This is a genomic window from Brevibacillus sp. AF8, from assembly GCF_021270385.1.
Lineage (GTDB): Bacteria > Bacillota > Bacilli > Brevibacillales > Brevibacillaceae > Brevibacillus.
This window is the reverse complement of record NZ_JAGQDN010000017.1, coordinates 57,672-115,342: the sequence shown is the minus strand read 5'-3', so window position 1 is coordinate 115,342 and position 57,671 is coordinate 57,672. Positions and strand designations below refer to the sequence as shown.

Sequence of the window (57,671 nt, the reverse complement as noted above, 5' to 3'; positions counted from 1 at the left end):
AGGCGGGGGCGAAGCGTTCAACGTCATTCCTGATCAAGTGAGGCTCAAGGGGACTGTTCGCACATATGACGAGGAAGTGAGGGGCGCGGTCGAGCAATCTCTTAAACGTATCGTGGAAGCCAGCTGCCAGGCTGTCGGCGCTACTTGCGAAATCATGTACCAACGCGGCTACCCAGCTACTTGGAACGATGAGACAGAGACTCCGCTGCTTACAGCAGAAGCCAAACGCATTTTTGGTGAGGAGCGAGTATTGAAAATCCCACCTGGCATGGGCGGAGAGGATTTTGCTTACTTTGCCCAAGAGCGCCCCGCTACCTTCTTCATGGTTGGTGGACGCAACCCGGAGATTTCGGCGACGTATCCGCATCATCATCCCAAATTCGATGTCGATGAGCGCTCCATGATTCAAACTGGTCAGTTGTTCATTGCAGCGTTGCTTGCCTATCAGGCACGCCATCAATAAGCGGAAAAAGTCTAAAGGCAAGGGCCTCATGCTCCTTGCCTTTCATTTTTGTCCGCCGTATTCACACCTCATGTCCAACTATCCAGTCCAGTCTTCGACTCTGGATACGGGCAGGGATCGTTTTTAGCAGGAAATGACGAGCCGCGATGGCCAGCGGATTTTCCCATTGGGTGACAGCCCCCATCAAGCGGGAACCTTTCACAATCGCATTCGCCCGCTTCTTCCGTATCTCTTCATACATGCGCAAAGCGTGAGCCGAGTCCGTGTGGTCATCTGCCAAGCATCTGGCTAGCACAAGCGCATCTTCCATTCCCTGCCCCGCCCCTTGCCCCAGATTCGGCAGCATCGGATGTGCCGCATCGCCCACTAATGTAACCCGGCCCTCACCCCATCTCCTGAGTGGTGTACGGTCGTAAATATCATGCCGCAAGATGGCTGCATCCTCTGTCGCCTCAATCACTGCACGTACTGGCTCATACCAGCCGTCCAGTCGGCGCAACGTCTCTTGCTTCCGGCCCGATGGCCCATCTTTTTCTCCCTCAGGTGCATTGATGGCGGCAAACCAATGTATTCGATTGTTGCCAATATGGGAAAATCCGAAACGAATTCCCTTGCCCCATGCTTCAAAGCCTCCTCCTGATTCCAATGGATAACGAGGGTCTTGATAAGTAGCAATCCCGCGAATCGCCGTATACCCGGAGTATCTCATCGACTCTTCCCCGAACAAGCTCTTCCGTACACGGGAGTGAATCCCGTCCGCTCCGATCAGAATCGTCGCATGTGTACGTGACCCATCTGCAAAAGCGGCATGAACCCTTTCCTTTTCTTGAGAAAAAGAGACGAACTGCTTGCCTAAAACCAATTCATGCGTCGAGATTTTTGCAAAAAGTGCCTGCTGTAGATCAGCCCGATGAATCAAGTAGCTGTCAGCCCCGTACCGTTCTGCTTGTTCCGCGACAGGCAGCTCAACCAACAAATTTCCCTTCCAGTCGCGAATCCGTGCTGAGCGGACAGCTGCTCCCAGCTCGCGTACTTCCTGTCCAACCCCCAGCTTATCCAATGCCTTCATGGCATTGGCAGCCAACACGATTCCAGCACCGATGCCTTTATGCTCTTTTGCCTGCTCATAAAGCGTCACTTGCCAACTCTTTTGCTTCAAGGCAAGCGCTGATGCGAGTCCGCTCAAACCTGCCCCGATGATCAGCGCGTGTTTTTCGTTGCTCATCGCCTTTTCTCCTCATTAGAAAAGATTCATACTCAAATACCGCTCCCCTGTGTCAGGCGCAATACACACGACCCGCTTACCCACTCCCAACCTTTTGGCAATCGTGATGGCAGCAAAGACCGAGGCACCCGATGAAGGGCCGACGAGAATCCCTTCCAGGGCTGCCAGCTGCCTCATGCTTTGTAGGGCGTCTTCGTCCGCGATTTGAATAATTTCATTATAAATGCTTGTATTGAGGATTTGTGGAACAAAACCAGGGCTCGTGCCGACCAGTTTATGTGGACCAGGCTTGCCGCCAGACAGAACCGGGGAGCCTTTTGGTTCGACGACAGCGATATACAGCTCCGGGAGCTTTTCGCGCAACGCTTCGCCTGTTCCGGTAATCGTTCCTCCCGTCCCAGCTGTGGCGACAAAAGCATCCAGTCGACCATTCATTTGCGCAAAAATTTCCTTAGCTGTCGTCATTCGATGAATGTCAGGGTTCGCCTGATTTTCGAATTGCTGGGGAATAAAGCTGCGCGGAATCTCTTTTTGCAGCTCTTGCGCTTTGGCAATCGCCCCTGGCATCCTCAGCTCGCTCGGAGTCAAGACAACCTCTGCCCCATACGCTTTCAATAGATTGATCCGTTCCTTCGACATATTGTCAGGCATGACCAAAATCGCGCGATAGCCTTTTGCTGCGGCATTCATCGCCAAGCCGATCCCAGTATTTCCGCTCGTCGGCTCTATGATCGTATCCCCCGGTTGGATCAGCCCCGCTTGCTCAGCCGTCAAAATCAGATTGTAGGCAGCGCGGTCCTTCACACTCCCGGACGGATTGAATTTCTCCAGCTTCACAAAAACTTCCGCTGCTCCTTCAGGAACCATGCGCCTCAGTTGAACAATCGGCGTGTTTCCAATCAATTCGGTAATGTTCTGGTAGACGCTCATCGTATTCCTCCTGGAAAATATGCCTTCATGTCATTATCCCTTAGTAATACTATAAGAATAATACAATTTTTCCGACCTGAAAACGATAAGGGTGCTTAAATGAGAAAAAGCTCTCGAAGGAGAGCCTTATTCCTGTCTAAAAACCATACTTTGCTTTTGTCTGATTCAGTACATTCACCGCTTGTTGATACAGACCGTTCGCGGTTTCTTTCACTTTTGCTTGTCCGCTTTTGTCTACCGAGCCTTGGCGCTGCTTCGCCTGCGCGATTGAATCAGTCGCCGTCTTGATAGCCGCGAGGACTGCTTTTTCCCGTTTCTCGGCATCCGGTACGCTCGCTTTGATTTCCGCCCAAATCGTTTGGATGTCCTTCATGTCGGTCTCCATGATGGCGATCATTTCCTGCATGTTTTTGTTTTTATCCTGGATCGAGCCATCCATCGTGTTCATCCCATCGACCAACACCTTCATACTGCCCAGCGTTCCTTGCATGACCTCGAATTCCATCTTGCTCAAGCCTGGCTGCGTCGAATAGGTACGAATCTCTTCCAACAGTCTTTGTAGCTCCGCTATTTGATCGTTTGAAAACTGCGCTTCATCCGTAAATTGCAGCTCGTCCAAATACTTTGCCGTTTCAATCAGATCAGCTTCCAGCTTTCCTGTCTGTTCTACTTTTTTGGCGAAATCGACACGCTCTTTTTCTTTGGCTCTTTGTTCTGCTACTTCCTTCTTTTTTACTTCCGCTTCCTCGTTGATGCGCTTGGTTAATGACGCCAATTTGCTTTCGTACGCGCTTTTGTTTGTGGCAACAAGACTCGTCTGTTCCTTATTTTCTTCCATAAGCAGGCCGTTAAATTGGAGCTCGTCACCGTTCACTGTGCCGATGATATCCTGACCAGTTGCCGGATTTTTGAGTGTTAGCTGTTCCCCATCCAGCGTTCCCTCCAGCAAGATCGACTCGGTTTTCAGAAAGGGGATGCTGTCTTCCGTTTCGACGATGGAATCTGCTATTTCTACGTTTACTTTCTCGTTATTTACCGTGACACTCGTGTATAGCATGCGTGTATCGTCTTCGTACAAATACCCTTCCGCCAGTGTCACAGGACCAAGGAAACGATAGCCCGCGTATCCCAGCAATGCGACGATGACCAGAGCCATTACGATCATGATGCTTTTGTTTTTTCCCTTCATGCTGCTGCGACCCCTTTACCCACAAATTCTATTACGTTTGACCTGTTTTCCTGCCAAAACGTGCCATAGTTTTATGATACATGAATCGCGGGGGAAAACCCTATGAGTCTAAAGGCCAAAACAAGATTAATAGAACGTATTACCAAAATCGTGACTGAAATCGAGTGTTTGACCTTCTTCGATTGTAATCGTGGAGAGTTCATATTTTAAATGTAATAGACTAATCCTTACAAATGAATCCCAATTTCTGATGTAAGGTTTCAATATACTTGTGAAATATTCATCAATAGGCTCATTAATATTGCGAGTGGTTTGTGCTGATACGACCAAGATGTGATATTCTCCAGCCGGTAAGTTACCAACCTCGTAATTTCCATATCCATTTGCTTTTGCAGCAAATAATCCCACGTTTTTTTTTGGTACTGTACCTATTGCAAATATACTCTCTTCATCATCAGTGAGCGTATTCTTATCATAACCTTTAGAAATGAGTAGAATCCTTGCATTCACATCCGGCTTCGTCCCAACAAAATCGTTATACTGCCAAGTAATCGTACCCTTGAGCGATCCCTTTTGGGTAGGAATTGCTGGTTGTGCTACTTGTCCTACGACATTATTTTGTTGGCCTACTGTTTCAACCGGATAAGCTGCCGGCATCGCCACGTCCGTTGTACTTTTCCCCTCCGACGATACAGCTACAGCATTTGACTGCTGATTTGTGCCCGCTTCCTGACCTGTAGACACTGGATTTACGGGTGCAGGCTGATTCGTTTCCTTTTTTGCTACGGGTCTCGATCCTAGCAGATCATCAAGGTTTTTCCCAGATAAATAGAAAATAGCACCGCTAGCAATTCCGAGGATGATGGCAATTACCAATAAAAAAGTAAGGAGTTCTTTGAAAAATCCGGGCTTCTTCGCTGCTTTTGCTGTTTTGGCCTCTGCCATGGTACCCCTCCGTCTGTCTCTCTATCATGATATGTGAAGATTTTTCCAATCAATATTTTACCAATAGATAGAATCTAGGTCTAGGCTCCTATGACTCGCACTGCATAGGTAACAGAAAAAAGCCGATGTCTCCCAAACATCGGCTTCTATCACCTTCATTCCGTTATACCTCAACCATTTCACGCTCGGACGGATAATACATGCCTGCAGCACCGAGCACGCCTGCTTCCGCTCCAATTGTAGTCAACTGGATGCTCGCCTGATTTGCCATCCGAGAGATAGAGCGCTCGCGAATGACGTTCTTCGCTTCTGCAAGCAGTAGCTGTCCGTTCTTCATCACACCGCCACCAATGACAATCACCTGCGGATTGAACAGATGGATCAGATTCGTCAGTCCGACCCCGAGATAATAACCTGCTTCCTTCATCAAGGTCATGCTGAGCAAGTCACCTCGTACCGCTGCCTCTCCGACCTCTCTAGCCGTTATCCTGCTCAGGTCATTCCCATTTTCAACAAGCAATGAGCTTGTAACACCCTGTAGAAGCTGTTCCCTGGCTCTACTTGCCAAAGCCAGCCCAGACGTGTAATTTTCCAGGCACCCTCTATTCCCGCACGCGCACAGCGGTCCTTCTGGATCAAGCGAAATATGCCCGAACTCCCCGGCACTGTCGCCAACACCTGTAACCAGCCGTCCTCCACTAATAATGCCGGCACCAACACCCGTACTGACCGTTACATAGATCAAGTCTTTCGTGCCTCGTGCACTTCCAAACGCCCATTCTGCTACCGCTGCTGCATTGGCATCATTGATCAATTGCACGGTTACGCCAAACCGCTCCTGAAGCATCGCGCCGATCGGCACATCGCTCCAGTTTAGATTGCTCGCAAAAATGACCATTTGACGCTGCGTATCAATAATTCCGGCAGTTGCAATCCCGATCCCGCGAATGCGTGAGAGATTGATGCCACTCTCGTCTAGTACCGTCTGCACCAAATCACCGATACGGCAGATGACTGCCTGTGCTGCCTCTTCTGTTGGGGTCGCTGCGTTCGCCTGACTGAGGATGTTGCCATGCTGGTCGACGATCGCGGCCATGATCTTTGTACCACCCAGATCAATCCCGATGGCATATGGTTTGTCTTGATTCATCTTCCGCTTCACATCCTTGTTGTCCATTCACGATTGAAAAATGGCTTCCAACGCTTGAGACGTATGCGAGATCAATTGCTCAGGGAACTGGCTGTAAGGTGAGATTTCCGGGATGATGTAGCCGTCGTACCCGATTTCACGCAATGCTTCCACCACGCGGTTCCATGGAATATCGCCAGCGAGCAGTGGGACGAAACCTGTGATGTTGCCTGTCGTCGTCTTGAAATCTTTGACGTGAATTGCTTGGATTCTCTTGCCCAAAATGCGAATCCATTGCTCAGGAAAACCGAATTGCAGCACGTTGCCTACGTCAAAGTAAGCGCCTACCCAAGGACTGTCTACTTCATCGATCAAGCGGGCCATCTCCAGCGGACTGAGCAAAAATTTGTTCCACACGTTTTCTATCCCGATGTATACCTGATGCTGCTCCGCCTTTTTCGCCAAGCGCTGCAATGCTTCACGCGCCCGCTCGTAGGCCGAATCGTACGACACCTCAGCTGTTACGAGACCTGGGACCACGAGGACGGTCCGTGAGCCAAAAATGCTTGCCGCCTCTATCATTTTCTCGACAACACGAATACCTTGCTCGCGAATCGTTTCCTCATTGTGTGTCAACGGATATTTCCATAAAAGGGCCGTAGAGACGCTTGGCAGCTCCAATCCGAGCTCACGAGCCTCGTCTGCCAGCCCCTTTATTTCCTGTTCTGTCATCTCTAAATGAAAAGGAGCCTCTCCCTCGTCCAAATTCAATTCTATCCCTTGATAGCCATGTGCTTTCGCCTGGCGAAACATTTCTTGTACGCTCGTTTCCTTTGGGAAGCACCAAGCATTGATTCCCTTTTGAAAAGCCATTCGCCTCACTCCCCTTTTCTCAAAATGGTGACCGGCTTTCCTTCTTGTGCCGATTGATTCGCTGCCAACGTTACTTCTAGCGTCTTTCTCGCTGATTCATACGGCGACAGAATCAAGCTGCGATCCCCTGTCAAAATCGCTGTGATAAACGCCTGATCTTGCTCCACGTACATATCCACTGCGCTCGCTTTTGTACGTGTTCCCTGCTCATCCATGATCGCTAATTGCTTTCCGTCAATCATGACACGGAAATCTTTGCCCAAAATTTCTACATTGGTACGGTGATCCGGTTGGATGAAGCACGTATCCAAATGTCCTAGCGCCCCTGACTGAAACACCATACTGATGGAAGTCACGTCTGGAATATCGATGTTTGGAATGTCGCGCGAGACGAGCAAGGCCATCTGCGCATAGACCTTCTCGATATCTCCAGCCAAATACCGCATCATGTCCAGCGTATGTGTCGCCTGCTCGACAAGCTGTCCACCTGACTTGCCCATTTCCCTCCACCAAGTTGTCGTGACGAACTTGGTCAAATAATGGCCGCGGACAAGAGCAATCGACTTGCCTTCCAAGTACGCTTTCGCTTCCTGCACGATATCGAGATAGCGCAGGCAATAGCCAGTCGCGGTGATAATCCCTGCCTTTTCAATCGCTGCTTGCTTTTCGTTCACTTTCTGTATATCCAGCCCAATTGGCTTTTCCACAAACAGATGAATCCCTTTCGCCGCCGCTGTTTCCTCAATCTCTTCATGCGCAAAAGGTGGGACGCATACAAACAAAGCATCCAGCTTTTCTGCCTCTACCAGCTCACGCCAAGAGGTGTAGCCATGCACACCAATGCGCTCAGCAGTCTCTGCTACCGTCTCTTGGTTCACGTCGCACACTGCAACGACCTTTACCCTCTCGTCCGTCAACAAGCCTTTTAGATGATGCTGTCCGATTCCACCTACGCCGATCATGCCTACACGTACACTCATGCGTTCCTCACCGTCCTACCGTAATACGACTGGTTGCTTCTGTTCAGCGGATTGATAAGCGGCGAGTGCTACTTCCACAGCTCGCAAGCCGTCTTCACCCGTAATCGACGGCGCTTTCTTTTCACGCACGCTGGTGACGAAATCCTTGACCAATTGACTGTCCATGTCATCGCCCCAGTTGACCCACTTCAAACCTTTTTCATTGGAATAGACATCCAGCTTTTGAGAAAAAGCATCGAGTGAAATCGTTCCTTCTGTCCCGATAATTTCCATTGTCACATCTCCCCAAGTTGGGAAGGCCTTGTTCCGAGACCAGCTGCAATCGAGTGTGGCAAATACCCCATTCTCAAATTCCATGGTCAAAATGCCGCAATCATCAATCGGCGTATCGGAAAACTTGCTGTCTACCTCGGCATAAACCTCACGCACTTCAGAGTCCATGAACCAGCGCATCAAATCAACAACGTGAACCGTGTGATCGATCACTGCTCCTCCGCCCGATTTTTCCGGATCGACGAACCAACCACCCGGATTTTGTCCACGGTTCGTACCCCGGATCGCCATGATACGTCCGACCTTGCCTTGCTCCACCAATTGCTTTGCACGAACAACAGCCGGATGGAATCGCACTGGGAATGCCGTCTGCAAGATGACACCCTGTTCGCGGCAAAAGTCGATCATCTCTTGAGCAGCCTCGGCTGTTGTCGCCAGCGGTTTTTCGCACAGGATGTGCTTGCCTGCCTTCGCTGCCGCTAACGTATGCTCTTGGTGCTTGGCGTTTTCCGAAGTGACGATGACCGCATCGATATCCGTTGCGAGCAACTCATGATAATCAGCGAAAAACGGAACGCCAAACTTCTCAGCCGCCGCCTTTCCACGCACTTCATCCTCATCTGCTACCCCGACCAATTGAACTCCATCTAATTTCGCAACCGCATTTGCATAGCTGTATGCATGCATATGTGCAACACTGATGATTCCGAGTTTCATGTCCAGTCCCCTCCTACACCAAAGTTACGGGTTTGCCCGTTTCGATTGACACAAGCGCAGCACGAGCGATTTCTACCGCTTTAACGGCGTCTTCTGCCGTCACGAGTGGCTCCAGATCACGGTCGATGCATTCGATGAAATGCTTCAGTTCTCTGAAATACGGGTTTTCACGCAACGGACTCTCCGGAACTGCGACTCCGCTCATGCCTGCTTGCTTCGAGCGATTAACCGCCACTAGCGGTTTTTCCTTCGAGCTGTCGTAGGCAATGATGCCTTCCTTGCCTGCCAGCTCCATTTTCATCGCGAAGCCTTCATGTGCCCACGAGCCTTCCACATGTGCAATCATGCCGTTCTTGAAGCGAAGCGTGACAAGTGCGTAATCCATCCGGGCAAAACCTCGACCAAGCAAGCCTTTCGCGTACACACGCTCCACATCCCCGAAGCACCAGCGCAAAAAGTCAAAATCGTGAATGATCATATCTAAAACAAGACTGCCACTGTTTTTGTAGTCGGCGTACCAATCGTTCCACGCTGTCGGGAAGATACCGCCACGGAACGTACGTGCCACACCAACGTTGCCAATCGCGCCGTCATTAACCAGCTGACGGGACTTTTCATACTCCGGGAAGAAGCGCAGGACGTGACCGACGAACAGCTTGACGTTTTTCTCCCGGCAATAATCAACGATAAAACGAGCCTCTTCCTTATCACGTGCCAACGGCTTTTCGCAAATGACATGCTTGCCTGCATCCGCAGCCTTTTTCACATAGGTTTTATGGAGATACGTAGGCAAACACACGTCTACGATATCTACCTGCGCCAGTTTTTCTAGTGCCTCTTCATAGCTCTCAAACCATTCCGTTTTTGTCTCGGCTGCCAGCTCTTTTCCTCTCTCGCTGCGGATATCGACGATCCCAACCAGCTTGACGTTTTCCATGGCAGCATACGATTTCGCGTGAACAGTCCCCATGGTTCCTGCTCCGATTACCAGAACATGATGCATAATGGTTTCACTCCTTTTTTCAAAAAATGACTATTTGGACCCAGTTAGGGTAATTCCCTCGACAAAATGCTTCTGCATGAAAATAAAGACGATGATCATCGGCCAAATGGCAAGAACGGAGCCCGCCATCAAAATCGGGTAGTTCGTCAAATTGGTGTGCTCGCCCGTCAAGTACGCCAAACCAGCGGAGAGCGGCATTTTATCCGGCGTGCTGTTGACAATCAACGGCCACATCAGGTCATTCCAAGACCACAATGCTACGAAAATGGCGAGTGCGATCAAGCCGGGCTTCGCCAGCGGCAGCATAATTCTCCAATAAATCTGAAAATGGTTGCAACCATCGAGCTTCGCCGCTTCTTCCAGTTCTTTTGGCAGCGACATGAAAAATTGGCGCAGAAGAAACGTACCAAATGCACTGAACAATCCCGGTACAATCAATGCTGTCAACGTATTCAGCCAGCCAAGCTCTTTCATGATCATAAATTGCGGGAGCAGAAACACCTGACCTGGCACCATCAAGACGGTCAAGAACAGGATGAACAAGGCGTTTCGCCCTGGAAATTCAATTCGCGCGAATGCGTAAGCTGCAAGCGAGCAAAGGAATACTTGTCCGACTACCTTGGCTACTGTTGTAATCACCGTATTCCAATAAAAGTCCAAGAACGGCAGCATCTCAAAAATATGGGTGTAATTTTCCCATTGGTACTTGGTCGGCAAAATGACCGGCGGCACCTGTGTAGATTCGCCGAGTGACTTGAGCGAAGTGAGAACCATCCAGACGAATGGCGCAATCATCACGAGAGCACCTGCAATCAACAGCAGATGAATCAACAATTTCTTGGTTGTTTTATTCCGACTCGTATAAACACTCATTCCATATCCCTCCCGTCTGTTCAGCTTTGTTTAATCATAGTGAACCCATTTTTTCTGCAACTTCATTTGAATAGCAGTGACGATCAGAATCATCACCAGAAGCACGACGGCAACTGCGGCCGCATAGCCACCGTTCCCTGATTCAAATCCATTGGTAAAGAACAAGTACGCCATCGTCTGTGTTTGCTCTGTTGCCGGATTGCCCATTTTGCTTCCGAGCATCAAATAAATCAGGTCAAATACTTGAAAAGCCCCAATCAAGGAAGTGATACTGACGAAAAAGATCGAAGGAGTCAACAGCGGCAACGTAATCTTAAAAAACATACGAACTGGTCCCGCGCCATCAATTTCTGCCGCTTCGTAATAGCTTCTCGGGATGCCTTGCAGTCCGGCCAGAAAAATCACCATGTTGTATCCGATGGAGCTCCAAACGGCAACGATAATCACCGCATACAGTGCAATGGCGGGATCAGATATCCAGCGTGGTCCCTCAATGCCTATCATGCTCAGTAAATAATTGATCAGACCGTAATCAGCGTTGTACAACCATCTCCACACCATCGCCACCGCTGCCGCCATCGTCACAACGGGCAGGAAGTACAGGGTGCGATAAATCGTAATCCCCTTAATTTTCTGATTAAGCAGCACAGCGATAAAAATGGAGATAGCGATACCCACTGGAACTGCGATTACTGTATAAATCAGCGTGTTTTTCAGTGCAATCCACAAGTAAGGGTCCTTTAACAACAACTCGTAATTATGTAAGCCAGCCCACTTGTACTTTCCGAATCCTCCCCATTTGGTAAAGCTCAAATAAATGGTTTGTACAATCGGCCATAAGTAGAAAACACCCAACCCGATCAGTGTGGGAGCAATCATGAGATACGCCCAGAACCAATCACTTCTCTTCATGCGATTCAACGATTTTTTCGTTTTTGGCTGGACGGCGGCGTGCATTTCAGGCTGCAACTGGCTGCTCATCGCATTCATTCCCTCCTTACAGAAGCTTTTCGAAAAAGGATGGCCTCGCCTCGTCCATGATGCGAAGCCATCCATCGTGGACCTTTTATTCTTGGCTAAGCATTTCGTTCATTTTTTGCGCCAGCTCTTTGGATGCATCCTCTACGCTCATTTGTCCAGCCCAAGCCTTCGTCATGAGCTCTGTTTCCAGCTTGGCCCATTTTGCTGTGTCCTTTGAGATCGGATATGGTTTCGCCATTGCTGCCTGATCAATAAAAATTTTCAGTTGAAAGTTCGGCATGGATTGTACCCAAGTATCCTGTGTTCCGTTAAATGCCGGAATCGCAGCACCCGATTTGGCCAGGATTTCTGCCGCTTCTTTCGAGCCCAAGAATTTTACGAATTCCCATGCTTCCTTCGGATGTTTGGTATTAGCCGAAATCACGTTGCCCAAGCCATGAATGACGCTTGTGTTCTCTTTTCCTTTTGGAAGATACGTCACGTCCACTTTGTCCTTTGTATACTCATTTTTATGAAAAGCGGATGCCATCCATGATCCGTTGTACATCATCGCGATCTTGCCTGATTCAAACAGCTGTGTTGCCTCTGTTTCGGACAATTGCGCTGCTGTTGGCGATGCTTTTTCGTTGATCAGGTCTGTCCAAAACTTGAGGCCTTCAATCGTTTCAGGTTTGTCATAGCCGGACGTTTTCTTGTCTTCCGAAATGATATAGCCACCATTTTGATAGATCGTGTTATAGAAGCCGTCCTGTCCATAAGGAGGTGCTGCAATTCCCCAAACGCCTTTTTTCTCATCAGTCAGTTGCTTTGCTACTTCCTTTAGCTTGTTCCAATCCCAGGTTTCGTCTGGATACGGTACTTTTGCGTCGTCAAATAGCTTCTTGTTGTACCAAAGGCCAATGGTGTCGAAATCTTTCGGTAGCGCGTAGTTTTGTCCATCATAGGTGTAGAGATCAACGAGAGCTTTCGGATAATTGTTCAGATCGATGCCATCTGCCTTGATTTGATCAGTAATCGGCAAGAGCATGTCATTATCTGCGTATTTAATGATACGTGGACCATTAATCCAAAAAATGTCCGGCAAGGTGCCACCCGTTGCGGCTGCCTCCATCTTTGTCCAGTATTGCTTGTTCGGCGTTAGCTCGATCTTGATGTCAACGTTCGGGTTCTTTTCGTTAAACTTTTTCGCCATTTCCTCCATCGCAGGCATCTGGTTTTTGTCCCACAGCGCATATGTGAGCGTTACCTTTTCGCCTGAAGCAGCACTGTCAGTTGTTCCAGCTGGTGCGGAGCTCTGCCCGCCACCTGAACATCCTGCCACTGCTACCAAGAGAGCAGCCATTGCAATCGATACCAACTTCTTCATCAGAAATCCCTCCTCGATTTACGTTCTCCTCTTTTACCCCCAAAATATGGCCAAACGCAACACGCTTCCCTTTTCGACTCGCCCCCTTTCAACGATTTTTGATGGTGAAACTTTCTTTTTCCAATGACCAAATAAAGTATATAAAAAGATGTTACAAGCTGAAGTGAAAAACATCTTGTAACAAAACAGCAGCAGCAGCCTTGACCTCGAAATCAGCCCCCAACACAGTTGGACGGAATTCCAGTCCTTCGACCATCGTCCCCATCGCTTGGGCCATCACTTGTTTTTGGATGCGCTCAAACAATACTTGGTTGTCCCGGATCATTTCTCCACCCAGAATGATCAGGCTCGGATTGAACAAATTCACCAAATTCACAATGCCGATCGATAAATACGAAGCGATTTCGTCGACGATGTCTTGGCATACTTGATCCCCTTGATGCAGTGCTTGGCGGAAGACATCAAATGTGATTCTTGTCATATCTCCCTCAGCCAAATCCATGACGAGCGTTTCTTTTCCCCGTGTAACAGCGGACAGCAAGCCTGAATAAATGGCCGGCCACGCCACGTAGTTTTCCAAACAGCCGACGTTGCCGCAGTCACAGCGCATCCCACTTCGATCGACTGTCGTATGCCCGAATTCGCCTGCTCCACCTCGGCTTCCACGGAAGATGGAACCGTTTACAACGAGTCCCGAACCAACCCCTTCTCCTACGGTAACAAACAGAAGATTGTCGGCATTTAGTCCACCACCGAAGTTTTTTTCCGCCAGGGCAATTGCATTGGCATCGTTGTCGAGCCACGTCTTTAGCCCAAAACGGTCTTCTGCCATGTCCTTTAACGGAACATCATGCAAGCGCAACTTGGAATTGAAGCGGATAACCCCACTAGCTGCATCAACAATCCCTGGTGCGATGATGGAAATGCCCAGACAACGGCTGACATCATCCACCGATTGGAGAAAGTCCTGGATCGAATCCAGTACATACTGGATGATCAGGTCACTCACCAGCCCAGCTTTTACGGGATAAATTTTCTTTTGCTTTGTAGCCGCTTCCAAATTCATTTCGGCTATCGTAATCGCTGTATTCGTAATAGATACGCCAATCAAAAACTTCCCGTCTGGACAGAAGCGAACCATAATCGGCTTACGGCCACCCTTTGACTCACCTGTTCCATCTTCTGCAACCATGCCGTCACGGATCAGCTCATTGACTGCCGAGGTGACTGTAGTTGGACTAATGCCCTGCTTTTTGGCGATATCACTTCGCGAGATGGGCCCAAACTGGCGTATGGTATCGAGTATAATAAAGCGATTGAGCTCTTGGATTAGTTTCAAATCTCCAGTTCTGCGCATCGTATTCGTTCATCCTTTATTTTTCCAATGACTTTATAAAGTGATCATACTGAAATTTGTATTTTGTGTCAATTTCGTTTTTTCTCAGATTTCGATCAACTTTTATTTACCAAAACTTGTATGAGGTGACCGAATGATATCCCTGATCAGCTTTTTCTCCCTGTACTTGCTGTTCTCCAAAAGCTACGATTCTTCTGAAGCTTCGGCTACTCCAGTCCTATCCGCTTCACCTATTCATGCCTACTCCTTTTCGCAAAAAACGTTGCATCGCTTCGAAAATTTAGGATTGACGCGGCAGGACGAGGTATTAACGCTAACCTATGTTCCAGAAGAGCATATCGCTTTAGGCGCCTATCTCACCTTGGATTCCAATAGTTCTGGAGATTTTATAGGAGGCTACGAAGAAACGAGCACCATTTCACTAAAGAATGGAACAGCCAAGTTCGGTTACAACGGCCCATTAGCCACTCTCATCTGGAAAAACGGCGCCACCCACTATGAACTAACGTACCATTTTTATTATGAGGAAGATGTGATAGCCAGGCTGGTGGAGATTGCCAATACCTATAAAGAAACGAACCTCCCTTAATTCGTTGGAAAGGGAGGTTCTTCTTGCTTTCTTCCTTATTCTGTGGACCCGTACGTATAAAACTCACCCGTCAACGCATCTATTTTTGCATCGAATAGCCTAGGTATCGTATAAACGAGAGAAGCTTTGCCTTCCTCTTGCAAGCTATACTGTAGCTGCAATGGATATTTCTTGAGCAATGCGGCTGCCGCTTCTTCTTGGGAGATTGCCTTCTTCGGATCAGCCATAACTCCATCGACCTTTTCATTGAGATCGATCCCCATGACTTTCCCGTTGCTGCCGTTGATCGAGATATGCGTCAGCCCATCCTCAACAGGAATCTCTTGCTCTTGCCTCACAAAAAAGAAGTCGTATTGATTTGTACTTTCATCATATTCTCCGGGCTGAAGTAGCAGCAACTCGCCTGTACCAGCTGGAGTGATCTCTGCTAATTAATTTATGGCCAATTGCAAAGCCTGCTCTTGCGTCAATTTTTTGGTAGCGGTCTTTGACACACTTGTATCGATGACATGATAGCTCACAATTGACCCTGTCTTCGGTTCGATTAGCATGCTCCCAATCCATCCGTCGTCTGTTCTCCACGAATAATTAGTACGTCCCTCCCATTTCCTTGTTTTCCAGAAATATTGAATAATCACGGGTGTTTCACCAGTTAAATCTTCAAAAAAGACATTCCCTTTTGCAAAATCATAACCCGTACGCTGAGTCAAATACGCTTGTGCTTCTTCACGGGATTGTGCTACGGGCTGGCTGGCACCCTTTGGTTTCACATTCACTTTGCTATGATAAGGCATATTCAAGCTGTCTTTGCCGGACACGGCATCCAACTTACCGGAAAAAGCAGGAACATAGAGGAGCTTGTATGTTTTTCCGTCTTTATCGAGGGAATACCGTAATTTCATATAGGTAGACAGCTGTTTCACGGCTTTCTCTTTGGATAGGATCTGATCCAGGTTCGCAAAGGAGATTTTTTCGATATTCATGCCAAGAGATTTTCCTGTGATTTCCCCTTCATGATCAACTTGTATCTGAACGATGTCGTCTGTGAAAGGAACTCCGTTGACCATACGTACAAACTGAATGGTATTTGTTTGACCATCGAAAACTTTCGCAACCCCATCCCCATCAAACTGGTATCCTGCCATGTCTTCACCGTACAACTTTGTCATAAACGACACGGCTATTTCTTTCGATTTGTCGATCGGGTAAAGCGTTTGGCTCTTTTGGTTATATAGCTCGTGTTTGCCAAACTCAAGCAGGTCACCAGTATTTTTGTCGAGCACTAAGGTAACGAATTCTGCATTGTTTTCTTTTGACTTGTAGTTGTTCACGAGCAGATAAGGAGTGTCTTTCACTACTACTTCTCTAACAGGATAATCTTTCAAATAAGGGATGAGACTAGCTGCTTTCTTTACCCCTTTTTCTACCAGATTATTTATTTCAGGAGTCATTTGCTCTACTTTTATTTTTTCCAGCGTATTCTCCCTTGCCAGTGCACCACTAGAAGATGACATCGCAATACTTGCAGCCATCAGGAGGAACACAGCGTGCGTAACTTTTTTCATCATTTCTCTTCCTCTCGTCTGTCCATATTTGTTTTCTCGCACTCATTATTCGAACCTGAATCTGTTTTGTTTCATTTTCCTAAAAAAAAGTAACATATACATACATTCCTCAGAATGCTCCCCCTTTGCTTTTCATAAGTCTCTAACAGCCTTATGGCTTGGCTTTTTTTGTGTGTATGTTAAAATTTACAAAAAAAGGAATGGGGCGTTAGTATGAGTCAGCAGCCCTTTTGGTTTAAAGCGACCGTGACGGTTGTTGTTGTCATTGGGATTCTAGCACTACTGACAGGTGTCGCTTTCATTCAGCTATTAGCAATGGTAGGCTTAGTCGCTATCTGTGCCTCGAAAGGCGTATTGGAATGGAAAAAGAACAGAGACTGGGCTGTCATTATTTTTGGACTGGTTGCCTTACAAATCGTTATTTTTATCAAGTCATTGTATGACTTTTTCACATGAGTCACTTTTTTTCAGTATAGGTGGAAAATATTTCTTGATTACTATTATGAACATTAATATAATAATAGTGAATTTGGAATTTTAAGGAGGGGCTTCTATGAATACGGCAATTGCGATTCTTACTTTTATTGGAGATCTTATTCCATTAGTCCTCCAACTGTTAAAAGCCTTTGCTTAATTTCCAAACGAACAATTAGGGGCTGTTCCTCCGTCATTTTCATGACTGGAGGGACAGCCCCTTCCCTATTTATTGGGTATCTGTATTTCCTTCTGTTTCTTCCGTCATCTGCTCATCTACATAACCCTCGACTCCTTCAACTGCCGCTTGCTGTTGAACTTGCCAGAGAGCCGCTACATTTGGTGGCTCCCACCCTACGAGAGAAGTGTGTGGTTGCAGACATTTGTATATCTTGCCTTGATAGCTGACCAAGTCACCAGCTACGTAGTTTACATTTGGCGCCCATGCAGGAGTTCCCGGATTCGCAGAATCTGTCACACCTACGACCTCAATGCTCTTCTGTGAAGAATTACCTGCTGCATCCTTCGCTACCACAGAGAAGGTATAAGAGTTGTTAGGCGTGAGTCCTGTGACAGTTGCACTCGTAGTCGTTACATCCGTAGCTAATGCTGTCCCATTGTAAACCTCGTAATTCGTCACCGCGATATTGTCCGTAGAAGCAGCCCAGCTCAAGCTGATACTCGTACTTGTTTTCCCTGTAATGACTAGATTGGTAGGTGTGCTTGGAGGTTGATTGTCTGGTTGAGTCGTATCCGTAGTAACCGTTACCTCATTGCTTGCTGCTGAGGAATTACCTGCTGCATCTTTCGCCTTCACTGTGAATTGGTACGTAGTGCCGGGTGTAAGCCCGCTAATTGTCGTATTTGTACCGGTTACCGTTTTCGCAAGCTGATTGCCATTGTATACCTCATAGCCCGTAACCCCTACATTGTCGGTAGCAGCTCCCCAAGTCAGGCTCACACTTGTCGCTGTTATTGCCGTCGATTGGAGAGTAGCTGGTGCTGTCGGTGGTACGTTGTCGACCGGAGCTGTCCCGCCCAGAAGATCGCCATTCACTTTGTCTAGCAGAACCTTGTTACGGTCTCCACTAAATTCCCAGAACATTGCGCCTGCCAATCCTTTGGATGTAATATAAGAAGTTTTGTGCCCGATTGAAGTCACATCGTCATAGCTGATATATGTTTTCGAAGCCGGGTTGAAGAGATATGGCACTTTTGCAGCGTCATTCCAGTGGCGTGTGAAGCCATTTTTGTTCACATAATTATTTTGGATATCCGTGAAGTCAAGCATACCAGGTTCCCACGTTCCTGTTGAAGGCCCTGTGCAATTTTGATATTCCCCATTGTTAGCCGTTCCGCAACCCGACCAGCCCCTTCCGTAAAACGGAAGTCCGAGAACAAGCTTGCTGGCAGGTACACCGTCACGAAGATGGCCCTCTACAGCTGTTTGGACATTAAAGGTTTGAGCATTTGGCAAACCTGCTGCTCCTGCTGCCGGATCATAGGCCAACGGAGCGTTATGCCCAGTTTGCTTTTGGAAGGCTCCATAGAAGTCGTAGGTCATAATATTGATCCAATCCACAACCCGGGCAATATTTCCAAGCTCTGTATTTGCTGCATAACTAGGGCTGGCACCAGAGGCAATCGTCAAATAGTACTGTTTGCCATCCGTTACCTCAGCCGCATCGAGTTTGTCTCTGACAGCCTGTAGTAAGAGTGTGTAATTTTGCTTATCTTCTGGACGTTTGCTGTTTCCAGGCAAGCCTCCTTCAACTGGGTACTCCCAATCGAGATCGACCCCATCCATCTGATATTTCCGAATAAAATCTACCGAGGACTGAGCAAATACTTGGCGTGCAGCCGGATCTGCTGCTACATCAGAGAAGCGATTGGACCACGTCCAGCCCCCGATTGATATCAATGTCTTTAATTGAGGGTTTTTTTGCTTTAATTTTGCCAATTGATTCAGATTTCCGCGGATCGGCTGATCCCACGTATCTCCGGGAAAGGATTTTTGCACATCAATCCATGGATCTCCGAGGACAACTGTACCATTCGGGGCATTAATATTGCCTACTTCATCCTGGCAAGCCCAAGTCTGTGGATTGGGCCCCGTTGGATCTGGGTTGCCGTGTCTGCCATTCCAGCAAATATCCGCAAATGCGTAGTTAATATGCGTTACTTTATTGGGATCGATATCCGTTACATTGTAGTTTCGTCCATAAGCTCCCCATGAGGGATAGTAGCCAATAATTTTGTAATTAGATACCGCTGTCGCCTCCGCTTGATTTTCCTCTGCTTGCGCCACCTGTGCCGCCATGGGCAACACGGAGGTGACCAGCAGAGCACCTGCCATTAGCACATTCCTAACACATTTCCCGAATTTCATAGTATCCCTCTCGATCTTCATGGATTTTGTTACAAATCCATCTTATTACGACTTATATCACGATATGCTAATACATTTACATAAATGGTAATAAAAGGGTTACCAAACACACACGAACACAAAAAACCCTCCCTTCCGACCAAAGGAAGAAAGGGGGGCTGATTAGACTGGATGCTTTTCTAATGAGTAAAAACATTGCTCTACACATCATAGATGTTCGTGCCCTTGTATCAAGCAAGGACACTTATACTTTTTTCTCTTATGTTAAGCAACTGGCAACTGCTGAGCGTTTCTGCGTCTCTTTCCTCCCTAACCATCTAAAAAATAAATTTCTTTTACAGTTACATTTTTCCATATTTCTCGTATTCCATAATGAAACTACCTTTAAAGGAAATGGGAGGAAATATGAAAATCAGAAACATTGCCATTTTGAGTCTATTAACTTTAGCAGTTACTTTAACACCAACAGCTTTCGCGGCGGAGGCAAGTAATTCGAGTCAGCCCAGTAAAATGAACGAGACAAGCTTTTTGTTAGAAGCCCCCATCCATGATACTTATGTCATTTCCTCTGATTTTGGCTTGCAAATTGATCCTGAAACCAAGGAATCAAAAGGTCATAACGGATTAGACTATGCAACCGCTAAAGGTACAGCTATCTTTGCAGCAAATGATGGTATCGTTCTTTTCGCTGGTAGCAATCAAGGCTATGGAGAAACTATCATCATCAAGCACAATTCCGAATTCAGTACTCTCTATGGTCACATTCTCTTTGGTTCATTTCTTGTGAAGCCCGGAGATACCGTAAAGAAAGGTCAAAAAATAGCAGAAGTAGGCTCGTCCGAAACAGGAGATATGCTGCATTTTTCTGTTATGAAACAAAAAACTCTAGTTAATCCTACTGATTATTTACCACAAAATAACCAATGAGGATTCCAGTCACCTTCCGTAAGGATTGGTGGCTTTTTTAATTTCCACACAATATCGATCATGTTAAGACTAGCATTCCTATCCGGGATCACTATCCACATATAGGAGATGATTTACACCGTTGCTAATATCTAAAGTTTTCTTAGCGTTGCTCCTTTTCTTGTGGGTCGGTGCATTTAAGTATTCACACTTTTGTAACAAATCCCTCCATACATCCAGAGGAAAACAATTGATAGCAAAGAAATTCATATTGAATTGGAAAAAAATTACAATTAAGGAGTTGTTTTTATGAAGCGAGCTTTGTCTTGCCTATCTGCTTCATTACTTTTAGCTAGTATGTTGGCTACACCATCGTATGCTGAATCAAATAAGACGACTGCCACCTCTCCATCTTCAAAGTCAAATCAGTCAATTCAAGCAAAAGCAATAGATCCACATCTATTGAATGGGTTTCGGGTGAAAGAAACTAACAGTGCAACTGTATATTTGGTCATGGATGGTAAAAAAAGAGGCATTGTTAGTGCCGAAGTTTACTTTAAATTGTTTAATAGTTGGGATGGTATTAGGGAATACTCGTCTCTTAGCAGTATTCCCGATGGGCAAGTCATTGGTGAAAATGCTCAACTGATAAAGTTCCAAAACAGTGCAACTGTCTATCTCTTAGATGAAGAAAATGGAAGAGTTGTTAAGCGCGGCATCACAAGCGCATCTGTTTTTAACAAATACAATTTTGATTGGAGTAAAATTATTGTACTTGCGGACTCTCTAAAGAATGCATTTCCCGACGGTTCCCTACTTGACAAATAAATTTACATTTTAGCAAAGTGTGAAAATAGACACACCTCTTACATGGGTTAAGAGGTGTGTTGACGTTTTTACGTATCTCAACGGCAATTTTGTCATGATCTCATCGATTGACCTTTTTGTTAATCTCTTATATTCCATGTAAGATAATCAAAGGATTACTAAAAACGCAAATAATTTGGAGGGTACGAGTTGAAGGTCAAACGAATCGTCGCCAATATAGACACCCAGGATATCGCCGCAGCTACATGCTTTTATCAGGACGTGCTCGGACTAAATTTATTGATGGATCATGGTTGGATTGCAACTTACGGAACTGCCGAAGAAATGAACGTTCAAATTAGGTCGAATTGAGCATTGTCATAAGTCTTGTATCCTACGGCAATAATGTTCATTAAAAGGTTTTTGGGAGAAAATAAAGCAATGCTAATAAACATTTTGCTTGGCTTCGTATTTCCTTGGATTTTTGGAATTTGGTTGTATTTACAATCACCTAAAATTGTTCTCACGATTGGTCCATTTGCATCAGTCTTGTCGTACATCGTGAATGTCTGGGGGATTTATAACCATTACTGGATATTGACACCTGTTTTAGAGGTCAAGACCGCTTCTGTGCTGCCAATGAACCTCGGCATATTCCCCGTGATTGCCTGCTTTACTTACTATCTCATTCTCCGAACCAGAATCCATCCATATTTCTGGATCCTATTTTTTTCTGTTGCCCAAACTATTTTAGAATCCATCGCCTATTATTTTGGCAAAGTACAATATTTTAATGGTTGGAATATTGGAGGAACCTTTTTATCCTATTTGATCCCCGCCATAATCACATACATGTACTTCGTTCTTTTGAAAGCCAAAGGAGTATTGGAAAAGCATGATCCCGATTTTAAATAATACGAACCAGCGTTCCTATCGATCCAAAGGATCATCTGATAAATTCGTATAATCCCCTTTCAATTTCTAGATACTAAAAACAATGAAAGGAGGTAGTTCAGTTTGACTCAAACAAATGACGATCCCAAACCTAAATCTGATTGTCCACCAGATTGTAACTTACCCGATCCACAATTCCCGCCACCGGGGGCATTCCCTCATCCACCTGCCCCTTGGCCACCACACAGTCTGGATCCACACCCACCAACTCCTGTACCACTCCCTCCACTCCATCCTGATCCCCCACCGATACCACCCGTTAGCACTCATCCCCGACCGCCAGGGACTTTTTGATTACTCGATCCTTTTAGGATCGAGTAAAACCATTCAACACCCGCCATAAAATCATGTGTCGTGTCACGTTCTTCACTTAGCTGTTATCCCATTGGTGAATTCCCCCAAAAACGCATCATGCACCCATGATTTCATTGGTCGTAACTTCCAGATATCTACTGCAGCGCCATCTATTTCTGGCCGGAGAACAAAGCAGGTGTTTGCCAACTCACTAGTGTCAACTTTACGCACATCGTAATTTACTACTAGCCCTTTATTTCCCATCCGCTTTTGAGTCTAGTTCAAATACCAAATTTGAAAAATTGTAGTGATGCCCTTGTCCCCTTCGTGACCACCTGCATATTTTGGTACAAGGAGGTGATATCTCTCATGGCAACACAGCCGATTACAATCGGGGCAAATAGCATTGCACAGATTGGAGACAGATTTTTCCTAATTGTTGAAGTAGAAGCAAAGGTGCCTGGAGTTGAAATTGACCCTGTTTTTGCAGTTCGTACGACGCCCCAACAAGCGAGGGCGCTCATTAAAGCAGGTGTAATGCGTACTATAATTCAGAACACACGACCGCGAGCCTGCCCAGGATTGGAAGTTGAATTTAAAGGTGTACTGTTCGCTAATGGTCGGTTTTTCTCAGTCTTTGACGTGGAAAATTCCACCGATATTTCAGTACTTGTAAGAATCAGCCGTCAACGAGCGCAAAGACTTATCCGCAATGGAGCACGGAGAATTAAGGTAATTAGAAGACCTTTCTAACAATTTCACCTAAGCGACTGTTAACCTGCACAAGATGAAACCTATCTTGCTGCAGGCTTTTTTTATGGAGTTGAATTGAATGAAACCATATCGTTTGTTACATTACTCTTGAGGTGATATCGTTGGCCGAAGCAACCTTCTTTCAAACTATAAAAAGAAAAGCCAAAAGCTTAAAATTAGAAGCATATGTATTATATTTTGCATATAAGGACTCCAGAGTTTCTTGGTATGCAAAACTATTTGCAATTCTCGTTGTAGCATATGCCTTTAGTCCGATAGATTTAATCCCTGACTTCATCCCAATTTTGGGGTACTTGGATGACATCATTTTAGTTCCACTAGGGATATGGCTAGCATTAAAGCTTATACCTGAACCAGTGATTAGTGATTGTCGAGAAAAAGCTCAACAGCTTCTCACTAAAGGTAAACCGAAAAATTGGATTATTGGCGTACTTTTCATTCTCATTTGGATTCTCCTTGGAATTGGGGTATGTTGGTACCTCTACAAATTGCTTTTTTCATGATTGACGGCTTTCACTTTCCTCCCTACACATTGTGATTAAATGGTTGAGCAAAAAAACTCTCCCTTCCGACCAAGGGAAGAAAAGGGAGCTGGGTGGACTGGGTTCAAGTCACTCCTTAGGGTTCATCGTACCAATTGAAAGCAAAGTTATTTCGTAACGAAAAACATTGTAATAAATTGTAAATATTGGTAATGTTTAATAGAATATGCGGACAGGAGATGATAGAATTGAAACGGTTTGGTAAAGCTGCTTTGGTGACAGTACTTTCTGTATCCTTTTTTCTGCCCTCAGATACACTAGCCGCCAATTCCCAACAGTCATCGAATACAGTAGCTCCAGCTACGTTATTACTTGATAGTACCTTTGCAGAACTAAGTAACAGGAGCTTTGCAGATCTTCAAGGGATTTACATTACTACACCCACTAAAATTACTCTAAATGTGACTCAGCGAGGTAATGGTGCTGCTACTGGTACTCCTGTGGTCTCTTATAAAATAATGAAACCACATTATGACGGTACTGCTACATCCTATGGTAGTGAACGATTTGAAGGAACAGGTGCATTCAGCTTTACCAGCACCCAGGTATTACCACCAGGTGAATACTATATTAGAGTAAACAACAGTGGCGTTGGCAAAGTCAGCGGATCAGTTAAAGTCACCACTCCATAAACCATCCCGCTAATTGATAGAGGCTTCCTACTGGAGGCCTCTTTTTATTTTATTGTTTATTTCACCCTTTTACTCTTACGTTAAATTGCTCCGGGAAACTGGTTCCATTCCTTACCATCCAGGAAGAGTCAGTCCGTTTTTTCCAATGCAATAACCGAATGCAGAGAAGCAAGGAGTCCCAAAATACAGAGGAGATCAACATTAAGTAGGCTCAAACTGTCCGTGACGAGAATCTAATTACCGCGAATGGAAGCGGAGCATTGGAGCCTTCCATACACATCTCGGAGAAATTGGGCGCTTTTCTATTCTTTTAATGCTCTCATCTGGCCAAATCGCACAACTGCCTCCATGTGGCACCTCCTTTAATCATTCGAGATATTGTCAATCTTAACTCTATTCGACAATTTCCCCTAAAGTTGCGAGGATTGTTTTTGTGATAAAATGGTATATATTGGTATTTCGTATAAAGGATGATAGTCGCTTCTTTTTTTTGCAAGACCTGCTGCAACAATTGACCTCTGGTTTCCAGTGCTCCTAACGGAACGCAAATTGAGGTACTGCAAGCCTCGCCTGTTCCTGAAGGATGGATCATTATCAGTTCAGGTGAAAATTCGAAAGTGATCAGGAAAATTGGCTAAAACAAAGAGCACATGGCAATGCATCTAGTCCGCGAGCTGACGTCGAAATGCAATCGGCATCAGCTCGCGGGTTTGTAACAACATGTTCGGAATATTAGATGAAGAACCGCCTGGTACATATATCATCTGCAAGATAAGTTTCTGGGAGGGCGATTTATCAAATGAAGCTAGTGATAAATCGTTGAATATAAAAAAACCCTCCCTTCCGACCAAGGGAAGAAAAGGGAGGCTGGGTGGACTGGGTTCAAATCTCTAGTTCACCAAGTCGAACGAGTTCGACTACTGCCTGAGATCGACCTTTGACACCTAATTTTTGCATGACATTACTAATGTGATTGCGCACAGTCTTTTCGCTGATGAAGAGTTGTCCGGCAATCTCTTTGGTTGTCTTATCTTGGACCAAGAGTTCAAACACTTCTCTTTCGCGATTCGTTAACAACGGCTTGGTTTGGTCGCTACCCTTCAATCGTGCCACCCCTCCTTGTGGGCTCTACAGGAACAAGGTTGAGGGATTACAGAGTCACCTTATCCTATGATGGGGGGTGGGTGATGGTGCCGGAATTTCAAGGATTTTAGGCTTTTGCCTTACATCCTATTCAGAAAATGGGCAATGGGTTCCGAACACCGCTGAGAAACCTCTTCGACATCCGCCGTGAATTTTTCCGTTCGAGACGACGATGGTCGCCAGTTGTCCCCCGTTCAGATCGCGACGAGTTCGCCTCGCCTGATGAGATTGCCATCGGAACCCAAGGCCAACACCGCCCCCGACACTCCAGTCTATTCAGCCGACACATATACTGCTCCCTACAATTCGGCTTCCATTCCACTATTTTTAACCGGATCAACCAAAAGTGCCCTTGATTCGTAAAAACCAAGGGCACCACACCTTAAATAAAAGGAGTACGACTATACGTTTGTTCGAACTTATCACGCAACCCTTTTGCCAACAAGCTAAACGATCCAATGGCGATCATGAATGCCCCCAGCGGTACGAGAAAAATCCACGTATAGTTACTGTAAATAAAGCCTCGATAAGACCCGAGCAACCCGGCCCATTCGTGTGTAATAGAATGATACAAAATCGGGTCAAAGGTCATTTTGGTTCCACCAACAAACAGGTCAAATATGCCGAGAAGCCCCATCAAGGTCATGACAGCGATCATTTCTGTCACCAAGATAATAATGAGCTGTTCCTTCAAATGTGGCAAGATGTGGCGAAAGACGATTTGATTCCGTCCAGCTCCCAGTGAAATGGCAGCCAAGACGTATTGGGATTCCTTAATTTGTTCGGCCTTTTGACGTACAGAAGAGGCTACAGAAGGAGTTCCAAGGACAGAGACAAGCCCTATGAATAGCAGAACGAGCGTGAAAGTCGGCAGCTCGGAGTTCACATTGATCCCTTTCAAAAGAAAATACACGGGGATAAACACAGGCATATAGCTCCATGCATTTTCAATCGCCATCCACCAATGCTGCTCTTTATCTTGAATACTGATATAGAGTCCAATCCATGTACCAAGTAACACGCGAATGAATGCGATCGCAAGGGTAATAAAAACAGTGTATGGCGCTCCATGGAGCAAGAGGGTTAGTAAATCATACCCCCATTTGTCCGTGCCGAGCAGATGTTCCTCTGACGGTGGTAAGGGTGGAGAGACCATGACTTGTTTCCCGTTCACAATCTCCTGACGCATCTTCGCCTGATATTCCAGATCATAGGGAGCCAAGTAAGGACCCACCACAGCGATCACCATCAGAGCGAGCACGAAAATACTTCCTAGCCATAAAGAAAAATGGAATCGTCTTTTCATTCAAAAACCTCACTTATCTCTCATGCTGAAAATTGACCAGCTGCTTAAATAAATGGGGTACGACTATACGTCTGTTCGAATTTATCACGCAATCCTTTGGCCAGTAGACTAAAGGAACCAATTGCAACCAGATAAGCAGCAAGTGGGATCAGGAAAATCCACGTGTAATTCGTGTAGACAAAGTTTCGGTAAGTCCCGAGCAGTCCTGCCCATTCGTGTGTGGTCGAGTGATACTCAACTGGGTCATAGTACATAATCGTGCCGCCTACAAAAAGACCAAATATCCCGAGAAGCCCCATCAACGTCATGGTGGCGATCATCTCTGTTACCAGGACAATGACCAGATGCTCCTTCAAATGCGGTAGGATGTGTCGAAAGATGATCTGATCCCGCCCGGCCCCCAGCGAAGTCGCAGCTAAAACGTACTGCGATTCCTTGATTTGCTCCGTTTTTTGACGGATGGACGCAGCTACCGAAGGCGTCCCTAGCACAGCCACAACCACTATGAAAAACAATACGAGCGTAAACGTTGGCAATTCGGGATTGATATTGATTCCTTTCAATAAAAAATAGACAGGAATAAATATAGGCATGTATCCCCAGGCGTTCTCAATCGCAATCCACCAGCGCTGCTGCTTGTCCAATATTCCAATATACAGTCCGATCCATGCCCCCATCAATAATCGCAATAACGCAATCATGAGCGTAATAAAAATGGTGTACGGTGCCCCGTGGAGCAGTTTTGTTAGTAAATCATAGCCCCATTTATCCGTACCCAACAGATGCTCGCTTGAGGGTGCCAAAGGAGGTGAAATAATCACTTGCTTCCCGTTCACCATCTCATTGCGCACTTTCACCTGGTAATCGACGTCATAGGGGGCCAAATAGGGTCCGGCTACACCGATAACCATGAGAATGACTACCAAGATACTGCCTAGCCATAAAGCCCAATTGAACCGTTTCCTCATACCATACCCTCACTCATTCCAAAAGAAGTCTGGGTTATTTATACACAACCGCGCGTTCAATCACATACAGAATGAGACGAATCAATACATAGACCAAAATGGATAGCAAAATAATACCTAACAGTCCCATGACGGCAGCATTGAACTCGTAACCGCCATCTTTGCTGAAAATAAAGCGGGTCAATCCTACGACGTTTAATAAGTACTCGACAATAAACAAGTTGGCTACCGAAATCGCAATTGTCTTCTTTAAATCAGCAATGAGAAACGGTTTGATATTTTTATAGACGTGGTGAATGAGAACATGCCAGATCCCCATCCCCTTGGCAAGTGCTGTTTTAATGTAGTCTTCGCCGCCGATTTGTGCATATTTCAGGCTGACTACCTTCATGAGGAATATCGTCGGTCCAATTGACAGTAGCGTAATCGGAAACCAGGTACTCTCAGAGTCACTTACAGGTGACAGGGTGATAATTCGAATGTTTGTCATCTTGTAGAATCCGACCGCACCCACAATCGAGACAACAATCAGGATAAAATCAGGAATCGTGGCAAGCAGATTCAGAACCTTTTGAAATTGACGCACAATCTGAAAGCGCTGCAATAACAATCCAAAAATAATACTAGCTAGGACTGCGACACTAACACTTGCGAATAGTAGTTCAAAGGAGCTAATGGCAAATGGCAGGATATCCTCCGCGATGCTCCTTTCCGTTTGCCCCGAATAATAGGTTCCGAGAGAGCCTTCTGCAATCTGCTGAATCAGATACACCGTATGAACTACGATATTTCCCGGTTCGAACACAATTTCTTCCTTTTGCGTATATAGCATGAACGGCCCACCGCAAACGACGATCACTAGGAAAAACATCCCAATTAATTGTTTTACATAGGTCAAGCTCTCATACCTCCTTACTATTTCCAACAATACACTATCTATTAAAAATCATCCAGACAATAGAAAATATTTTATTTTTTAATTCTATTCAAACAGAAATAAAAAAGTGGTTGAGCAGGATAGCCTGTCAACCACTTCTCCATTCATGGGAACAGTTGATTCGAAAAAGATGATAGCTGATCGATTACTTCGTAGAAGAAGTAGCTACACGCAGCTGCTCATTTTTCATGAGAAGATTTTGAATCGAAGCAGTAAAAGGTTTTCTTACTCCATCTTTCAAACGTGGTACCATTGGAATCATCTGATAGACCTCCCTTCTGACAATATCTTCTTAAGAATAGCATTTTTCCTTATTTAACGTCAATTGCGTCCATTCCCAGATAGGAAGCGAGCTGATTGATTTCGGACATGTAGATGTTTTCTTGTCCGTAGTAGCCCTCCTGCTCCCCTGCAACCTGTGCAAATTTCGAATAGAGCCGGTTCAGATAGGCATGTTCAGCATCAGCGCAAAAGGTCACCTGTTTCACTTGTGCGTTTTCTGTTTGAACCTGTCTGATAAGATAGCGAAAGCCTTTCAGAAATACCCTGCTTTTTCGATATTTTTCTTCGACGATGACGGAATGGATATAGCAAATTTCGCCCTCTGGGTCTGGTTGCCTTTCTGCTGTCATGTATTGATAATGGCCCCATCCGACCAATTTACCTCGCTCGCCTTCTATCAGGATCAAATGAGAATCCGGGAGAAACGTCAAAATATGAGCAAGCGTATCACTGAGGGAAAACATTCGACTAAATTCCAATCGATTGCGCATAAAGAATAGCGTAAATTGAGCAAAATCATGGTCACTGGTACATTTTCTAAATTGGACATGCATTCTTTGCACACTGCCTCTCTTTTTTCTGTTGGTTAACGTATCGGGTGTTGGACGTTCTTGCCAACCGTCGAGTGTTGGGACGTGAAGTACTGGTATACCTTTAAAGGTAAGGTCATAACAACACAAGAGGTGAGAGCTGTCACAGTTGTTGTCTGTAAAGCACCTGCTAAGTCTGTTTCTCCAAAGTGATCCCCGTCCTCCAAGATCGCAAGGTGAATCTGCTCCTCAGATTCAGCAGATGCTTGGGATACGTCTACCTTTCCTCGTGCGAGGAGGTGAAACTTCTCTGCTGCTTCTCCTTCCCGAATGATCGTCTGTCCAGCCGTAAACGTCTCGGTATGGAAGAGATGTAAAATATCAGGCATATCAGCACCTAAAACATCCGCATTGCCTTCTGTCACAGTCAAAACACTTTGCTTGTCCCATAGCCGTCTGTAATAGCCCCGCTTTTGCAACAGTTGAACATGTGTCCCTTGCTCGACTAGTTCCCCCTGCTCCAGCACAAATATTTGATCCATGTCCGTTATCGTCGACAAACGATGTGTCACCGTAATGACAGTCCGATCTCTGGAAAGCTTCGCAAAAGTCTTGTTAATAGAAGCCTCTGAAATGGGATCGAGAGCAGAAGTGGCTTCATCCAGAATGAGTAGAGAAGGATTGCGCACAATCGCTCGAGCAATGGCAAGTCGCTGCCTTTGTCCCCCTGAGAGGTTGCTTCCCCCATCCAAAACTAGTGTTTCGTACTGGTCAGGTAGAGACATGATAAAGTCATGGATCTCCGCTTGCTGTGCAGCTATCCTCAATTCCTCGCTGGTCGCATCGAGTTTGCCGAGCCGGATGTTTTCGGCTATTGTTCCGTGAAAAAGAAAGTGATCCTGAAAAACGACCCCTACATGCTTGCGGAAGGCTCCCCGATTACATTCATCTAGTTTTGTGCCGTTTATCTCGATATGACCAGAACTAGGTTGATAAAAGCCTAGTAGCAGCTGAACGATCGTGCTTTTTCCAGACCCGCTGGAGCCAACAATTGCCACTTTTTTCCGAGCCGGAATCTGCATGCTGACCTGCTTGATGGACAACTGATTTTCCTGATAGCCAAACGTAACATTTTTGACGGACACTTCAGTCGTACGTAAATCCAATTGTTCCGCAGAATGGTCGACTTTTTCACTAGGTTCATTCAGCACCTTCTGGATACGCTCCATACTGACTTGTGCATCTGTCATCAGCGGGAGCGTAAAGGTCAGATTAAACACTGCATTCCCCATCGACGTATACATGGTAAAAAAGGCGACAAGCGAACCGACAGAGATTCGCCCGGTGAGTGCCAAATAGGAACCGAAGCCGATAATCGTAAAGTTGATGAGTAGTAAGCATAGCGCAGGGATTCGTTCCAGCTTCGCTGCCATCAAATTTTTGCGGTAGTTGCTGACCAACAACAATTTGAGTCTTTCATTGAATTTATCGATCATGACAGCTTGCAGATTGAAGCCCTTGATAACCATTTGCGCTCTCGTGTTTTCCTGGACATCATTCGTCATAGCCGCGAGTTGTTCTTTGTATGCGGCATTGACTGCGTGGGCACGTCGGCCAAGCAAATATGGGCCTGAGAAGATCAAGATTGCCCCCACCAAAATACACAGCGCCATCACCCATTCCAAGTAAAACAACACCATCGTACTAATCGTCACGACCGCCAATGACTGAATACCGGTCGTGAAGAGAATCGCTAACGATCTGTCAATGACAGGCAAATCCACTGAAAAGTGAGAGACCAGTTCGCCCGAACGCGTTTTGTGGAAATAGCTGACCGGCAAATGCTGCATATGTGCAAACAGTTTTTGCCGCAAATCATTTTGCACACGTGCATTTAGTTTTGCCAGCACATAATCACTGACTATTCCAGCGCTGACACAGATAAACCCACTAATCGCCAATACTAACAGGATGACTGTGAAAACGTGCATATCTTTGGGAACAATCGCTTTATCAATGATCATCTGGAAACTGAGAGGTGCCAAGGATAAAAAAAGCAGATCGAGAGCAAGCGTGAGGAAAAAAAGGGAACTCAGGAGCTTATAGGGGCGTATGTAGCTAAACAGGTTTTTGATGACGAACAGCATCGTGACGTCTCCTTCTTGGATTAGAAAAATGGTTCATGTTGAAACCGTGCTGCATAGGATTGCCAAGCCAAAAAAGATGCGCGATATTCATCCAATGGACCGTTTGTCGTTTCCACAGAAGCTACCCGTTCTGCAATCTTGGTAAACAATTTGCGTAAAGAGTCGTCCGAGGAAGCCCAGAATCGAAACTCCTTCACGTCCTCCTCCATATAGGCAATATACTCGGTTACATACTGAAGGGCGTGCAAAAAAAGGCGACTGCTGCGATACTGTTCCAAAAAATAGACCACCTGAATTTGAACGATATGCTTGTCTTCGTACTGATTTTCACCTGTCCCGTAAATATATGAAAAGGCACCGATCACTTCATCGTCATCGTTGAAGCAAAGAAATGCTTTCCCCTCCAGTAAAACAGGACTCGCCAGAAAACTGAGCGCCACAGGATAGGAATATGGCATGCGAAGCTGGTCGTAATTTTCCAATAAAAAGGCCATGTATTTCTCGTAATACATCTCAGCTGAGCAGATCGAGAAGTAATGATCCATCTCTTTTTATCCCTCCTTTAAATGATAAAGCGTGGGTACGTATCCTTCACAAAAAAGACGGCCATTAGCCGCCCTATCTTATCACAATTATTTGAATATCCAGTCTGCCCATGTCATGAAGATCGAGCGGTGCAGTCAATGCTGTCCCTGCCATGTCTTTCAAGTCATGCTGGTGTAGAAATAAGGGCGGGGTAATGTCTACAATAACACCTCGATTGGATAAAAGCGTGCTCGCATTCCCGGAAATCATGTTCCCTAACTCGGAAATGGCACTTTTACCGAGCTCATCCATCTCTTGCACGGGATAGCCGCCCATCATGGCCGAGACAATGCGCAAAGCCAATTCCTCTTGCAGACCGAAAAAGACCTCACCTTGTAATTGGCCTGTCATTCCGATTCGAATCCATGTATGGCCTTCTACATGGCTCCATTCTCTTTCAGCTAACTCTCCACGCGAAATGTCGACATTGCATACTTGTTGAATCACGGACGAAGCTGATTCAAGAAATGGATCAAGGTACTGGACTATCATCTGCATTCTCTTCCTTTCCCGGGCAATTCACTCTTAGAGGTTGTACTCGTATAGGACTATCATAATGTCGCTTTTTGGCAGATGCAATAGGATTACGAAAACTTCATAGGCATAAGGTCACGAAAACAAGGTATACCGGGAAAATAATCCTCTACTTTTGTCTCATGACGAATGGTATAGATGGTCGTGCACGTTCGCAAGTCTAATATTTCTACACCGACCTCATGCTTACTCAATTGCCACATCGGTAGCTCGACTTGATCAAAGGCAAAAACAGTATCCCCAAATTCCAAGCATTCCTGTATACAGCGGACATCATCGTAATGCTCATCGGCCTCAAGCAAATGAACAGGCTCCAAACCGAATTGTTCGATCAGATGAATGCGATCCAACAATTGCTCTGCCCCACGCTTCCTTCTGGCTGTCCTTCTCGGTGAGAGCACTGGGTACTCTCTCGTAACATATTCCCAATTGATCCCGTGGTAAAACATCAAATAGTATCCTCCAAAAAAAAAATTTGGCCCGGCAATAGCCGTTTATCTGCTACTGACGGGCCAGCTAGCCTATTTTTTCTTTCCGACGACGTTCATCTCCGCTCGGGCTTCCCTACCCAGCGCATCGGTAGCAACAACCGTCAGTTTTTGCTTGCCTTCCTCTACCTCATGAAGCACCAAGCGAAAAAGCCCATGATCATTCGCGTTGGTCTGAAAGCTCTTTGATCCGTAGTTGATTTGGAGGTTAACAGCACCAGCACCTGTCACTTTCCCTTCGATGGGCAGTGCTTCGCCTTCCTGCCCTTCCAGCTGTTTGTTAGGAAGCTGTATCGTCGGAGCTGGCACTGTTCGCGCCTTGTAGGATATACGCTGCTCCCCATTGCTTATGACAACAGCCCCTGCATTTGCATCCACATACGCATACACCATTAGCATGCTTTGATTGCCTGCGCCGTCTTTTCCTTCGAGTAAAATGCGATTTTCTCCCTGCTTCATACTCAAAATTTGCGTTACGTATTTTTGCGCAGGGATTTCCAATTGCTCTTCTTCAAAGTAGGACACGATTTGCCCGTTGATACTTACCTGACCTTTGTAGGTTTGATCTCTGTACATGAAGCGGACCGGAACCAGCATGTTCTTAGTTGCTGGATCGAACTGTACGTCTTCGCTGCCATCGTTTAGCAATTGCAATGTCGGAGGACTCGTATCGACGATGACCCGCTGCGTGAATTGGCGCTTGTTTCCATACATATCCATTGCACTGTACATCACATAATTGAGGCCTTCCGTTAATCGCAGGATGGTTTCAAATGATCCATCCGTCGCCAGCTTTACAGGCGTTTTGTTAATCGACAAGCGCACTCTGTCCATCATATCCTCGCCTGTCACTTTGCCCCTGAAGGCCACATCCGGCTGCTTGGATATTTTCAAATAAGGAAACAAATCATCCGGAAACTCCACAAATGGCGGGGTGCTGTCGCTTTTCCCGTTTATATGTGCCACACTGATATTCCCCGCGTAATCATACGCTACCACACTCATTTTTTTATCCGGCTGATTAATGAGTGTGCTGGACACTTTTGGAGAATAGGGGCCTCCTACTCTTTTGCCGTTTACATAAAGGAAATAGGCCTGGATATCTTTATCACGGCTACTCCACTGAACCCGATTTCCTGACACAGAAGCTGTAATTACAGGAGCTTTTGTATCCACGCGGATGGGAAGTGTCATCGATTGCCAATTTGCATTGCGATCGTCTATTTTGGCCTTAATGGAGAATTGGTACTGCCCATCAGGTGCCTGTATATAGGCGCCTTTTTGCGGTGAAAAGATCTTTCCGTCCCAGCTCCACGCTTCCTTTTCCGTATAATAGTATGGGGTCCCCAGCTTGGATTGGTCGAACTTGCTCACCTTTTCATCACGAACAAGAGTGCGAATCGGCTTGCCTGACTGGTCTGTTACTTCGACGATAATATGACGGGCATTCCGCAAAAACGTAATCGAAGGAGCAGCGACATCATAATGCCCATCCCCGTTTGGCGAAAAGGCGATATGATTGGGATCGACTTTCGCACCGCCATCGGCTTTAACACCTGAAACTCCTAGATAATCGCGATAGCGCCACTTGTCATTGCGTTTATCATGATACCAGGTTGTCTTGACACCTGTGCGTTTTTCCTGGCTTTCTGCCTCCCATACGGGCTGATCCATAATCCTTGGTTCATCCCAATCGCCATAGAAGCCATAAAACGGCGTGCGCAACGTAGGCAGCTCCTTATCATCTGGTTGAAAGGAAATAAATCCTTCTGCAAATTGATTGCGTGCGGAGCCTTGCGGAATCGTGAGCGTTACCTTCACTTCCTCTAACTTCCCTGGGGCAACGGTAATCTTCGGTGCTGAAAATTGCAGTTCTGCCCCCTCGAAAAGAGTATCGGTCAGCATGTTGATCCCATTCTTGCGCAAGTCGGTCAAGACGCCAAACTCATTTTGCAGTTGATACGTAATCGGCTTTTTGCCAAACTTGTTATTGATAAACAGAGAAAAGGTCGTTGAATTCCCGATCTCTCCTAACGAGACGCCTGCTTTTCCTTTTGCAGTCACAACGATGGCTGGGGTCTTGATCGCTTTTGCGATTTGCATCACACCTGCCCCTTGAACCCGTGGGCTGTAAGGTACTTTTTTTGCTTTCTCTTTATCCGCTGCTGCAACGCTGATTTGCGGATCGATAATCGGCTCTGCTGTATTCATAGCCGCAGCCTTTAACGTATCGACTAGCGATCTGCCTTGTAGGTTCCGCCCTTGCTTGAGATAGCCTTGCTTCAGCAAAGCCATTCCGCCTGCCACATGTGGCGTCGCCATTGAAGTACCACTTTTCACGGCATATTCAGACTCTCGCGTGAGTGACAAGATGCCCCCACCTGGAGCTGCAATCTCCGGTTTGAACTGCAAATCGGGCGTTGGTCCCCATGATGAAAAAGCAGAGATCGTTCCACCGTCTGGGTAGGGCATTGGATTTTGTCCATATTCACCGTTAAAGGAGACGGTCACTTTCTTGCCTTTTTTAATCGCTTGTGCCATTTGCTCGCCCATGTGCTTCAAAATTGAAACAGCCGGGATTTGTTTGGCATGCTCCGCACTGATAATCAGTGGTCCCATTTCATTGTTGTAGATGACAGCACCAACTGCTCCTGCTTCTTTGGCGAGACGCAGCTTTTCGTCAAATGAAATGTCCCCTCTCTCGAGCAATACCACTTTATCTTTTACGGAAACATTGTAGTCTTCCTTCTTCCCTTTCCCCATATAGACGAGCGGATACGGCTTCATCAGCGTCATGACTGGGTTTATTGCACCCCCGCCTTCCACATAGCCCGATAAATACACGACTTTCTCCATACCGGGTACTCCTTGCACCGTAAAGCTATAGCCAGCCAGTGCTGTAGCGTTGACAGAAGCAACTGAAAACGCATCAGGACTCAAGCCTGGAGAACCGATCATGGCGATATCCGGATTCTGTGCTCGTACCTTATCACTGCCGAAATACGCATCATTGCCGGCGGCTGCCACTACTACGATCCCATTATCGACTGCTCGCTTCACAGCCATTTGCTCTACATTTGTTTCATCCACATAACCCGCTGAGGAACCGAGACTCAAGTTGATGACATCTGCTTTTTTCGTAATGGAATCATTGATTGCAAATAAAATCGATTCACCTAGCCCAGGTACCTCGCTTTGATAGTTGGAAAATACTTTTTGGCTAATGAGCTGTGCTTCGGGAGCAACCCCTTTTACTTTTCCGTTCGCACCAATAATTCCCGCCACATGGATACCATGCTGGGATTCCGATACGTCTTCCGTTGTTTGCGTACGGTCAGCCCAGTTAAAGCCAGGAATCACCTTCTGGGAAGAGCCTGATTTTTGCATGGCTGAACGCTTATCATGTGGGGCAGGCAAATCAGGGTGACGCGGATTGACTCCCGTATCGATCACGGAAACGAGCATCCCTTCCCCTTTTACCCCCGCTTCCTCCCAAGCCTTAGTCGCCTCAATCATTTCCAGCGAATCGACAGGCGCGGATTTTAATTGCTCACCTCGCAGTAGCAGTTCTTGTCGTTGCCATTCATCTGCTTTCGCTTTATATTCCTTGTCCGCCTTGCCTGTATGTAATGGCTGGTGCATATCCGCGAGATCCTGTAAAATCTGCGTACGAATGGTCGCCGTTCCTTCAAACGCTGTTGTGCTCACAGTCGTTGCGGGAAGCAAAGCCAATATCAATCCAATGCTGCATACCTTTTTCTTCATCGTTTGCCCCCTTGCTGGAAGTCATTCCATTATGTTTTCAGTTTTCACTAGGAATCGCTTGGGTATTCCCTTCTTTTCGCGAAGGTTGACAAACGATGTGTTTTCTGCCTATATTTAAGTGCATTAAATATTACATATCAAATATTCTTGCTCACGAAGAAATAGATCAAATAAGGAGATGATACGAGCAATGCCCTCCCCTTCTACAGATACGCTTGAGCGCTTGCAGGAGGCGTTTCGTACCATTATGCGCACGATGGGAACGCAATTAGCTGAACCTGTCTCTGGTTTAACTGGCCCACAATTTTACATTCTTCATCAGTTGGAACAGAAGGAACAATGCACGGTTGGAGAGTTGGCTGAATCAATGGGGGTCAAACCAAGCGCAATCACAGCAATGGTCGACCGTTTGGATAAACACGGCTTCGTCGCCCGTGATCGTGATGAGGAAGATCGCCGAGTCGTTTATATCAGCTTGCGTGATTCTGGCAAAAAAATTTTGCAAGTAGCCAAGCAGAATCGGAGAGAACAACTAAATAAAATGTTTTCTCACCTCAGCGAGGATGAACTCCAGCAGTTCGTCAGCATCTTTGAAAAGCTGGCGGTGGCGGCGGTTATCGAGTCGAATTGAATAAACTCCTTGCACGTTGATATTGTGGTGGGGAGAAAACAGGAGAAAACGCTCAGATTCTTGTCCCACCCGCTGGCGGATTCACTGCCCGACTCCATGCAAAAAGCGAAACCGCGTCCAAAGTGATCCTTTCAGGATGCTTCTCAGAGGTGGACGCTTAAGAGCGTGTTTCGCTTTTTGCATTGCGTCTCGGTCGGTGTACCAAAGATCTTCGCTTTTTTCTCCTGTTTCCTCTACGAACTTTCCGTGTTAACGGGTTTTAAAAGCATTAAAAGATTGAAGAATGCAGTAAGTCACGACAGAGAAGAATATTTCCAGACGTAGCGACTTGTGGAGTCCCACCCAGCGGAGAAGGATTTGCGGGCAACAGAAACGCAACGTGCCCACGCGACGAAGCGGCTACCACTTTTGCGTTTCCCCGCAAATCCCTTCGGAGCGGCCAGTCTCAACCCCAGCAGGACGGAGCCTGGAGCCTAGACTGGAAATATTCTTCTCTCCACTACAGCGACATGGAAAAAAGGCGTGCATTCCGGATCACCGGTGCACGCCTTATCTATTTCAAACAATTAGGAGAAGAAGAACTTCTTCACTGCATGTTTGGTTGTTTCTTTGTTCATGTGAGCAATCGAAGTTGTCAGCGGAATGCCTTTTGGACATGCCTGTACGCAGTTTTGCGAGTTACCGCAATCACCGATACCGCCATCTTCCATCAGAGCTTCCAGACGCTCATGCTTGTTCATCATACCCGTTGGATGCTGGTTGAACAGACGAACCTGCGAAATCGCAAACGGACCGATGAAGTCAGACTTCGCATTCACGTTCGGGCAAGCTTCCAAGCAAACACCGCACGTCATGCACTTCGAAAGCTCGTACGCCCATTGACGCTCAACTTCCGGCATGCGAGGACCTGGCCCCAGATCATGCGTACCATCGATTGGAACCCACGCTTTTACGCGTTTCAGCGCATCGAACATGCGGCTGCGGTCAATCGACAAGTCACGCTGTACAGGGAAGGTGCTCATTGGCTCAAGACGAATCGGCTGTTCCAGTTTATCAACCAGTGCCGAGCACGCTTGACGCGGTCTTCCGTTAATAACCATCGAGCACGCACCGCATACTTCTTCCAAGCAGTTCGATTCCCAGTTTACTGGAGACGTTTTTTGACCTTGTGCGTTGAGTGGATTACGTTGAATCTCCATCAAAGCACTGATCACGTTCATACCAGGACGGTAAGGGATTTTGAACTCTTCCTTGTACGGAGTGCTGTCAGGGCTATCTTGACGAGTGATAATCAAATGAATCAATTTTTCTGCCATGATCAGTTTCCTCCTCTCTTAATGCTTCTTGTCAGACGTATAGTCACGTTTACGTGGTGCGATCAGGGATACGTCGATGTCTTCATAGTAGATTTCAGGCGCAGTCGTTTCAGCATTGAACTTCGCCATTGTCGTCTTCATGAAGTTTTCGTCATCACGCTCAGGGAAGTCAGGCTTGTAGTGAGCACCGCGGCTCTCGTCACGCTTGAGCGCACCGATTGTGATCGCGCGGGACAGTACGAGCATGTTCCACAGATGACGGGTAAACGCCGCACCAGAGTTGCTCCATTTATTCGTATCGTTGATGTTGATTTTCTTGTAGCGTTCCATCAGTTCAACGATCTTATCATCCGTTTTTTGCAGACGGTCGTTGTAACGAACTACCGTTACGTTGTCAGTCATCCACTCACCCAGTTCCTTGTGGATCAGGTAAGCATTTTCTGTTCCGTCCATTTTCAGGATGCTGTCGTATTTCGCTTGCTCTTTGCTTGTGAAGCCGTCGAAGAGCGTGGAAGACAGATCATCAGAGGATTGGTTCAAGCCTTTGATGTACTCGATCGCTTTTGGACCTGCTACCATACCGCCATAGATTGCGGACAAGAGGGAGTTCGCACCCAAACGGTTTGCACCGTGCTGAGAGTAATCGCACTCACCTGCTGCAAACAAACCAGGGATATTGGTCATTTGGTTGTAGTCTACCCACATACCGCCCATGGAGTAGTGAACCGCAGGGAAAATCTTCATTGGAACTTTACGTGGGTCATCCCCAACGAATTTTTCGTAAATCTCGATAATACCGCCCAATTTTACATCCAGTTCTTTTGGATCTTTGTGGGACAGGTCGAGGTATACCATGTTTTCGCCGTTGATACCCAGCTTCATGTCTACGCAAACGGAGAAGATTTCGCGAGTCGCGATGTCACGCGGAACCAGGTTTCCGTATGCAGGGTATTTATCTTCCAGGAAGTACCAAGGCTTACCGTCTCTGTACGTCCATACACGACCACCTTCACCACGAGCAGACTCGGACATCAGACGAAGCTTGTCGTCGCCCGGGATTGCAGTTGGGTGAATTTGGATCATCTCACCATTGGAGTAGATAACCCCTTGTTGATACGCCGCAGACGCTGCTGTACCTGTATTGATAATCGAGTTCGTCGATTTACCGAAGATGATACCAGGTCCGCCTGTTGCCAAAATAACGGCATCCGCACGGAAGGATTGAATTTCACCGGAACGCATGTTTTGTGCAGTAATCCCGCGACAGGTTCCTGTATCGTCCAAAACGGCTCCGAGGAAATCCCAATATTCGTACTTGGTTACCAGACCTTCAGCTTCATAACGGCGTACTTGTTCGTCCAATGCGTACAAGAGCTGTTGTCCAGTTGTCGCACCCGCAAAAGCGGTACGGTGATGCTTGGTTCCCCCGAAACGACGGAAGTCCAACAGACCTTCTGGCGTACGGTTAAACATAACGCCCATACGGTCCAACATATAGATGATGCCAGGTGCTGCATCGCACATTGCTTTAACTGGCGGTTGGTTTGCCAAGAAATCTCCGCCATATACTGTATCGTCGAAGTGCTCCCATGTGGAGTCGCCTTCCCCTTTGGTATTTACCGCACCGTTAATACCGCCCTGCGCACAGACAGAGTGGGAACGTTTTACCGGAACCAGGGAGAACAGCTGAACAGGAACGCCTTTTTCTGCTGCTTTGATGGTAGCCATCAAGCCGGCCAAACCTCCACCGACAATGATCAGTTTACCTTTTGCCATGAGTTTTGTCCCCCTATCCCTACAAAATGAAAGCCGACATCGCACGCAAGCCGATGAAGGTTACAACTACGAATACGCCCAAAGTCAGGAATGTTGCAATGCGCTGGGAACGCGGCCCAACTGTAATTCCCCAGTGAACCAGGAACGACCACAGTCCGTTGGAGAAGTGGAAAGTCGTGCTAATAATCCCGATTGTGTAGAATACGATCATTGCAGGACTGCTTAAAATGTTTGCCATCATGTCAAAATCCACGTGTGCACCCATTGCTTTTTGGATACGTGTTTCCCAAACGTGCCAAACAATAAAAATGAGGGTAATGACTCCTGTAACACGTTGCCACAAGAACATTTGATTTCGGAAGTAACCGAAGTTCCCTACGTTTTGCTTAGCTTGGAACGCAATGTAGAGACCGTAAACAGCGTGAAACAGGATCGGGAGGTAGATAAAAACAAATTCAAGCACCAATACGAATGGAACATTTTCAATCAAACCAACTGTTTGATTAAAAGCTTCGGCTCCACGGGTCGCTTGGTAGTTGGCTGTCAAGTGAAACAGCAGGAAGAGCCCGATCGGAAACAAACCAAGAAGTGAGTGGAGCTTGTGACTGAGAAAGCTATGGCCTTTCGCCATACAATGGTCCCCCTTTCAATGTATGTAACTCTCAATTCTGTGAAAAACGTCAAGCGTCACCGCAAGCGGTCCAAAACGGCTTCGACCGTTTTGATAGACCTTTCCCCAATATCCTAACCCATTGCCTCACCCATTAGACATAGCAAAACCGCCACGATCATTTTATGTACAGCGTCTTGAAGCCGTTCACAAAAAGACTGCGTTCACTAGATCAAATGAATTTGTCGGAATGTGTCAAAATACGAGAAAAAGTTGGGCAAAACTTTGACCAAATCCAATTGTACTCTTGTCGACACAGAGCGTCAAGACAATCAATGTACTAAATACATTGATAGAATAACTTTGTTTAGTCCAGCTATTTTTTCTCTTACGATGTCATGAATGCGAGTCCCTTCTCATAATCTAGTACAGACAGGAGGGAAGCACATATGAAAGAGAAGGATCAGCTTGCAGCACTGTTGCCGCCAGAGACCATTCCCTATGCGGAAAGAATGAATATGCCCTACCTTGGCTATCATCTTCTACGCGAAACGCTGACTAGTACCCTGCTAGGCGATAGTGAAAACCATATTCTCTATTGGATAGGAAAAAATATGGGCCGCCAAATCCCCATTCAATCTGCAACAGGTCCGATTATGCCTTTTATTCGGCTCGGATTAGGCCAGCTAGACGTCGTGGAGGAGACCAAACAAACGATCGTCTATTCACTCACTCATTCCATTTTTAGCTATCAGTCTATAGAAAGACTAGGATGCAGTCTTTCCTTTGAAGCCGGGATCATCGCTGGTATGATTGAGCAATGGAAAGAAAGAGAAACGTTTAGCAAAATCGAAATGGAAAGCTCTTCTGACATACGTATCTCCGTACAAGTGGCGTCATGAACAAAATGCCCCCTCTACCTATAAGGAAGGGAGAGGGAGCATCCATTTTTTATACGCCGTGCACGACTGCGGTTTCCTCAACATCCAGACCATAGGCCGAATGCAGACTGCGAACAGCCAGCTCCGTCAAGGCGGCTGGAATGACGCAAGAAACCTTGATATCAGATGTAGATACCATTTTAATAGAAATTTCTTTTTCTGCCAGAACGCGGAACATTTCGGCAGCAACCCCTGGATTGTTGATCATTCCGGAGCCAACAATGGATACTTTGGTCAAGCTTTCCTCGAAATCGACTTTTTCAAAACCAAGCTCGTTTTTGTTTCTGTCCAGCGTATCCAGTGCTTTTTTCAGGTCATCCGCTGCAACTGTAAAAGAAATATTCGTAACAGTCGCATCATAAGAGCTTTGGATAATAATATCGACGTTCACCTGGTTGTCTGCCAGCGTATTGAACAGACGGGAGAGCGTCCCGACCTTGGCAGGCATGCCGACAACCGTGATTTTGGCTACATCTTCATCATGTGCAACTCCACTTACTACTCTACCTGTTTCCATGTTGGCAACCTCCTCAACGTACGTACCATCTTCGGCAGTAAAGCTGGAGCGGACGACCAGCCTTACCTTGTATTTTTTCGCAGCCTCTACTGACCTAGGATGAAGAACCCCTGCACCGAGGTTCGCCAGCTCCAGCATCTCATCATACGAGATCGTATCCAGCTTGCTCGCAGCTGGAACCATTCGTGGATCAGCTGTATACACCCCGGACACGTCTGTAAAGATTTCGCATTTCTCAGCGTTCAAGCTCGCTGCAAGTGTAACCGCAGATGTATCCGATCCACCGCGGCCGAGCGTCGTAATTTCACCTTCGTCACTGATCCCTTGGAATCCTGCCACGATGACCACACGACCGCGTCCGAGCTCGGATTGAATCCGCTCGGGATCAATCTGCTTGATCCGCGCTCTTCCGTGAATCGCCTCCGTGGTGATTCCAGCTTGCCAGCCCGTAAGAGAAATAGCGTCGTAGCCTTTTGTATGCAAGGCCATCGACAAAAGCGCGATCGATACTTGCTCCCCCGTGGTCAGCAGCATATCCATTTCACGCTCGGATGGGTATGCGCTAATCTGCTTGGCCATGTCTACCAATACGTCAGTAGATTTCCCCATCGCAGAGACAACGACTACCACATCATGTCCTTCCTCTTTGTAGCTGATAATTCGATCCGCAACTCGTAAAATTCGCTCAATGGTACCTACAGAGGTGCCTCCGTATTTCTGCACGATCAACCCCATGCGGCTTCTCTCCCTTTTTCTCATATCCAATGTTGGTATTTATCTCGTATCGTATGGTTTTTCACTATTTTCTCTATAAGGAAAAGTCTTGCATTTTTATTTTACAAAAAAGGCACCGACAAGGAATAAGACCTGCCGCTGCCTACTGTTTCGACATACCGGTTCCTCCCTCCCAATACACGCGGACAACGAAGATTGACAGTTATCACCATCAAAACTCACATTGACACACCGTGAGATAGCTCTCCATCTGACAATTGGTCATTGTGCAGATGACAGTCCTGCATTTGTTCAACGCAGGCCCAGCATGGAGAAAAGCGGGTTTCCCTCCACACTTCGGCGAATTCCCCTTTCCCGTCCCCTTCACAGATACCCGATCTCAGGGTGGTACTCTTGGTTTTCGCGCCTCTACCTCACTCCATAATGGAAGTGAGGCTAACTATTCTGTTTGAATCGGATTATATCATGAGTCTAAAAATGGATCAATTCCTTTTTAAAGGTTACTCCAAAAGTTACATTTGCTAAGTGTCGAGCTTGCGCAGATGCCCGATGATTTCTTTTGCCAGCTTGTCGCCGATCCCTAATTGGCGGAAGTCTTCGACGGTCGCCTCGCGCATTTTCTTCAAAGAGCCAAAATGAGAGAACAACAGCTTGCGCCGCTTTTCACCGATACCCGGGATCTCATCCAATTGCGACGAGAGCATCGTTTTGGTCCGGGATTGTCTATGGAACGTAATAACAAAACGGTGGACCTCGTCTTGGATGCGCTGCAACAAATAAAACTCATAGCTGTCACGTCTAAGATTCACAGGCTCTGGCGGATCTCCGTACATGAGCTGAGCAGTACGGTGCTTCTCGTCTTTCGCGAGTCCACAGACAGGAATATAAAGACCGAGCTCGTTTTCCAGAACGTCCATAGCCGCACTGATTTGGCCTTTTCCACCATCAATCACAATCAGGTCGGGCATTGGCTGGTTTTCTTTTAGCAAGCGAGAATAACGTCGCCGAACGACTTCTCGCATGGAGCCGTAATCATCTGGTCCTTCGACGGTTTTGATCTTGAATTTGCGGTATTCCTTTTTGTCAGGGCGCCCGTCTGTAAAGACAATCATCGCAGACACAGGCTCTGTTCCTTGAATGTTGGAGTTGTCAAACGCTTCAATTCGATGAGGAACCGGAATCCCTAAAATGTGACCAAGATTATGCACCGCTTGGACCGTCCGAGCATCGTCTTTAGACATCAGGGCGAACTTCTCCTGCAAAGCAATGCGGGCGTTCTCGGAAGCCATCTTCACGAGCTCATGCTTTTTGCCTCTTTTCGGCGCATGGACTTTGATGCCCAGCCATTCACTCAAAAGCTCTGGTTCACTCTCTTGCGGGAGCAAAATTTCTTTCGGCAGCGCATTTTGCTTATCGTAGTAGAACTGGCTCACATAAGACATGAAGTCTTCGGTTTCGCTGCCATAGTATGGAAAGGAAGTCGTCTGACGCTCGATCATCTTCCCTTTTCGCATATAGAACACCTGGATACACATCCAGCCTTTTTCCACAGCAAACCCGATAATATCGCGGTCTACCGTATCGGTGAACGTGATCTTCTGCTTCTCCATCACCGCTTCGATGCTCTTGATCTGATCGCGATATTCCTTGGCTCGTTCGAACTCCATGTTTTCTGCGGCTTGGAGCATTTTTTCCGTAAGGGTTTGCTTCATTTCCTCATGGCCACCATCGAGGAACCGGCTGATTTCATCCACCAAACGCTGATTTTCCTCAGCCGATACCTCGTATACACAGGGCGCAAGACATTGCCCCAAATGGTAGTAAAGACAAACCTGCTTGGGCATATTGCGGCATTTTCGCAACGGATAGAGGCGATCCAGCAGCTTCTTTACCTCGGAGGCATCTCCGGCATTCGGATATGGACCGAAATATTTGGCTTTATCTTTTAATACTTTACGGGTAATCTCCAGACGTGGCTGCGCCTCATTCGTAATTTTGATATACGGATACGTCTTGTCATCGCGAAGCATGACATTGTAGCGCGGATCGTGCTCTTTGATCAGGTTGCACTCGAGGATGAGCGCCTCGATCGCTGAGGATACCACAATGTACTCAAAATCCACGATCTCACTGACCAGCAGCTGCGTCTTCCCGTTATGACTGCCTGTAAAATACGAGCGGACGCGGTTTTTCAGCACCTTGGCTTTTCCTACGTAAATGATTTCCCCGCTCGCGTTTTTCATCAGGTAGCAGCCTGGCTTATCTGGCAGGACGGCCAGTTTATCTTTTAAGGAGCTGTTCATGGCTGCTCCCTCCTCTTTGCTCTATATCTGCCTTGCATCTATTTATTCTTGTGAATTGGCTTTTCCAATACATACAGTTCATCTTCCAAGGAACTCATCCGTTCCACCAGCAGCTTGCGGCTGTCTTGCACCCCTTGATTGTAATAGAAGGGACCGAGCTCTTTTGAAAAAAAGGCAATCAACTCTTCCGTCTCCAAATTACCGAGTGTCTCTGACCGTTCTTCTTTATAGTAACGCTGTACTTGATGAACAAGATATTCCATTTGCTCTCTCGTCAATTTGGTTGGCATCGTATCCGGCTTCCTTCCCTTTTTCGCATAAGAGAATATACGTTCTACCCTTCATAGTACCATGGAATCAATACGAAAAAAACTGCCGCCTCATTCCATGGCGACAGTTTTTTATAGGCAGACCTAGTGCTTGCGACCGCCCAAATATGCTTCTTTTACACGCTCGTCGTTTAACAACGATTCTCCTGTGCCTTCCAACACGATTTGCCCTGCCTCCAGCACATACCCGAAATCGGCAATTTTGAGGGCCTGTTTGACATTTTGCTCCACGATAAGAACGGTCGTACCTTCCGCATTGATTTCTTTGATTACCTTGAAAATGTCCGCCACCACGATAGGAGCCAAGCCCATCGACGGCTCGTCCAAAAGCAGCAGCTTCGGTCGAGACATTAATGCGCGGGCAATGGCTAGCATTTGCTGTTGACCACCAGACATCGTCCCTCCCAATTGGGAAAGCCGCTCCTTGAGGATGGGGAACCAGATCATCATCTTTTCCATGTCGTCCTTGATGCCTTGTGCATCGTTGCGCTGGAATGCACCCATTTCCAGGTTTTCCAGAACGGTCATCTTTCCGAGGATCGCACGCCCTTCTGGAACCAACGCCAGTCCGGCTTTTACGATTTGATGGGGTCTCGAGCCCTCTATGCGTTGACCACAAAACGTAATCGTCCCTGCTTCTGGCTTCAGTTGACCTGCGATTGTACGCATGGTTGTGGTTTTGCCCGCTCCGTTCGCACCGATCAGCGAGACGATTTTGCCCTCAGGCACTTTCAGCGTAATCCCACGAATCGCCTTGATTTGACCGTAGGAGGTCGTCAAGTTTTGGATGTTCAGCATCTTATTCGTCCTCCTTGCCGAGGTAGGCTTCAATCACATCTGGATTGTTTTGTACCTCTGCCGGGGTACCGTCAGCAATTTTGACCCCAAAGTTGATACATACGACCTTTTCACACAGATTCATGACCAATCCCATATCGTGTTCGACCAACAGGACAGTCGTCCCGTCATCGCGAATTTTTTTGACCAGCTCCATGAGTGCTTTCGTCTCGGTCTCGATCATTCCGGCAGCAGGCTCGTCCAACAGCAAGAGTTTTGGTTCAGTAGCCAGTGCCCGTGCAATCTCCAGACGTCGTTGTTGACCGTAAGCCAATGTATCCGAGCGGACATTAACAATGTCAGACAAGCCTACGAATTCGAGTAACTCCTCGGCTTTTTTGGTAACCGCTTTTTCTTCCGCACGTTGTCCCGGTGTTTTCAAAAGGGAAGCCCAGAAGCCTGCCTTCATGCGCGAATGACATCCCACCTTCACGTTGTCCAACGCACTCATGTGACCGAATAGGCGAATATTTTGGAACGTCCTTGCAATACCCATTTCGGTAATTTTGTTTGGCGCCATGCCGTTTAGCTTTTGCCCAGCAAAAGAAAAGGTACCCGTTGTTGGTTCGAATATGCCCGTTGCCATATTGAAAATGGTCGTTTTCCCCGCACCATTCGGACCGATCAAGCCGACAATTTCGCCCTCTCCGACAGTAAAAGAAACGTCACGAAGAGCGGTGATGCCGCCAAAGCTTTTTCCTACGTTCGCAAGTTCCAGCAACATCTTATACTCCCCCCTTCGCTTCCTTGTCCGATGATTTGCCCCGACGACGCTTGAACAGCTTTTGGAACGTATCGGCACCGATCAAGCCATGCGGACGGAATGCCATTACACCGACCATGATCAAACCGTACATGAGCATTTTGTACTCGGCCAAACCACGCAGCACCTCCGGCAGCGCCGTAAGAACCAAGGCACCAAACAGCGGCCCCCATACGACTTCGCTGCCGCCGATCACGGCATAAGACAGAATTTCTACGACTTTATGATAGTTAAAATCATCTGGCGTAATCGTCGTCGTAATGTGGGCGAACAATCCTCCACATACCCCTGCCAAAATTGAACCGATCACAAAAGCAAGCATTTTATAATAATTGACTTGCAATCCCATCGCTCGTGCCGCCGTTTCATCTGCTTTGATCGCTTCAAAAGCACGCCCAAGACGCGAACGGTTCAGACGCAGCGTCAAGAAAAGAACGAAGGCAAACAGGAGCAGCATAAACACAAAGGTCGATAACGACTTCATTTGCATGACCGAAATGCCAAGAGTTTGCGCTTTTAACCCCATTGCTTTTTCAAAATCGTACAAATAATTCCCAACCGATTGAAGTCCGGTCAATCCAAGAGCCCCGTTTGTTATCTCCATATTAAGAAAAATAACGCGAATCACTTCACCAAAGCCAAGCGTAGCAATTGCCAGGTACAAGCCGTGGAGCTTCAATGTCGGAGCACCGATCAACAGTGCAATCAGTCCTGCTACCAGTCCTCCGATTATGATGGCGATAAACAGCGGTACGTCCGCTTGCTTCGTCAAAATACTCGCTGTAAAAGCGCCAATGCTCATAAAGCCCGCATGTCCCAAGGAAAGCTGGCCCGTCGAGAGCGTAATGTAAATACTGATCGCCAAAATACTGTTTAACAAGATAAAAGTCAGTACTTGTAAGTTATATGGATTGAGAATGTCCAATGTCTGCACCTCCCTTACGCTTTGCGTCCAAATAGTCCTTCCGGCTTCAAGAGCAAAATGAGAATGATCAAGCCAAAAGCAACCGCATCCCGATACGACGAGTCTCCGTACGCGACAGTAAACACCTCGATAATTCCGAGCAATACGCCGCACACCATAGCCCCAGGAATACTGCCTACACCTCCTAAAATCAAAACGGCCAAACCTTTGAAGCCAAGCGTCATCCCCATCGTCGGAATGAGAGCGGAATACGCCATCCCGATCAATATGCCGGCGACACCTCCCAGTGCCGAGGCAAGCATGACGGTCACGACAATGACCATATTTGTGTTAATCCCCAAAATATTTGCGGTATCCGTATTTTCAGCCGTCGCGCGAATCGCTTTTCCCATTTTCGTTTTTTGAATCCAAAAATGCAGGACGAACATCAGCAACACAGAAATCCCCAAAATAACGAGATCAACACTGCGAATTTGAATGATGCCCAGATCAAAAGTGGTATCCCCGAAGGATTGCGGAAACGCACGGGAGTCAGCACCGAAAAACTTGTGCATGGCTTCCTCCATCAAAATGGCAAATCCGATCGTACTGATCAAAGACGCCAGATGGGGTACATTTTTCTTGCGAAGGGGGCGAAGCGCTGTATACTCCAGTACAAGACCCAAGATCGCCGATATGACGACTGCCACGATCAGCGCTACCCCTAAAGGCATATTAAGGCTGGTCATCAATACCAAGCCAACTAGTGATCCAAAAATAAAAATTTGGCCGTGTGCCATATTAATGATTCCCAAGACACCAAAAATGAGCGTATATCCCAATGCGATCAATGAATAAGTGCTACCAACTGTCAAACCATTGACTAATTGCTGCCAAAACAAATGCCTCACCTCACTGTTAAGTCGTTACCATCCCACGATGATTGAGTTATTCTCGCTGGATCAGCAAGCGAAGAACATGATCTGGTACTTTCTGATCCAGCGAGATAACCGATAGAAAAAGAAGCCCGGAGCGACCCCGGGCTCGATCCTATTCAAACGGGACGAATTTGCCTTCTTTTGCGACAACGACAACCGCATCACCAATCGGATTGCGTTTCTCGTCAAAGGACAGTTTGCCGGATACACCTGTGAAGTCTTTCAGCTGAGCCAATTGGCCGCGCAACTCTTCGCGATCTGCTTTTCCTGCGGCAAGCAGTGACTGCGACATAATGTATAGCGAGTCGTACGCTTGAGCTGCGAACTGATCAGGCTTTTTGTTATATTTGGCTTCGAATGCTTTTACAAAGGCTTGTACTTTATCATCTTTCTTTTCAGGACTGAATGGAGTCGCAACGATCAAGCCCTCAGCAGATGAACCTGCAATTTCAAAAACTTTCGGATTATTGAAACCATTGCCGCCAAGAATTGTCCCTGTAAAGCCCAATTCACGTGCTTTTTTCACAACCATGGAGCCTTCTTTGTACAAGGCGGACACAAGCAAAGCATCTGGGTTTGTTTGCTTCAGCTTGGTCAATTGTGCCGAAAAGTCTACGTCGCCATTTGCAAAAGTCGCTTCACCGGTAATCTCCAAGCCCAGCTTTTCAGCGGTTGCTTTCATGACCTTGTAGCCATTCACGGAGAAGTCATCGTTGGATGCATGGATGAGTGCTACTTTTTTCAAGCCATTTTTCTCCACGGCTGCTTTCATAGCTGTCGGGATTGCAATGGACTCAGGCAATGAATTGCGGAAGACGTACTCCCCGATATCATTGATTCCTTCTGACGTGTTGGAGATACCAAAAATCGGAGTCTCCGCCTCGTTTGCTACTGGTCCTGCAGCAAACATTTCCCCGGAAAGTGTCGGTCCGATAATCGCCACGACATTATCCTGATTAATCAGTTTATTTACTGCATTAATCGCGCCTTCTTTTTCTCCGGCGGAGTCTTCAAACTTCAGTTCAATCTTGAGCTTACCTTTGTTCGCTTCATTCAGCTCTCCCAACGCCAGCTCCAATCCTGCTTTTTGCGCTTCTCCATAAGCTGCACCAGATCCTGAAAGGAAACCAACGACGCCGATTTTCGCTTGAATCTCTTGTCCGTCGGCGGCTTGTCCAGAGCCACTTTCTCCTGCCGCAGGAGCAGTTGTATTTCCTCCGCTCGAACATCCGACCATCAATACTGCCCCTAGCGAGATCGCCGCCAGCGAGCGCATCAAATGAAATCCCTTCATTAGAAAAGCCCCCTCTATTCTCGAAATAAATTGAATATATGAAGTTTAATCAAAGTATTCTAAAAACGCAATTATTTTCGCTCAAGTAAACTTAATTTTTTGACAAACGATCGTTCAGAATTCCGTTTTCAAACATAAGAAAAAGCGGCACATGACTATGCCGCTTCATTCGTTGCTTTACTCTTACAGATGTTTCCCTACAGTTGCCATGAGCGCTTCTTTTGGTTGGAAGCCAATCACTTTGTCAACTGGTTGACCGTCTTTGAATACGATCAGGGTTGGGATGGACATTACGCCAAAACGACCAGCAGAATCTGGGTTGTCATCCACGTTTACTTTGACGATTTTGAGCTGGGAGCCCACTTCACCGTCAATTTGCTCCAGTACAGGAGCGATCATTTTGCAAGGGCCGCACCATGGAGCCCAGAAGTCAACCAGGACTGTACCGCCTTGCTCTACTTCCTGGGAAAAGTTTTGGTCGGTAGCATTTACAATTGCCATAGAAGTTACCTCCTTGAATTTCAATTACTAAATAAAGGTTCCTAACGGTTATCAGTATATCATTCAAACACCAAATTGACTACGCCGCTCCACACTTTGCCCTGCACTTCTCGTTATAGTCTGTCCAGTCTGACCGCACCTTATTGCCCGACTTGTTTGAGCCGGTTAATCTCCCGTTCGTGGTCACTAACTTTCCGATGCAGCAGATCAAGGTCTGCATCGATATGTTTATTTTGGCGTTCCAATCTGTCTAATCGGCGCGTAGCATCATCGCGGAATTCGTACATCTCATCTCGAAATGCGTACATCTCATCCCGAAAATCATACATCTCTTTCTTAAAGTCACGCACATCCTGCTGTACCTCTTTTACAAGCCGATTATTCTCAGCAACCATGTGAATCAGTTGTTGCAAAAGCTCCTCGCTCATTCCGATCACCTTCCTTATCCCCTATTATACCAAGCAAGGAAAGCATAAAGTAAGAGCCAAGGACAAAAAAAGCGCCCCCAAAAAGGAGCGCCTAGTCATCATCTTTATGTTATACCAGCACTTTTTTAAACTCTGCCGTCAGCAATGGCAGCACTTCGAACAAGTCACCTACGATACCGTAATCAGCCACTTGGAAGATTGGCGCTTCCGGATCTTTGTTGATGGCAACAATGACCTTCGAGCTGGACATACCAGCCAAGTGCTGAATCGCTCCCGAAATCCCGCAAGCGATATACAAATCAGGTGTAACCACCTTACCTGTCTGTCCGATCTGCATGGAGTAGTCGCAATAGTCTGCGTCGCAAGCGCCACGAGATGCACCAACAGCTGCACCGAGCACTTCCGCCAAATCGTACAACGGCTGGAAGCCATCTGCACTTTTCACGCCACGCCCACCGGAAATCACGACTTTTGCTTCGGAAAGGTCTACTTTGCCGCTTGTTTTTCTTACCACATCTTTTACAATCGTACGCAAATCCTTGATTTCCAATTCAACTGGTACCACCACTGCCGTTTTCGAAGGGTCAGCAGCGCCGATGGCAATGTTGTTTGGACGAATCGTAATAAAGGTTGTTCCTTCAACGAATTTGCGTGTTTGCGTCGCTTTTCCTGCATAGATCGGGCGAACAAAAACTGGTCCAGCTTCTACACTTGTTACGTCCGAAATCAGACCGTAGCCAAGTCTCGCTGCTACGCGAGGTGCGATATCACGACCGATCGCCGTGTGACCCAAAACCACTGCATCTGGAGAAGCCAGTTCAATCAACTGAGTGAGTGCCTGCACATACGCATCTGGCGTGTATTGCGCCAGCGCTGTATGATCAGCCGTATATACCGTGCTCGCACCATGCTGACCCAATGTCACTGCATGCGCTGCTGAATCTGCTCCGAATACACCCGCTACAATTTCGCCGCCCTCAGCCAATGTTTGTGCTGCAGTCAATGCTTCCAGCGACACGTTGCGAAGTTGTCCGTCACGTACTTCTGCCAATACAAGTACTTTTTTCATGGATATCCTCTCCCTCTCGCTTAGATCACTTTCGCTTCATTGCGCAACAGTTGCACCAATTCCGACGTTTGAGCTGCCAATTCGCCAGAGAGAATGCGGCCCGCCTGCTTTTTCGGAGGCAATGTCTGATCGACGATTTCTGTCTTTGCTTTTACCTCATCCGCAGTAATTCCCAAATCGTCTGCGCCGAGTCTATCCAAAGGTTTTTTCTTCGCTTTCATGATACCTGGGAGAGAAGGATAGCGCGGCTCGTTGAGTCCTTGCTGAGCCGTAATCAAAACAGGAAGGCTCGTCTCCACGACTTCCAGGTCCCCTTCTACATCGCGCTCTACGCGTACATTCGTCCCGTCCACCTCTAGCTTCACAGCAGTCGATACATGGTTAATTCCCAGTTCTTCTGCCAGACGAGGACCGCCTTGGCCAGCCCCGGAGTCTACAGCCATTTGTCCACCAATGATGATATCGAAGCCAACCTTTTTCGCTACTGCCGCCAATACTTTAGCGATGGTGAATTCGTCTCCAAACAGAGACTCGTCATCCACCAGAACAGCCTTGTCTGCGCCCATTGCCAAAGCAGTGCGCAGGGCACTTTCAGCACGGTCTGGTCCGACGCTGATCACGGTTACTTCGCCGCCGTGCTCTTCCTTGAGCTTGATTGCCTCTTCTACAGCGTACTCATCGTAGGGATTAATGATGAATTCAACGCCCTCTTCGGAAATTTGTCCGTTTTGGATGACGATTTTTTCTTCTGTGTCAAACGTCTGTTTCAACACAACCACGATATTCATCAGGATGCCTCCTCCTTAGTGGTACCTCATACTTGTGAAGCTATATGCTTAACTACCGATCTGCGAATTGCGGCTTGCGCTTTTCGAGAAATGCAGTCACGCCTTCTTTTACGTCCTCCGTCGCGAAAGCATCACCAAAGAGCTTTGCTTCTTGCTCCAAGCCTTGTGACAGCGACAGCTCCGTTGTGTTATGGATGGACGCTAGGGCAAACTTCAGGGTAATCGCGCTCTTACTTGCGAAAACAGCCGCCAGCTTTTGTGCTTCTGCGAGCAACTGCTCTACGGGATAAACCGCTTCCACAAGACCGATACGCAATGCTTCCTCGCCACCGATCATCTCTGATGTGAGAATCATCTGTGTCGCTTTGCCTCGACCAACCAGACGCGGTAGACGTTGCGTCCCCCCGTACCCTGGAATGAGTCCGAGATTCAACTCTGGCAACCCGAGCTTGGCTTCAGGTGCTGCCAAGCGGATATGGCACGCCAACGCAAGCTCCAGTCCCCCACCAAGGCAAGCGCCGTTAATTGCTGCAATGATTGGCTTCGGGAACGTTTCCATGCGATTAAACAATGCTTGACCCTTCTTCGCCATTTCTTCTGCATTATCCCGATTCAGTTGGGTAAATTCTTTGATGTCCGCTCCTGCAATGAAAAACCGACCTTCACCAGTCAAAACGATTGCTTTGATTTCATCGTTATTTTCCCACTGGTCCAAAAGTTCACTCAATTGACCGAGCACTGCTTGACTGAGTGCGTTAGCAGGCGGGTTGCTGATCGTAACCGTAGCAACGCGATCAACGATTTCTACATTCCAATGCGACGCCATTCCTCTCCCCCCAAACTCTCCCCATATATAAAAAACAGCTACTATTCATTCCGAGCGATCGCTCAGTCTTACTGTTTCCATTGTAACAAACGTTTTCATGCAAAAAAAGCTTTTCTTTTCATTCTTTTCCCTTCATACCAAGCAGGAAGAGGTTATGAATGGAATCAACATAAGAGACAAGGTCGTACTTGCACTGTTTCATCACCCAAGATGTTGTCACTTCGTCCAGCGTTCCAAAAATCATTTTGCGCGTAATCCGAACCTCGAGATCAGATCGGAATACGCCCTGCTCCATACCCTCTACGATCACTTCGTCAATGAGGTTAAAATACTGCTTCATCACGTTGCCGATTCCTTCACTAATGACCGGACTGGATTGGCGTAGCTCGATTTGCGTCACTTTTGCCAGATCATGGTCATTGGATAGCTGGCTCAAGTGTGCATGAATGAGTACATACAGCTTTTGCTCAATGGACGTCGCTTCCGAAATGCGTTTGCGGTTTGTCTCCACAAACTGGCCCATCTTTTCGTTAAACAGTGAAATCAAAATATCATCCTTGTTTTCAAAATAGAGGTATATGGTGCCGTCTGCTACCTTCGCCTCTTTCGCAATTTTCGATACCTGGGCACTGTAATAGCCCTGTCTGGCGATTACTCGAACAGCAGCATCAATAATGGCTTGATACTTTTCCCCCGTTTTCTTTGCCATAACTACCTCCATGTTTACTAACATTGATGACGAAATGAATGATCACTCATTCATAATTAGTGTAATACAGGGCCACTCCTCTGTCAATCGCAAGAGGCCAGCAAAAAAGGCCGCTTTCCGCCTGGGATCGCAAGCCTCAAAACATCAGCTACACTAGCTCGTTTTGATTTCTTCTTGGGCTTCCCTTTTCTTCTTGTCTTCTTCTTGTAATTGGCGACGCAATACTTTTCCGACCATGGTTTTGGGCAAATCTGTACGAATCTCGTATTGTCTCGGAATCTTATAGGCGGCGAGTCTCTGTCTGCAATGCGATTCCAGATCCTCTTCACTCGCGAGTTGTCCATCCTTGAAAACGACGAATGCTTTCACTGTTTCGCCCCGGTACGGGTCTGGAACACCGATTACTGCTGCCTCCTGGATGGCAGGATGCTCAAACAGCACTTCTTCTACTTCGCGCGGATAAATATTAAAGCCGCCAGCGATAATCATGTCTTTTTTGCGATCTACGATATAGAAATAGCCATTTTCGTCCATATAGCCCATATCTCCCGTCAAAAACCAGCCATCCCTTAATACGGCAGCGGTATCCTCTGGGCGATTCCAGTAGCCGAGCATGACTTGGGGTCCTTTTACGGCCAACTCCCCGACCTCGCCTTGGGGCATCTCTTCTCCTGTTGCTGGGTCCACAATTCGGCAATCCGTATCTGGCCACGGCATTCCGATGCTTCCCGTAATGCCTTTTTCCCAAATGGGATTGGAATGAGTTACGGGAGAAGCCTCTGTCATCCCATACCCCTCGACCAGCTTGCCACCCGTCAACTCCTCAAATTTGAGCTTCACTTCGACCGGCAACGGAGCTGAACCACTGACACATGCATCGATGGAAGACAGATCATGCTTTTTCAAGTCTGGGTGGTTGATGAGACCGATATACATGGTGGGTGCCCCTGGGAAAAGAGTGGGCTTGCGCTTGTCGATCATTTCAAATATTTGCTTCACGTCGAATTTGGGAACGAGAATAATTTCTGCTGCGATACAAATGCCTTTGTTCATCACGGTAGTCATCCCATACACGTGGAACAGCGGGAGCACACACAGAATCCGTTCCTTTCCCTTTTTCAGCTTGTAAAGGACCGCTTGGCACTGGACTGCATTCGCAATGAGATTGGCGTGCGTCAACATGACGCCTTTGGCAACACCTGTTGTCCCCCCTGTATACTGGAGGAGCGCGATGTCCTGGGTCGGATCGACTGGTACTTCAGCAGGCTTGGTAGCGCTTTCTTTTAATACGGAAAGAAAAGGCTCAATATCTGCGCTATATGTAACCTGCGGATTTTGTCCTTGTTTCTTCTGTACGAACGGGTATAGCCATTTTTTCAATAAGGGAAGGAAATCGCCAATGCTTGTGATGATGATTCGTTGAAGTGAGGTAGATGCACGGACTTGGGTAACACGTTTGTACAACAAATCCAGTGTGATGATGGTCTCGGCGCCTGAATCGTTCATTTGGTGAATCAATTCTCGCTCGGTATACAGCGGGTTGGTCATGACCACGATAGCACCTGCAAAAAGCGCCCCGTAGTAACTGATGACGGCTTGTGGAGTATTTGGCAGCATAATCGCCACGCGGTCCCCTTTCTTTACACCGCGTTTGATCAATGCATTGGCAAATTGGTATGACAACTGCAAAAGCTCTCGATACGTAATGCTTTTTCCCATGAAATAGATCGCGTTACTGTCTGGATACATAGCTGCAGACTGCTCCAGAAAATGCGTCAAAGGAACACGGGGGTAATCCAATGACGGCGCAGTTTCGGGCGGGTAATTGGCAATCCAAGGCTTGGCATTTGACATGGTCATTCCCTCCATCCCTTAAATGGCCTTGCCTCTCCCTATGATCTACATTCATAATCTCTTCCTAATGACTATTGTATTCGAAACATATTCAATTTTCCAATTAAAATCATGTGCTTTCTATCGGGACAAGAGCATTCGACAAAAAAGGACACGTCCATGATGAAAGCCGTGTCCTTTGCTCTTGCTCTTATGGTCTTTGTTTCTTACGGCGTAACTTCCTTGATGATTTGCTGGCGTGCTCTTTCCCGTTCAGTTGTGGGGACGAGATGATACCAGCCAACGATTCCATTATGCCAAATGCGCTCATCCTGTCCGACCAGTGTATCCGCTTGAATGGAGTTCGGAGTGCCATCGCCATAAGACAATAATAAAGAGGCGATTTCCTGCTCAGTAAGGTCCGTTTTCACATGCTGACCCAGTATTTCCATGAGTGAAAATGCCTTGGTATACACTTGAAGCGAGGTGCCTTTAGAAGCCAACGCTTTGAGAATCTCCTGCTGTCGGCCAATCCGTATGTAATCACTGTCTTCCTTGCCTAGATCACTTTTGCGATAGCGGGCGTAATCCAATGCCTGTTTACCTGATAAAGTCTGCAGCCCTGGCTGAATGTCGATGTACGTGTCGTCGCTCGGATCACTGTACTTCATGCGTTTCTTCACATCGACTGTGACACCGCCCAGCTCG

At 46.8% G+C, this 57,671-nt stretch carries 57 protein-coding genes, 1 pseudogene and 1 riboswitch (2 of these 59 cut by a window edge); of the genes and pseudogenes, 12 read left to right on the top strand and 46 right to left on the bottom strand.

Features of this window, described 5'->3' with window-relative positions:
* On the top strand, positions 1-463 hold the 3' portion of the coding sequence (locus KB186_RS20505) for an amidohydrolase (RefSeq protein WP_232774268.1). 722 nt of this gene lie to the left of the window's left edge; only the last 463 of its 1,185 coding nucleotides appear in the window; its start codon lies beyond the left edge, outside the window; its stop codon occupies positions 461-463.
* A 61-nt stretch (positions 464-524) separates the two neighbouring features.
* Here KB186_RS20505 and KB186_RS20500 read toward each other — a convergent pair whose 3' ends face one another.
* The 13 genes from KB186_RS20500 to KB186_RS20440 all read right to left on the bottom strand — a co-directional run bounded on the left by KB186_RS20500 (position 525) and on the right by KB186_RS20440 (position 14,304).
* Entirely contained in the window at positions 525-1,688 is a 1,164-nt protein-coding gene (locus tag KB186_RS20500; protein WP_232774267.1) for an FAD-dependent monooxygenase, read from the bottom strand.
* Positions 1,689-1,703: 15 nt separating this feature from the next.
* Positions 1,704-2,618, bottom strand: a complete 915-nt coding sequence (cysK, locus tag KB186_RS20495) for a cysteine synthase A (RefSeq protein WP_173608576.1) — start codon at positions 2,616-2,618, stop codon at positions 1,704-1,706.
* A 136-nt stretch (positions 2,619-2,754) separates the two neighbouring features.
* Positions 2,755-3,807 carry a hypothetical protein gene (locus tag KB186_RS20490; protein WP_173608577.1) on the bottom strand — a complete coding sequence of 351 codons (1,053 nt, stop codon included), beginning with the start codon at positions 3,805-3,807 and terminating at the stop codon, positions 2,755-2,757.
* 126 nt (positions 3,808-3,933) lie between these two features.
* On the bottom strand, positions 3,934-4,752 hold the full coding sequence (locus tag KB186_RS20485) for a hypothetical protein (protein ID WP_173608578.1): 819 nt from the start codon (positions 4,750-4,752) through the stop codon (positions 3,934-3,936).
* Positions 4,753-4,915: 163 nt separating this feature from the next.
* Entirely contained in the window at positions 4,916-5,902 is a 987-nt protein-coding gene (locus KB186_RS20480; protein WP_173608579.1) for an ROK family protein, read from the bottom strand.
* A gap of 27 nt (positions 5,903-5,929) precedes the next feature.
* The gene (locus KB186_RS20475; protein ID WP_232774266.1) at positions 5,930-6,754 is read right to left on the bottom strand and encodes a sugar phosphate isomerase/epimerase family protein; all 825 of its coding nucleotides are present in this window, start codon (positions 6,752-6,754) and stop codon (positions 5,930-5,932) included.
* Between the two features lie 5 nt (positions 6,755-6,759).
* Entirely contained in the window at positions 6,760-7,734 is a 975-nt protein-coding gene (locus tag KB186_RS20470) for a Gfo/Idh/MocA family protein (protein WP_232774265.1), read from the bottom strand.
* A gap of 15 nt (positions 7,735-7,749) precedes the next feature.
* Positions 7,750-8,724 (bottom strand): Gfo/Idh/MocA family protein, encoded by a 975-nt coding sequence (locus KB186_RS20465; RefSeq protein WP_232774264.1) that lies wholly within the window; start codon positions 8,722-8,724, stop codon positions 7,750-7,752.
* A gap of 13 nt (positions 8,725-8,737) precedes the next feature.
* A complete protein-coding gene (locus tag KB186_RS20460) occupies positions 8,738-9,727 on the bottom strand; it encodes a Gfo/Idh/MocA family protein (RefSeq protein WP_173608583.1) in 990 nt (329 codons plus the stop codon).
* Between the two features lie 30 nt (positions 9,728-9,757).
* Positions 9,758-10,600 carry a carbohydrate ABC transporter permease gene (locus tag KB186_RS20455; RefSeq protein WP_173608584.1) on the bottom strand — a complete coding sequence of 281 codons (843 nt, stop codon included), beginning with the start codon at positions 10,598-10,600 and terminating at the stop codon, positions 9,758-9,760.
* Between the two features lie 30 nt (positions 10,601-10,630).
* The gene (locus KB186_RS20450; RefSeq protein WP_173608585.1) at positions 10,631-11,590 is read right to left on the bottom strand and encodes a carbohydrate ABC transporter permease; all 960 of its coding nucleotides are present in this window, start codon (positions 11,588-11,590) and stop codon (positions 10,631-10,633) included.
* A 76-nt stretch (positions 11,591-11,666) separates the two neighbouring features.
* Positions 11,667-12,947 carry an ABC transporter substrate-binding protein gene (locus KB186_RS20445; protein ID WP_221867760.1) on the bottom strand — a complete coding sequence of 427 codons (1,281 nt, stop codon included), beginning with the start codon at positions 12,945-12,947 and terminating at the stop codon, positions 11,667-11,669.
* A 151-nt stretch (positions 12,948-13,098) separates the two neighbouring features.
* On the bottom strand, positions 13,099-14,304 hold the full coding sequence (locus KB186_RS20440) for an ROK family transcriptional regulator (RefSeq protein ID WP_173608587.1): 1,206 nt from the start codon (positions 14,302-14,304) through the stop codon (positions 13,099-13,101).
* Between the two features lie 133 nt (positions 14,305-14,437).
* Here KB186_RS20440 and KB186_RS20435 point away from each other — a divergent pair, with 133 nt between their 5' ends.
* Positions 14,438-14,893 carry a hypothetical protein gene (locus KB186_RS20435; protein ID WP_173608588.1) on the top strand — a complete coding sequence of 152 codons (456 nt, stop codon included), beginning with the start codon at positions 14,438-14,440 and terminating at the stop codon, positions 14,891-14,893.
* Positions 14,894-14,928: 35 nt separating this feature from the next.
* Here the strand turns inward: KB186_RS20435 and KB186_RS20430 are convergent, their stop codons facing one another.
* Both KB186_RS20430 and KB186_RS20425 read right to left on the bottom strand, forming a co-directional pair.
* Positions 14,929-15,291 carry a PepSY domain-containing protein gene (locus KB186_RS20430; protein WP_232774263.1) on the bottom strand — a complete coding sequence of 121 codons (363 nt, stop codon included), beginning with the start codon at positions 15,289-15,291 and terminating at the stop codon, positions 14,929-14,931.
* A 33-nt stretch (positions 15,292-15,324) separates the two neighbouring features.
* Positions 15,325-16,461: a DUF4901 domain-containing protein gene (locus KB186_RS20425; RefSeq protein WP_232774262.1), complete on the bottom strand. Its 1,137-nt coding sequence runs from the start codon at positions 16,459-16,461 to the stop codon at positions 15,325-15,327.
* Positions 16,462-16,671: 210 nt separating this feature from the next.
* On the opposite strand from KB186_RS20425, the gene KB186_RS20420 reads away from it, so the two are divergent.
* The gene (locus KB186_RS20420) at positions 16,672-16,914 is read left to right on the top strand and encodes a hypothetical protein (protein WP_232774261.1); all 243 of its coding nucleotides are present in this window, start codon (positions 16,672-16,674) and stop codon (positions 16,912-16,914) included.
* A gap of 247 nt (positions 16,915-17,161) precedes the next feature.
* On the opposite strand, the gene KB186_RS20415 is transcribed toward KB186_RS20420, so the two are convergent.
* Positions 17,162-19,342: a glycosyl hydrolase family 18 protein gene (locus KB186_RS20415; RefSeq protein WP_232774260.1), complete on the bottom strand. Its 2,181-nt coding sequence runs from the start codon at positions 19,340-19,342 to the stop codon at positions 17,162-17,164.
* Positions 19,343-19,726: 384 nt separating this feature from the next.
* On the opposite strand from KB186_RS20415, the gene KB186_RS20410 reads away from it, so the two are divergent.
* The 4 genes and pseudogenes from KB186_RS20410 to KB186_RS20395 all read left to right on the top strand — a co-directional run bounded on the left by KB186_RS20410 (position 19,727) and on the right by KB186_RS20395 (position 21,949).
* Positions 19,727-20,248 (top strand): M23 family metallopeptidase, encoded by a 522-nt coding sequence (locus KB186_RS20410; protein WP_232774259.1) that lies wholly within the window; start codon positions 19,727-19,729, stop codon positions 20,246-20,248.
* Positions 20,249-20,536: 288 nt separating this feature from the next.
* On the top strand, positions 20,537-21,055 hold the full coding sequence (locus KB186_RS20405) for a hypothetical protein (RefSeq protein WP_232774258.1): 519 nt from the start codon (positions 20,537-20,539) through the stop codon (positions 21,053-21,055).
* A gap of 189 nt (positions 21,056-21,244) precedes the next feature.
* A pseudogene (locus KB186_RS20400) lies at positions 21,245-21,394 on the top strand (VOC family protein); the annotation flags it as partial.
* Between the two features lie 81 nt (positions 21,395-21,475).
* Positions 21,476-21,949, top strand: coding sequence for a hypothetical protein (locus tag KB186_RS20395; RefSeq protein ID WP_173608595.1), 474 nt, complete (start codon positions 21,476-21,478; stop codon positions 21,947-21,949).
* 130 nt (positions 21,950-22,079) lie between these two features.
* Here KB186_RS20395 and KB186_RS20390 read toward each other — a convergent pair whose 3' ends face one another.
* A complete protein-coding gene (locus KB186_RS20390) occupies positions 22,080-22,235 on the bottom strand; it encodes a hypothetical protein (RefSeq protein ID WP_229087990.1) in 156 nt (51 codons plus the stop codon).
* 416 nt (positions 22,236-22,651) lie between these two features.
* On the opposite strand from KB186_RS20390, the gene KB186_RS20385 reads away from it, so the two are divergent.
* From KB186_RS20385 to KB186_RS20375, 3 genes are all read left to right on the top strand, one after another.
* Positions 22,652-23,035 (top strand): hypothetical protein, encoded by a 384-nt coding sequence (locus KB186_RS20385; protein ID WP_173608596.1) that lies wholly within the window; start codon positions 22,652-22,654, stop codon positions 23,033-23,035.
* A gap of 122 nt (positions 23,036-23,157) precedes the next feature.
* A complete protein-coding gene (locus KB186_RS20380; RefSeq protein WP_221867755.1) occupies positions 23,158-23,559 on the top strand; it encodes a YkvA family protein in 402 nt (133 codons plus the stop codon).
* A gap of 227 nt (positions 23,560-23,786) precedes the next feature.
* Positions 23,787-24,230: a hypothetical protein gene (locus KB186_RS20375; RefSeq protein WP_173608598.1), complete on the top strand. Its 444-nt coding sequence runs from the start codon at positions 23,787-23,789 to the stop codon at positions 24,228-24,230.
* Between the two features lie 882 nt (positions 24,231-25,112).
* Here the strand turns inward: KB186_RS20375 and KB186_RS20370 are convergent.
* The 10 genes from KB186_RS20370 to KB186_RS28380 form a co-directional block, all read right to left on the bottom strand.
* On the bottom strand, positions 25,113-25,334 hold the full coding sequence (locus KB186_RS20370; protein WP_003387736.1) for a helix-turn-helix domain-containing protein: 222 nt from the start codon (positions 25,332-25,334) through the stop codon (positions 25,113-25,115).
* Between the two features lie 421 nt (positions 25,335-25,755).
* Positions 25,756-26,679, bottom strand: a complete 924-nt coding sequence (locus tag KB186_RS20365) for an ABC transporter permease (RefSeq protein WP_173608599.1) — start codon at positions 26,677-26,679, stop codon at positions 25,756-25,758.
* Between the two features lie 44 nt (positions 26,680-26,723).
* A complete protein-coding gene (locus tag KB186_RS20360) occupies positions 26,724-27,647 on the bottom strand; it encodes an ABC transporter permease (protein WP_221867753.1) in 924 nt (307 codons plus the stop codon).
* A gap of 34 nt (positions 27,648-27,681) precedes the next feature.
* The gene (locus KB186_RS20355; RefSeq protein ID WP_173608601.1) at positions 27,682-28,545 is read right to left on the bottom strand and encodes an ABC transporter permease subunit; all 864 of its coding nucleotides are present in this window, start codon (positions 28,543-28,545) and stop codon (positions 27,682-27,684) included.
* Between the two features lie 350 nt (positions 28,546-28,895).
* Positions 28,896-29,420 carry a GNAT family N-acetyltransferase gene (locus tag KB186_RS20350; RefSeq protein WP_173609130.1) on the bottom strand — a complete coding sequence of 175 codons (525 nt, stop codon included), beginning with the start codon at positions 29,418-29,420 and terminating at the stop codon, positions 28,896-28,898.
* Between the two features lie 32 nt (positions 29,421-29,452).
* A complete protein-coding gene (locus KB186_RS20345) occupies positions 29,453-31,543 on the bottom strand; it encodes an ABC transporter transmembrane domain-containing protein (RefSeq protein ID WP_232774257.1) in 2,091 nt (696 codons plus the stop codon).
* A 20-nt stretch (positions 31,544-31,563) separates the two neighbouring features.
* A complete protein-coding gene (locus tag KB186_RS20340) occupies positions 31,564-32,088 on the bottom strand; it encodes a hypothetical protein (RefSeq protein WP_173608603.1) in 525 nt (174 codons plus the stop codon).
* A gap of 73 nt (positions 32,089-32,161) precedes the next feature.
* Positions 32,162-32,620: a chemotaxis protein CheX gene (locus KB186_RS20335; protein WP_056497752.1), complete on the bottom strand. Its 459-nt coding sequence runs from the start codon at positions 32,618-32,620 to the stop codon at positions 32,162-32,164.
* Between the two features lie 92 nt (positions 32,621-32,712).
* Positions 32,713-33,111 (bottom strand): hypothetical protein, encoded by a 399-nt coding sequence (locus KB186_RS20330; protein ID WP_221867750.1) that lies wholly within the window; start codon positions 33,109-33,111, stop codon positions 32,713-32,715.
* A gap of 72 nt (positions 33,112-33,183) precedes the next feature.
* Positions 33,184-36,915 (bottom strand): S8 family serine peptidase, encoded by a 3,732-nt coding sequence (locus KB186_RS28380; RefSeq protein WP_304502620.1) that lies wholly within the window; start codon positions 36,913-36,915, stop codon positions 33,184-33,186.
* A 190-nt stretch (positions 36,916-37,105) separates the two neighbouring features.
* Between KB186_RS28380 and KB186_RS20315 the strand changes: the two genes are divergently transcribed.
* Complete coding sequence (locus tag KB186_RS20315) at positions 37,106-37,546, top strand: MarR family winged helix-turn-helix transcriptional regulator (RefSeq protein WP_173608605.1); 441 nt, start codon at positions 37,106-37,108, stop codon at positions 37,544-37,546.
* A 566-nt stretch (positions 37,547-38,112) separates the two neighbouring features.
* Here KB186_RS20315 and sdhB read toward each other — a convergent pair.
* The 3 genes from sdhB to KB186_RS20300 are packed head-to-tail and all read right to left on the bottom strand — an operon-like array spanning position 38,113 to position 41,269.
* A complete protein-coding gene (gene sdhB / locus KB186_RS20310; RefSeq protein WP_012685406.1) occupies positions 38,113-38,862 on the bottom strand; it encodes a succinate dehydrogenase iron-sulfur subunit in 750 nt (249 codons plus the stop codon).
* 18 nt (positions 38,863-38,880) lie between these two features.
* Positions 38,881-40,638 (bottom strand): succinate dehydrogenase flavoprotein subunit, encoded by a 1,758-nt coding sequence (sdhA, locus tag KB186_RS20305; protein ID WP_173608606.1) that lies wholly within the window; start codon positions 40,636-40,638, stop codon positions 38,881-38,883.
* 19 nt (positions 40,639-40,657) lie between these two features.
* Positions 40,658-41,269 carry a succinate dehydrogenase cytochrome b558 subunit gene (locus tag KB186_RS20300; RefSeq protein ID WP_173608607.1) on the bottom strand — a complete coding sequence of 204 codons (612 nt, stop codon included), beginning with the start codon at positions 41,267-41,269 and terminating at the stop codon, positions 40,658-40,660.
* Between the two features lie 428 nt (positions 41,270-41,697).
* Between KB186_RS20300 and KB186_RS20295 the strand changes: the two genes are divergently transcribed.
* Positions 41,698-42,150, top strand: a complete 453-nt coding sequence (locus KB186_RS20295; protein ID WP_173608608.1) for a YslB family protein — start codon at positions 41,698-41,700, stop codon at positions 42,148-42,150.
* 49 nt (positions 42,151-42,199) lie between these two features.
* On the opposite strand, the gene KB186_RS20290 is transcribed toward KB186_RS20295, so the two are convergent.
* From KB186_RS20290 to KB186_RS20215, 16 genes are all read right to left on the bottom strand, one after another.
* Positions 42,200-43,441 carry an aspartate kinase gene (locus KB186_RS20290; protein ID WP_172140745.1) on the bottom strand — a complete coding sequence of 414 codons (1,242 nt, stop codon included), beginning with the start codon at positions 43,439-43,441 and terminating at the stop codon, positions 42,200-42,202.
* Between the two features lie 231 nt (positions 43,442-43,672).
* A riboswitch (Lysine riboswitch) is annotated at positions 43,673-43,860 on the bottom strand.
* A 102-nt stretch (positions 43,861-43,962) separates the two neighbouring features.
* Positions 43,963-45,744 (bottom strand): excinuclease ABC subunit UvrC, encoded by a 1,782-nt coding sequence (uvrC, locus tag KB186_RS20285; RefSeq protein ID WP_048031978.1) that lies wholly within the window; start codon positions 45,742-45,744, stop codon positions 43,963-43,965.
* A gap of 38 nt (positions 45,745-45,782) precedes the next feature.
* Complete coding sequence (locus KB186_RS20280) at positions 45,783-46,034, bottom strand: DUF2164 domain-containing protein (RefSeq protein ID WP_173608609.1); 252 nt, start codon at positions 46,032-46,034, stop codon at positions 45,783-45,785.
* A gap of 123 nt (positions 46,035-46,157) precedes the next feature.
* Entirely contained in the window at positions 46,158-46,871 is a 714-nt protein-coding gene (locus tag KB186_RS20275; protein WP_173608610.1) for an ABC transporter ATP-binding protein, read from the bottom strand.
* 1 nt (position 46,872) lies between these two features.
* Positions 46,873-47,634 (bottom strand): ABC transporter ATP-binding protein, encoded by a 762-nt coding sequence (locus KB186_RS20270; RefSeq protein WP_173608611.1) that lies wholly within the window; start codon positions 47,632-47,634, stop codon positions 46,873-46,875.
* A 1-nt stretch (position 47,635) separates the two neighbouring features.
* Positions 47,636-48,607, bottom strand: a complete 972-nt coding sequence (locus tag KB186_RS20265) for a branched-chain amino acid ABC transporter permease (RefSeq protein ID WP_173608612.1) — start codon at positions 48,605-48,607, stop codon at positions 47,636-47,638.
* A 5-nt stretch (positions 48,608-48,612) separates the two neighbouring features.
* Entirely contained in the window at positions 48,613-49,479 is an 867-nt protein-coding gene (locus tag KB186_RS20260; protein WP_173608613.1) for a branched-chain amino acid ABC transporter permease, read from the bottom strand.
* 148 nt (positions 49,480-49,627) lie between these two features.
* Positions 49,628-50,809, bottom strand: a complete 1,182-nt coding sequence (locus tag KB186_RS20255) for an ABC transporter substrate-binding protein (RefSeq protein ID WP_221867746.1) — start codon at positions 50,807-50,809, stop codon at positions 49,628-49,630.
* Positions 50,810-50,992: 183 nt separating this feature from the next.
* The gene (gene trxA / locus KB186_RS20250; protein WP_007722428.1) at positions 50,993-51,310 is read right to left on the bottom strand and encodes a thioredoxin; all 318 of its coding nucleotides are present in this window, start codon (positions 51,308-51,310) and stop codon (positions 50,993-50,995) included.
* 140 nt (positions 51,311-51,450) lie between these two features.
* A complete protein-coding gene (locus KB186_RS20245; RefSeq protein WP_232774274.1) occupies positions 51,451-51,738 on the bottom strand; it encodes a hypothetical protein in 288 nt (95 codons plus the stop codon).
* Between the two features lie 109 nt (positions 51,739-51,847).
* Positions 51,848-52,807 carry an electron transfer flavoprotein subunit alpha/FixB family protein gene (locus KB186_RS20240; protein WP_232774256.1) on the bottom strand — a complete coding sequence of 320 codons (960 nt, stop codon included), beginning with the start codon at positions 52,805-52,807 and terminating at the stop codon, positions 51,848-51,850.
* Between the two features lie 20 nt (positions 52,808-52,827).
* The gene (locus KB186_RS20235) at positions 52,828-53,595 is read right to left on the bottom strand and encodes an electron transfer flavoprotein subunit beta/FixA family protein (protein WP_232774255.1); all 768 of its coding nucleotides are present in this window, start codon (positions 53,593-53,595) and stop codon (positions 52,828-52,830) included.
* A gap of 52 nt (positions 53,596-53,647) precedes the next feature.
* Positions 53,648-54,421 carry an enoyl-CoA hydratase gene (locus KB186_RS20230; RefSeq protein ID WP_173608617.1) on the bottom strand — a complete coding sequence of 258 codons (774 nt, stop codon included), beginning with the start codon at positions 54,419-54,421 and terminating at the stop codon, positions 53,648-53,650.
* Between the two features lie 118 nt (positions 54,422-54,539).
* Positions 54,540-55,130, bottom strand: coding sequence for a fatty acid metabolism transcriptional regulator FadR (locus tag KB186_RS20225; RefSeq protein WP_232774254.1), 591 nt, complete (start codon positions 55,128-55,130; stop codon positions 54,540-54,542).
* A gap of 153 nt (positions 55,131-55,283) precedes the next feature.
* Positions 55,284-56,984, bottom strand: coding sequence for a long-chain-fatty-acid--CoA ligase (locus KB186_RS20220; protein WP_173608618.1), 1,701 nt, complete (start codon positions 56,982-56,984; stop codon positions 55,284-55,286).
* Positions 56,985-57,190: 206 nt separating this feature from the next.
* Positions 57,191-57,671, bottom strand: the end of a protein-coding gene (locus KB186_RS20215) for an LCP family protein (protein ID WP_232774253.1). Its footprint extends 509 nt past the window's final position; 481 of the gene's 990 nt are visible here — the last part of the coding sequence; the start codon falls outside the window, past its right edge; it ends in the stop codon at positions 57,191-57,193.

What these genes read in the sequence shown, in the direction of transcription:
- KB186_RS20500 (WP_232774267.1), bottom strand. Translation starts at nt 1,688, where the DNA reads ATGAGCAACGAAAAACACGCGCTGATCATCGGGGCAGGTTTGAGCGGA.
- cysK (WP_173608576.1), bottom strand. Translation starts at nt 2,618, where the DNA reads ATGAGCGTCTACCAGAACATTACCGAATTGATTGGAAACACGCCGATT.
- KB186_RS20490 (WP_173608577.1), bottom strand. Translation starts at nt 3,807, where the DNA reads ATGAAGGGAAAAAACAAAAGCATCATGATCGTAATGGCTCTGGTCATC.
- KB186_RS20485 (WP_173608578.1), bottom strand. Translation starts at nt 4,752, where the DNA reads ATGGCAGAGGCCAAAACAGCAAAAGCAGCGAAGAAGCCCGGATTTTTC.
- KB186_RS20480 (WP_173608579.1), bottom strand. Translation starts at nt 5,902, where the DNA reads ATGAATCAAGACAAACCATATGCCATCGGGATTGATCTGGGTGGTACA.
- KB186_RS20475 (WP_232774266.1), bottom strand. Translation starts at nt 6,754, where the DNA reads ATGGCTTTTCAAAAGGGAATCAATGCTTGGTGCTTCCCAAAGGAAACG.
- KB186_RS20470 (WP_232774265.1), bottom strand. Translation starts at nt 7,734, where the DNA reads ATGAGTGTACGTGTAGGCATGATCGGCGTAGGTGGAATCGGACAGCAT.
- KB186_RS20465 (WP_232774264.1), bottom strand. Translation starts at nt 8,724, where the DNA reads ATGAAACTCGGAATCATCAGTGTTGCACATATGCATGCATACAGCTAT.
- KB186_RS20460 (WP_173608583.1), bottom strand. Translation starts at nt 9,727, where the DNA reads ATGCATCATGTTCTGGTAATCGGAGCAGGAACCATGGGGACTGTTCAC.
- KB186_RS20455 (WP_173608584.1), bottom strand. Translation starts at nt 10,600, where the DNA reads ATGAGTGTTTATACGAGTCGGAATAAAACAACCAAGAAATTGTTGATT.
- KB186_RS20450 (WP_173608585.1), bottom strand. Translation starts at nt 11,590, where the DNA reads ATGAATGCGATGAGCAGCCAGTTGCAGCCTGAAATGCACGCCGCCGTC.
- KB186_RS20445 (WP_221867760.1), bottom strand. Translation starts at nt 12,947, where the DNA reads ATGAAGAAGTTGGTATCGATTGCAATGGCTGCTCTCTTGGTAGCAGTG.
- KB186_RS20440 (WP_173608587.1), bottom strand. Translation starts at nt 14,304, where the DNA reads ATGCGCAGAACTGGAGATTTGAAACTAATCCAAGAGCTCAATCGCTTT.
- KB186_RS20435 (WP_173608588.1), top strand. Translation starts at nt 14,438, where the DNA reads ATGATATCCCTGATCAGCTTTTTCTCCCTGTACTTGCTGTTCTCCAAA.
- KB186_RS20425 (WP_232774262.1), bottom strand. Translation starts at nt 16,461, where the DNA reads ATGATGAAAAAAGTTACGCACGCTGTGTTCCTCCTGATGGCTGCAAGT.
- KB186_RS20420 (WP_232774261.1), top strand. Translation starts at nt 16,672, where the DNA reads ATGAGTCAGCAGCCCTTTTGGTTTAAAGCGACCGTGACGGTTGTTGTT.
- KB186_RS20415 (WP_232774260.1), bottom strand. Translation starts at nt 19,342, where the DNA reads ATGAAGATCGAGAGGGATACTATGAAATTCGGGAAATGTGTTAGGAAT.
- KB186_RS20410 (WP_232774259.1), top strand. Translation starts at nt 19,727, where the DNA reads ATGAAAATCAGAAACATTGCCATTTTGAGTCTATTAACTTTAGCAGTT.
- KB186_RS20405 (WP_232774258.1), top strand. Translation starts at nt 20,537, where the DNA reads ATGAAGCGAGCTTTGTCTTGCCTATCTGCTTCATTACTTTTAGCTAGT.
- KB186_RS20395 (WP_173608595.1), top strand. Translation starts at nt 21,476, where the DNA reads ATGCTAATAAACATTTTGCTTGGCTTCGTATTTCCTTGGATTTTTGGA.
- KB186_RS20385 (WP_173608596.1), top strand. Translation starts at nt 22,652, where the DNA reads ATGGCAACACAGCCGATTACAATCGGGGCAAATAGCATTGCACAGATT.
- KB186_RS20365 (WP_173608599.1), bottom strand. Translation starts at nt 26,679, where the DNA reads ATGAAAAGACGATTCCATTTTTCTTTATGGCTAGGAAGTATTTTCGTG.
- KB186_RS20360 (WP_221867753.1), bottom strand. Translation starts at nt 27,647, where the DNA reads ATGAGGAAACGGTTCAATTGGGCTTTATGGCTAGGCAGTATCTTGGTA.
- KB186_RS20350 (WP_173609130.1), bottom strand. Translation starts at nt 29,420, where the DNA reads ATGCATGTCCAATTTAGAAAATGTACCAGTGACCATGATTTTGCTCAA.
- KB186_RS20345 (WP_232774257.1), bottom strand. Translation starts at nt 31,543, where the DNA reads ATGCTGTTCGTCATCAAAAACCTGTTTAGCTACATACGCCCCTATAAG.
- KB186_RS20340 (WP_173608603.1), bottom strand. Translation starts at nt 32,088, where the DNA reads ATGGATCATTACTTCTCGATCTGCTCAGCTGAGATGTATTACGAGAAA.
- KB186_RS20335 (WP_056497752.1), bottom strand. Translation starts at nt 32,620, where the DNA reads ATGATAGTCCAGTACCTTGATCCATTTCTTGAATCAGCTTCGTCCGTG.
- KB186_RS20330 (WP_221867750.1), bottom strand. Translation starts at nt 33,111, where the DNA reads ATGTTTTACCACGGGATCAATTGGGAATATGTTACGAGAGAGTACCCA.
- KB186_RS28380 (WP_304502620.1), bottom strand. Translation starts at nt 36,915, where the DNA reads ATGAAGAAAAAGGTATGCAGCATTGGATTGATATTGGCTTTGCTTCCC.
- KB186_RS20315 (WP_173608605.1), top strand. Translation starts at nt 37,106, where the DNA reads ATGCCCTCCCCTTCTACAGATACGCTTGAGCGCTTGCAGGAGGCGTTT.
- sdhB (WP_012685406.1), bottom strand. Translation starts at nt 38,862, where the DNA reads ATGGCAGAAAAATTGATTCATTTGATTATCACTCGTCAAGATAGCCCT.
- sdhA (WP_173608606.1), bottom strand. Translation starts at nt 40,638, where the DNA reads ATGGCAAAAGGTAAACTGATCATTGTCGGTGGAGGTTTGGCCGGCTTG.
- KB186_RS20300 (WP_173608607.1), bottom strand. Translation starts at nt 41,269, where the DNA reads ATGGCGAAAGGCCATAGCTTTCTCAGTCACAAGCTCCACTCACTTCTT.
- KB186_RS20295 (WP_173608608.1), top strand. Translation starts at nt 41,698, where the DNA reads ATGAAAGAGAAGGATCAGCTTGCAGCACTGTTGCCGCCAGAGACCATT.
- KB186_RS20290 (WP_172140745.1), bottom strand. Translation starts at nt 43,441, where the DNA reads ATGGGGTTGATCGTGCAGAAATACGGAGGCACCTCTGTAGGTACCATT.
- uvrC (WP_048031978.1), bottom strand. Translation starts at nt 45,744, where the DNA reads ATGAACAGCTCCTTAAAAGATAAACTGGCCGTCCTGCCAGATAAGCCA.
- KB186_RS20280 (WP_173608609.1), bottom strand. Translation starts at nt 46,034, where the DNA reads ATGCCAACCAAATTGACGAGAGAGCAAATGGAATATCTTGTTCATCAA.
- KB186_RS20275 (WP_173608610.1), bottom strand. Translation starts at nt 46,871, where the DNA reads ATGCTGAACATCCAAAACTTGACGACCTCCTACGGTCAAATCAAGGCG.
- KB186_RS20270 (WP_173608611.1), bottom strand. Translation starts at nt 47,634, where the DNA reads ATGTTGCTGGAACTTGCGAACGTAGGAAAAAGCTTTGGCGGCATCACC.
- KB186_RS20255 (WP_221867746.1), bottom strand. Translation starts at nt 50,809, where the DNA reads ATGAAGGGATTTCATTTGATGCGCTCGCTGGCGGCGATCTCGCTAGGG.
- trxA (WP_007722428.1), bottom strand. Translation starts at nt 51,310, where the DNA reads ATGGCAATTGTAAATGCTACCGACCAAAACTTTTCCCAGGAAGTAGAG.
- KB186_RS20245 (WP_232774274.1), bottom strand. Translation starts at nt 51,738, where the DNA reads ATGAGCGAGGAGCTTTTGCAACAACTGATTCACATGGTTGCTGAGAAT.
- KB186_RS20240 (WP_232774256.1), bottom strand. Translation starts at nt 52,807, where the DNA reads ATGAAAAAAGTACTTGTATTGGCAGAAGTACGTGACGGACAACTTCGC.
- KB186_RS20235 (WP_232774255.1), bottom strand. Translation starts at nt 53,595, where the DNA reads ATGAATATCGTGGTTGTGTTGAAACAGACGTTTGACACAGAAGAAAAA.
- KB186_RS20230 (WP_173608617.1), bottom strand. Translation starts at nt 54,421, where the DNA reads ATGGCGTCGCATTGGAATGTAGAAATCGTTGATCGCGTTGCTACGGTT.
- KB186_RS20225 (WP_232774254.1), bottom strand. Translation starts at nt 55,130, where the DNA reads ATGGCAAAGAAAACGGGGGAAAAGTATCAAGCCATTATTGATGCTGCT.
- KB186_RS20220 (WP_173608618.1), bottom strand. Translation starts at nt 56,984, where the DNA reads ATGTCAAATGCCAAGCCTTGGATTGCCAATTACCCGCCCGAAACTGCG.